We start from the raw sequence: 57,671 nt of genomic DNA, 5'->3' as shown, positions 1-57,671 counted from the left end.
GCTGCTCGCTCGGACGCGGAGCATCCGGGTCAGGTCGTGGGATGCCCAGATGACTCTCCCGGAGCTCATGCATCATCGCCTCAACAAGTGCCGGACCGCCGTCGCGGAGAAGTTCGGCACGAACGCGCAGACGCTTGTCACCGTCCCGATGATCTAGGCCCCAGTTTCCGAGCGCGACCATGATCGGAAGAACCTGGATTCCGGCCTCCGTCAGCGAGTACAGGGCACGTTGACCGCGTCGCGCCGTCGCCCGGCTGAGCAGGCCCTGATCCGTCAAACGTTTGAGCCTGCTACTCAGGATGTTGCTGGCTATTCCCTCTTCAGACCCAGCAAGCAACTCGCGAAAGTGGCGCCTGTTGCCGAACATGACATCCCTGAGCACCAATACTGCCCAGGGATCACCCAAGACTTCAACCGCGGCGTTAATCGCACAGCCCGACCGTGGTGCACTTGGCATCGAACCTCCTACAAGTGATTGCACTCTACCACTGCTTGACCTATACTCATCTGACTGCTTGCAGTTTGGGATCACTTGTGGGCGAGCGAGAGTGAAGAGGCGCACCCACCACCTACATGCTTAAAAGGAGAAGATGACGATGACACAGGTGATCGTGCACGCGACGGTGACCGTTGACGGCTTCCTCGCCGACCCTGACGGCGGAGTTGACTGGATGTTCGGCCGGTCTTCCAGCCCCGACGACGACGCAGTCGTCGCGAAGGTCCTCGAACGCATCGGCGCTGTGGTCGGTGGAGCGAACAAGACGCAGACCATTGACGACGGCGAGATACCCTACGGCGGCACCATCATGGCACCGGTCTATCTCATGACCCACAGTGCCCACGAACCAATCGAACGAGACGGCATCACTTACACCTTCGTCGTCGAAGACATCGCACATGCGGTCGAGTTGGCGAAGCAGGCAGCCGGCGACAAGTGGGTCAGCATCCTTGGGGGAAGCATCTCTCGGCAATGTCTCCGGCTCGGGCTCGTCGATGAGCTCCACCTCGATATCGCGCCGGTCCTGTTGGGCGACGGTATCTCACTATTCGCCGGGCTTGGCCAGCGCATCGAGCTCGAACGCATCGAGACCTCGGCCTTCGCAAGCGAATCCCACCACCGTTACCGGGTCCTCCGCTAGACGTTTCGACATGTTGTCGAGTGCGCTGTGCATCTGCCGGCCTCACCGAGTCATCCGGGAGGAGCCATGTTGCTTCACGAACCAAGGACCGGGCGGGTGGGCCCACGATCCCGGTGCAGCAGGTGTCACCCTCGTCTCTGCCACGAGTACGTCTGAAACTGTGGAGCCTAGATGAATGAGTCCTATTAGCGCTTGACCGCGTGGAGGCTGTTAATCGTAGGCGGAGGGAGTTAAACCCTGTTTGTGAAGACAGATTTGAACACCCTCCTGACCACACTTTACGTGCATCTTGATGACCGGGTCATGCCCACGCTCGGCTTTTCTCGTGATCGGCATCCCGGGCGTAAGCCCGCGTTGACCGATGTCGAGCTACTGTGTCTGCTCGTGGCGCAGCACCTGCTCGGCACCGCGTCGGACCGCAAGTGGATCCGCTATGCCCACAAACATTTAACCGGGATGTTCCCGAATCTGCCGCAGCAATCGGGGTGGGGAAAACGCGTGCGTCAAGCAACGGGGCTGATCTCCGCGGTGATCACGGAGCTTGCCCGCGATACCCCGACCTGGGGCGAGGTCACGAGTCTGATCGATTCGAGACCGCTGCCGGGTGGAAAGTCCCGAGAGACGGTGAAACGCTCCGACCTCGCCAGTCATGCTGGTTACGGCTACTGCACTTTCCAATTCCGTCTCTATCTGATCTGCACGCCCGAGGGTATGCCGTCATCTGGGGGCTGGCGAACCCGAAGATCGGCGAGCGAGAAGCCGCAGAAGCGATTCTCCGCCACGACCGGCATCTCCTCCAGCCCGGGCGTCTACTCCCGCGTCGCCGCAAGGCTCCTCGCCCTCGCCGCAGGCATCTGGCACAACTGGCTCATCGGAGTGCCCGGCAAACGATCCCTCATCGCCTACGACCACTAAACCTCAACGGACTCACTTATCCAGTTGTCGCAGCCGACGTTTGACTGGTCACCCAAGACTCCGAGGTGCGCACTATTGCCGTCCAAGTTGAGCGAGTACATACCGGCGCCAAACGGTATGTTGCCAGGGTTTGCCGAGTATCGGGCTTACCAGTCCACAACCCAGTTATCGGGCTCCACGACGCTGATGCCTCCCCCTGCGCCAATGACGAATGAGAATTCTTGGGCGACGACGCGAGATACCTCGGCGCTCGCCGCCACTGCGCCCGCGTGCTCGCAACCGTGCGGAACTGCCTCGAGTCATTTCGGTGAGACACGCCCGACCCCGCCATTGGGAAGCCTCCTGCACGTTTCGCGAAATGCAATTCTGCCAGTCGGCCCGGAGTTCTGCTGGCGGAACGCACAGAGGGCCGGCACTTCCCGAATATCAATCTGTATGATACTTTTACGGAGCGCTACCCGATCACAACGATGTGGAGAGGACCCCCGATGAAGCTCAGTAGACTCGCGCCCGCAGCGCTCGCCACGCTGGCAGCACTCATGCTCGCCTCGTGCGCCGCCGATGCTGGCAACGGCGACACGGACAACGGCAGCAGCGGCGTCAACAAGGACGCCCCGCTGTACGCTCAGCTGCCAGACGAGATTAAGGAAGCCGGCCAGATCACCATGGCTGGCGACACACACCCGCCGTATCGCACGATCGAAGCCGACGGCAGTTTCACGGGGATCGACCCCGACCTCCAGGCCGCACTTTCCAAGGAACTCGGAGTGCCCTTCGTGATCGAGGAGGCCTCCGGCCTCGACTCCATGCTCACGGGCATGCTCTCCGGTCGTTACGACGCATTCAACGGGCCCGTCCGTTCGACGGAAGAGCGCGAACAGCAGTTCGACTCGATCGTGTGGATGACGACGCGCACCTCCTACGTTTATCTCGCCGACAGGGAAGACGAACTCTCGAAACCCGAGGCCGTGTGCGGAGCGCGCGTGGCGGGCGTGACCGGGTCTGTAACGGAGACCCAGCTCGGGCACTACACCGAATGGTGTGTGGATCAGGGCCTTGACGCGCCGACATTCGTCGGGCTTGCCGACTCCAATGCCACGTTCCTTGCTGTCAACTCCGATCGTGCCGACTTTGCGGCAACCACGCAGGGCGGCGCGATCGACCTCATGACCGCCAAGCCCGCCAAGTATGGCTATCTCGTCCAGTCGGACGAGCAGGGCGCGGGCGTCGATCTGCTCGCAATGTTCCTGCCGAAGGACTCCGGTCTCGTCGAGCCGATGTTCGAAGCGTTCCAGGCGCTGTTCGACAACGGCGAGTACGAGCGGATCTTGTCGGAGTGGAACATCTCTGACGTCGCGGTCGACAAGCCAATGTTGAACCCCTTGACGAGCGAGTGATGCCTGTGATGCCACGCCCCGAACCGGCTCTGCGCGAGCGTCGCGCGGTCGACATCGCGGAGGCGCGCGCACGGGTCCGCCCTGGACGGATCATCGGCGCGCTCATTCTCGCGTTAATCGCCGTGAGCATCGTGTGGTTCCTCGTCAGCAACGATCGTTTCGAATGGAACGTCGTCGGTCAGTACCTCTTCCACCCAAGCGTGCTCGTTGGGTTGGGCATGAGCATCGCACTTACCATCGTCGGCATGATCCTCGGATCTCTCCTCGGAACGTTTCTTGCTGCGGGCCAGCTCAGTGACTTCGCCCCACTCCGTCTGGCGTGCATCACGTTCGTCGGCTTCTTTCGAGGTGTCCCACCGCTGGTGCAGCTCATCTTCTGGTACAACCTCGCGTATCTGATCCCGCGCATCGTGATCGGCGTGCCGTTCGGCCCTGAACTGTTCAGCTGGTCGACGAACGACATCATTACGCCGTTGACCGCTGCGGTCATTGGACTGTCGCTTCACGAATCCGCATACATGGCGGAGATCATTCGCGGCGGAATCCTGTCTGTTGACCAGGGACAGCGCGATGCGGCCGCCGCGATGGGATTCGGTCGCTGGCGCACCTTCACTCGCGTGGTGCTGCCGCAGGCCATGCGCGTGATCCTGCCGCCCGCCGGATCGCAGGTCATCGCGCTGATGAAGGGCACGTCGCTTGTCAGCGTGATCGCGATGGGCGACCTTCTTCATTCCGTTCAGGTGATCTACAACCGCACATACGAAGTGGTTCCCATGCTCATGGTGGCGGTCGTGTGGTATCTCGTCGTCGTCACGCTGCTCACGCTCGTGCAGCGGCGGGTTGAGGAGCACTTCGGCCGCGGTGCGACACGCACCCCCGCTAAACCGCAAAAGTCTCGATCGAAGGAGGCGTCGTAATGTCTACAGACTCATCTGGTCTCATCCAGTTGCCGGAAGCACGAGGCGACGTTCCCGTCATCGAAGTATCCGACGTGCGAAAGCGCTTCGGAAATCTCCCCGCGCTCGACGGCATCACCATGAGCGTGAACGAAGGTGAGGTCGTGGCGGTGCTCGGCCCATCCGGGTCGGGCAAGTCCACACTCGTGCGCTGCATCGATCAGCTCGAAACGATTGACGGCGGGTCGATGCACCTCGATGGCGAACTGCTCGGGTTTGAACCGATCGGCAATCACCTGCGCCCCATGACTGACGCCGGACGGCAGCGCCAGCGGCGCCGCATGAGCATGGTGTTCCAGCAGTTCAATCTCTTTCCCCACTGGACGGTGCTGAGGAACATCACTGAAGCGCCCGTTCACGTGCACGGCATACGGCCGGCCGACGCGCGCAGCCAGGCGCTTGAACTCCTCGAGCGCGTTGGGCTCGAGGACAAGGCCGATGCCTACCCGCGCCACCTGTCGGGCGGCCAGCAGCAGCGCGTCGCGATCATTCGCGCGGTCGCCGTCGATCCGCGCATTCTGCTGTTCGATGAGCCGACGAGCGCGCTCGACCCCGAGCTTGTCGGCGAGGTGCTGCTGACGATGAAACGGCTCGCGGAGACCGGCCGGACGATGATTGTCGTGACCCACGAACTCGAGTTTGCGCGGGACGTCGCGGATCGCTGCGTCTTCATGGCCGACGGCCGCGTCATCGAGGATCGCCCAGCGGACGCCTTCTTCGAAGATCCGCGCTCCGAGCGGCTTCGCACTTTTCTCGCCCGATCGGCGCGTCACAAGAGTCGGGACACCTGATGCTGACGGTGCACGCAACGGGCGACCTCGTGCTCGAAACGACGGACTCCCGAGAGCTGCTGTCGGCCGCAGGCCCGACGCTTTCGGCCGCCGATGTCGTGATCGGGCAACTCGAGGTTCCGCACACGACGGCCACCGTGCAGATGTCGGCAGATGTTCCGGCGATCCCGGGCCCGCCCGAGGCGCTCGATGGCGTGATTGATGCCGGCTTCGACGTGCTGACTCTTGCGGGCAATCACGCGTTCGACTTCGGCGGCGAAGGCATTGCGGACACGCGCCGACACTGTGCGTCCCGCGGAATCGCAACGACGGGCGCGGGTGCCAACCTGGAGGAGGCGTGGCAACCGGCCGTCGTCGAGCGAAACGGCCGCCGACTCGCGGTTCTCAGCGTCAACTGCGTTGGTCCGCGCGAGTCTCGAGCAGGATCTGAGAAGCCCGGATGCGCGTACGTTGACGTCGTGACACACTACGAGCCACGCGGTGCGAACCCGGGCGGCCCGCCGCGCGTCTTCACCTTCGCGGACCCGCGCGGGCGAGACGAGTTCGCGGCGCGCGTCGCCGCTGCGGCGACGGATGCTGACGTGATCGTTGCGCTGCACAAAGGGCTCGTTCACCAGCCGGTCGATATCGGCGACTACGAGTACGAGATCGCCCGTGCGGCGATTGACGCCGGCGCAATCGCAGTCATCGCGCACCACGCCCACATCATGAAGGGCATCGAGGTGTACCGCAATCGCCCGATCTTTCACGGACTTGGCAACTTCGCCACGGTGACGCGTGCGCTCGGAGGTGCAGCAGACGATACTCCTGAGCGCCGGGCCTGGGCGCGCGAGCGCGTGCGGGTGTTCGGGTTCACTCCCGACCCGGCGACCCCCGATTATCCTTTCCACCCCGACAGCCGTAACACCGCGATCGCTGCGATCGCGATTGACGACGACGCGGTCTCCGCTCACCTGATTCCGTGCCGGATCGACCAACACTCTCGCCCGGTTCCGCTCGCGCGCACCGACGGCGGGGAGGCGGTGGGCGCCTACATCCAATCAATTACGCGCGACGCGGGACTCGACACCGGGTTCCGCTGGCGCGGCGACGAACTGCACATCACCATTGCGAAGGAGACGACATGACCACGAGGCCGCTCGAAGGAAAAACGGTCATTGACCTCACCACCGCTCTCGCGGGGCCATACGCGACCCTCCTGCTTGCAGGCCTCGGCGCCCGGGTGATCAAGGTCGAAAACCCCACCCGCGGGGGCGACACCTCGCGCAACAACTCCCCATACGTCACAGAGGACGGCCTGAGTCTGCGCCGAACATCAGACGACGACATGTCGGTATCGATGATGCTGCGCGGTCGCGGGAAGCAGTCTATCGCGCTCGATCTGAAGGATCCGGAGCACCGCAACGTGCTGCTCGATCTCATGCGCACCGCCGACATTGTCGTTGACAATTACAGCGCGGGGGTGACCAAGCGTCTCGGCATCGATTACGAGACGGTCAAGCCACTCAACCCGAAGATCGTCTATACATCGATCAGTGGTTTCGGCGCGACGGGCGATCATGGCGACCGCAAGGCGATGGACACGATCGTGCAGGCACTCAGCGGCGTGATGATGACCGCCGGTGAGCCCGGGGATCCGCCCACACGCTTCGGCCTACCCGTCGGCGACCTGGTCGCTCCGCTGTTCGCCGTCATCGGCACGCTGTCTGCCGTGCTGGAGGCCGAGCACACCGGCACAGGTCAGCACGTCGATGTGTCGATGCTCGGCGCACTGACCTCTCTCGTAGCCTGCGAACCGTTCGACGCACTGGAGTCCGTCGGCTTCCCGCTGCGGACGGGCGCATACGTTCCGCGCCTCGCGCCATTCGGCACGTTCCGCGCGAGCGATGGCTGGTTCGCCGTCACCGCGCCGACAGACCAGTTCTCGGCAGCTGTCCTGACGGCGATCAATCGCACAGACCTGCTGAGCGGAGACGAGTTCGGAACTCGTGACGCTCGCGTCGCGAACGCTGATCGCCTGCACGGCATCATCGCCGGCTGGGCAGCCGAGCGAACCCTGAGCCAGGCGATGGAGGCACTCAACGCGAGCGGCGCGCCCGCAGCCCCTGTCCGCTCAACTGCCGAGGCCGTGCGCGACCCCGACGTGCAAAAGCGTGGCGAGGTCGTTCCCCTCGTGCACCCGAAGTTCGGTCATTTCGACGGGCTATATGGGTCGGGGCTGCCCGTTGTCTTCTCTGGCGAGTCCTCTGACATCTCTGGCGCCGCGCCGAAACTCGGTGAGCACACCGAGATGATTCTGCGCGAACTCGGATACGACGACGAGCGTATCTCGCAGTTCCAGGGAGAAAAAGTGCGATGAACGACACGCGTCCCTGCCACATCGGCATCATCGGAGCGGATGTGCCCCGCCAGATCGTGCTCGCGGCTGGAGCTCAGCCGGTTCGCCTGTTCAGCGCGTGGGTAGGCGAGCCGACTCAAAAGGCCGTCGAATTGCTCGGGGCGACCGACGTGGTCGCATTGCGTCTGCTCGACGAGATCCTCGCCGGCAGATACGACGAGCTCAGCGGCATCGTCATCTGCAATGACACCGCCGCGAATCTGAGACTGTTCTACGTGCTTCGCGTGCTTTTTCAGCGCGGGATGCTGTCGTTTCCGATCATCCTTCTCGATGCGCCGAACGACCCGGGCGACGCCCGCGAGCGATTCGTGGCACGCCAATACGAAAAGCTCGCCGCGTTCTGCTCGGAGCTGACGGACGTGGAGGTCGACGCTGAGACGCTTGCGACGGCAGCGACGCGCGAACGCCACGTCGGACGCGCCCTGCACAAGATGCGCGAGCGACGTGCCGCGCGCGAGTGCAGCGGATCGGCCGCACTCGCCGCATACCGAGCCGCCGCCACAGACATGCCCGAGGCCGCGATCTCGTCGGTCGACGCAGCGAGCGATACTGTTGCGGCGAGCGCGCTGCCGATCGTTGTGACCGGCTCGTCGCACCCGGACGGTTCTCTCTATGACGTCGTCGAGGAGGCCGGCCTTGTTGTGTTTGCCGAGGATCACGATGCCGGGGATGCCGCCTGGTTGGGTGAGGCGGCCGACGGATCGACGGCAGCGGAGGTGTATGCGGCGCTCGCCCGGATGCACACGCAGCGCCCACCGCTTGCTCCCCGCTCCCGGTCGCGAGCTCGCGCAGCGTCGTTGTCTGCCATCGTCACCCGCGTGCAATCGCGCGGCGTGCTCGCCCTCGTGCGCGAACTGGACGATGCGCCGGCGTGGGACCTCGCCGTTCAGCGTATGGCGATGCGATCCGCCGGAGTACCCCTTGAAGAGCGCGTCCGGATCTCACAGGGCGGCGCGCTGAACACCGCAGCCGACGCAGCCAAGACGCTCCGCGACCGAATCGTGAAGGAGTCATTATGAGCGTCGACCGTCTTCGCGCCGCCACCGAGGCGACGCGTTACCAGAAGAAGTGGTTTCTCGACGTCGCCCGCCGTGCGCGTGAGGGTGAGCCGATTGCGTTCGTCAATGCGGATGCACCTCACGAGATTCTGCGCGCTCTCGACATCCCGTATGTCGTGACGCAGTGGTGGTCGTCGATCATCGCGGCGAAGCGCATGAGTCCCGCGGCTCTGGAGCGAGTCGCCGCGGCCGGACTCCCGGATTTCAGCGTGCAGTACGACGCCATTCCTCTTGGCGAGCAGGATCTCCCCGCGGACGACCGGCCGTGGGGAGGTTTGCCGCAGCCGACCTTCGCCATCGCCGAGCGCAGCGGCGACGTGACTCAGAAGATCTTCGAGCAGTGGGGCGAGCGCGACGGAACAGAGACGTTTTTGCTCTCGCGCACCGGCGCTGACCCGGCTCCCCCACGCTGGTGGGAACTTGTGCCGCGCCGCTGGGAAGAAGCCTTCGGCTCGGCGCGCATCGATCTTCTCGAGAACGAGATCGGCGAGCTCACCGCGTGGCTCGAAGAACGCACAGGGCGCGTGCTCGATCGCGGTCGCCTCGCGCGGATCCTCGATCTTGGGAATGAACAGGCAGAGTGGAATCGCCGGACGCGGGACCTGATCGCCGAAGCGCGCCCCACCCCGGTGACCGTCAACGACACCATGCCGGCCGTGATGGTTCCGCAGTGGCATCGCGGCAGCGAATGGGCTGTCGGCGCCGCGCGCTCGCTCTATGAGAACGTGGCCGAACGGGTCGAGCGTGGCGACGCCGTCTGTCGCGACGAGAAGCTGCGCCTCATGTGGGTTGGCCGCGGGCTCTGGTCTGACCTCGACATGTACCGAAGGTTCCAAGACGAGTTCGGGGCAGTGTTCGTCTGGTCGATGTACCTCGCCATTGCCGCCGACGGCTACGCCCGTTACGGCGACGATCCGATGCGCACCCTCGCGGCGCGCTTCGTCGGCATCACCGATCAGCTCTACGTGCCCCCATGGTCAAACGAGTGGTATGTCAAGGAGGCGCTCGCGCACGGCATCGACGGCGTCGTGCACCTCGTCGCCGACGACACACCAGGCGCGGGTCTCATCAGCGAGGCGTTGGAGAAGGAGGGGATTCCGGTGCTCGAGATTCGGGCAAACAACGCAGACCAGCGTTCAAGCTCGGCCGCCCGTATTCCGGAACGGATCACGGACTTTCTGCGGACTCGCGTGTCCGCACGCGGCTGACGAGTGGGGGTATTCGGCCCATTCCGCGAGCGCAGCTTCGCGCTGTTTTTTGCGGGACAGGTCACGTCGAACGTCGGCCTGTGGTTTCAGAACCTGGCGCTGCAGCTCGTTGTGCTGGGCACAACCGGGAGCGCGCAGGCGCTGAGCGGCGTCACCATTGCCCAGTTCTTGCCGATCATCGTGCTCGCTGTTCCGGCCGGGCGCCTGGCCGACCGCATTCGGCCGCGCAGCATCCTCCTCGCCACCTCGGTTCTCGCCGCATGCGTTGCGGCGTGCATCGGGCTCGTTGTCACGGGCGATGACCCCGACCTGATGCACATTTACGCCCTCGTTGCCGCCTTCGGCACCGTGCAAGCATTTGAGCGTGTCGCGTCGCAGACCCTCATCTTCGAACTCGTCGGCCCCCAGCGGCTCTCGAAGGCTGTGTCGATCAGCACCGTCGCAATTGCCTCCGCGCGCTCGGTCGGGCCGGGACTCGCCGGTCTGGCGTTCCATTCGTTCGGAGCATCCACCTGCATGCTGCTGAACGCGGCAGGTTATCTCTTTGCCGGGCTGATGCTCTTCGCGATCAGGCAGCGCTCGCTGCATGCACGCGCGCCCGCGGCATCCGGCCCCAAACTGACTCTGCGCCGCTTCGTGCGCGACAGGTCGATTGCGACGCTGCTGATCGTGAACGTGGTCATCGCGCTGTTCGCGCTGAACTTCGGGCTCGTGCTGACCTCGACCGTCGATCTGTCATTCGGCGGCGATGCCACGAGCGTCGGCTTCGTGCATGCGCTGAACGCCGTCGGCGCGATCGGCGGCGGCATCCTCGCGGCATCACGGCCGGCGATCGGCGTGCGCTCGCTCATCGTGGCTCTGTCTGTGTTCGGCGTCGCGCTCATGGTGAACGCCGCCGCTCCGACGCTCGGCGTCTTTCTTCTCGTTTCGCCCCTGCTGGGCTTCGGAATCGGCTGCTACCAAGGCGTGCTCAACGCTGCCGCGCAGTCGTCTGCGCCGCCCGAGGCGATCGGCAGGCTGATGTCGCTCGTGACCATCGGCAACTACGGGATGACGCCGTTCGGCGCGCTGTTCATGGGCTGGGTGATCGATGCGTCCTCGGGCCGCGTGTCTCTGCTCATCGGGGGAATCGTCGCTGTGGCGTGCGCCGCCTTCGTCGCGATACGCGCTCCGCGCACGTGAGGCTGCGAGCTCTTCCCAAAAGATATCACCGTAGGTTACGATCGCGCTGATCGGTGTTTTCTAATACCGCTCGTCAATGTCGATGAGGAGACAGCGTGGCAGATCCAGTGGCGACAACCGACTCCGGTCAGGTGCGAGGGCTACGGCTCGAAACCGTGATCCGCTTCGCGGGCATTCCTTACGCTGCGCCCACCGCTGGGGTGAACCGGTTTCGACCGCCGCAGCCCCTCACACCGTGGTCGGGGGTGCGCGACGCGGTGGACTTCGGGCCCGCAGCGCTCCAGATCGTCCGCAGCGGGCGCGAGCAGGAGATCGGCCGCACGGGGGAAGACAGTCTCGTCGTCAATGTCTGGACGCCGGGGCTCACCGACTCGCGTCCGGTGCTGTTCTGGATTCACGGGGGCGGATTCGGCCAGGGCGTCGGCCACACAGACGTCACCGACGGAACACGGCTCGCGTTCGAGGAGGACGTCGTTGTCGTCAGCGTCAACCATCGGCTCGGCATGTTCGGCTACCTCGACCTCGAGCACGCGGCTGGCGAGCGCTTCGCGGGATCGGGCATCGCGGGCATGCTCGATCTCGAGCGCGCATTGGAATGGGTGCGCGACAACATTGCCGGCTTCGGCGGCGACCCCGGCAATGTCACGATCTTCGGGCACTCCGGCGGGGCGGGGAAGGTCGCAACCCTCCTGGCCATGCCGCGGGCGCGAGAGCTCTTCCACAGGGCGGTCATGCACGGTGGGCCGCCCTTCGGCTATAGCGATGTTGACACCGCAGCCGACACAGCCGACCGGCTTCTTCATGTGCTGGGAGTGCGCCACGCGCCTCAGGCCATCGCCGAGATCCCGGTCGAGCGCCTCTGCGATGCGCAGGCGGAGCTGGGGGTCGGCGCTCTTCCCGGCGTGAATGGGATGCTGTTCGCGCCCGTCGTCGGGTCGGGCCACTTTCCGGAACGCCCCGAGGATGCGCTGGCATCCGGCGCCGCGGCCGACATCGATGTCATGGCCGGAACCGCCCTCGACGAAGCCGACTACGCGCTCTTCGCCCGCCCGCACTGGCTGCACGACGATTTCGACATCGGCGCAGACGACCTCGTCGGTCGCGTCGCGAGTTCGATCGACGATGCGAGCGGTGCCGGTGCTCTCGTCGAAAGATATCGATCGCACCGCAACGCGCGAAACATCGATCTGCTCTGCGAGATCATGAGCGATCAGTTCCTCGTTCGCACGCGACGCCTCGTAGAAGCGAAGCTCGACGGCGACGGCGGGCGCACGTACCTCTACGTGTGCGATGTCAACCATGGGCAGAAGATCGGGTCGTTCCATGGCGTGCAGATACCCTTCTTCTTCGACACCGTGACCGAGGCATCGCGAAGCATGCCCATCGCCGCGACACGAGAGAACCTCGCGCACGCCGCGGAGGCACGCCACGCGCAGGCCGAGTTCGCCAGGCACGGCCGACCGACGCTGAACGGCACGCCGTGGCGAGCCTACGATCGCGAGTCGAAAGCACAGTACGTGTTCGGCGAATCGGGAAGCGCGCTCGTGAATGATCCGTATCGGCATCGCCACGAGCGCTGGCGCGATGTCGCCGTGACATCGCGCGTCGATCCGTGGGCACGGCTGTTCGCATGATCGATTCACGCACGGATGCCGCCCGGCTGATGTTCGTCGGAGATCTCATTCTGGGCGCGGATGACGTGCGCTCGCACTTCGGCGATACCGCCACCGTGTTGCGCAACGCCGATGTCGCTGTGGGGCACGTCGAGTGGCCGCACACTCGGCGCGGTCAGGTCTCGTCTGCAGATCTGCCGGCACCAGCGGCTCCGCCAGGCAATCTCGCCGCCGTTCGCGACGCGGGGTTCGCCGTGGCGACCCTCGCGGGGAATCACATCTTCGATCAGGGGCAGAACGGCGTTGAAGACACCGTCGACACACTGCGTGCCGAGGGCCTCGCGACGACGGGGGCCGGGCTGAGCATCAGCACCGCACGTGAACCGGCGATTGTCGAGCACGCGGGCGTCCGCCTCGGCTTTCTCAGCTACAACGCCGTCGGCCCGCGAGAATCGTGGGCGACCACGTCGAAGGGCGGCGCGGCATACGTACGGATCCACGCCCACTACGACATCGAGATGGCGTCGCCCGGCAGCCCGCCGACCGAATACACCGCGCTTGACGCCGAAACCCTCAGCGCGATGTGCACCGACATTCGCGAGCTCAAAGAACGCGTCGATGTCGTGTCGGTGTCGCTGCACAAGGGCCTCGTCTTCGAGCGCGCCCGGCTCGCGCAGTACGAGCAGCCCCTCGCCTATGCGGCCATCGATGCCGGTGCCGATGTCATCATCGGGCACCACGCACACATCCTTCGCGGCGTCGAGACCTACAAGTCACGGCCGATCTTCCACGGCGTCAACCATTTCGTGACGGCCTACCCTGCGGCGGCAAACCCGCACTCGGCGGCGTCCGGAGCGCGCACGCGCCCGACGCGGTCGCCCATCCTCTCGCTCGTGACCCCAGACCACGAGGTCGAGAACTTCCCGTTCTCGCGCGACGCCCGCCAGACGATGATCGCGTTCATCGACGCTGACGAGCGCGGCGTCCTGCGCGCGGGATTCTTCCCGTGCTGGATCGACGAGCACGGTCACACAACACGCGCCCACGGCCGCCGCGGCGAACAGATCGTTCAGTACGTCAGAGACATCACCGCCGAGGCCGGGCTTGTCGCAGACATCCAATGGGATGGCATGCGCGCGGTCTTCTCCACCCGTTGAAAGGAAGTCAGAATGCTGAAACGCCAGAAAACGAGGGGCGCGGCCATCGCGGCGCTCGTCACCGCAGGGCTCGTGCTCAGTGGGTGCGCCGCAGACGACACGCCCGCGTCGAGCGACGCCCAACTCGACATCCAGTACTTCGGCTCGGTCGTGACGCTCGACCCAGCGCTCTCGGGGCAGGGGCCAAGCGCCAACATCATCGCCCTGGCCTACGATCCTCTCATCTACATGACACCCGACGGCGAGTACATCCCCGACTTAGCCACCGACTGGGGCTACACCGACGACGAAAACACCGAGTTTGAATTCACCCTCCGCGACGGGGTGACGTTCTCCAGCGGCGCCGAGCTTGACGCCGACGCCGCCGTCGCCTCAATGGAGTACTTCCTTGACTCCGGGGGCGGCACCGCCTCTCAGGTCGGTGACATCGACTCCATCGAGGCCGTCGACGAGGCGACGGTGCGCATCACCTACACCGAGCCGTTCCCCGATGCGGAGTGGACGCTGTCGCAGTACATCAAGTTCGGCAGCATCATCGGCCCCGATGGGCTCGCTGATCCTGAGGCGCTCTCGACAGAGATGGACGGGACGGGACAGTACGTCTACAACGCGGCGGAATCGGTGGCGAACGCAAGCTACGTCTTCGACCGAAACCCCGACTACTGGAATGCAGACGCGCAGATGTACGAGCGGGTCACGGTACGTGCGATCTCCGATGAGAACGCGGCCCTCTCGGCGATTCAGACCGGCCAGGTCGACTACACGCTTGGGGCGCCCTCCACACTGGATGCCGCCGAAGACGCGGGGCTGGAGGTGCTTCAGGTGCCGTTCTTCAATTGGGCGATCCACATCGCTGACCGCACCGGAGAACTCACTCCCGCTCTCGAGGATCCCCGCGTCAGGGAGGCGATCGCGATCTCGATAGACCGGCAGGCGATCGTCGACGCCGTCTCGCCCGACACCGCACAGCCGAGCAGCCAGCTGTTAAACGAGGGGGCCGTCGGGTTCGTTCCGGGACTCGAGTTCGACTACGACCCAGAGCGCGCTCAGCAACTGCTTGCGGATGCGGGATACCCCGACGGATTCTCGATGAGCATCCTCTCCACCAACTCCCTCGACCAGAACGCAATCCGTGCCCAGGCGATCGTGAGTTATCTCGAGGCCATCGGGATCGACGTCGACCTGACCGCGGATGCAACCGGTGTGTCCGGTTTCGTCGAGGAGTCCCAAACGGGAAAGTACAGTGCGACGATCTTCCCGATGAGTGGCACGACGATGGGTCTGCTGTACCCGACATTGCGCTCTGGACCCCGCAACCCGTCCGCCGTTCTCGACAGCGAGATGGAATCGCTCTTCTCCTCGTCCCGCGCCCTTGCCGCAGAGAAGAGCGTGCCCGTCTACGAGCAGATGAGCGAACTCGCCTTCGCGAACGCTTGGAACATCCCGATCTTCACGGCGAACGACATTCACTACATCGGGCCCGAATTGGCAGGCGTGAAGGTCACGAACCTCAACCCGATCCCAATCGCTGTCGCGCCAGACCCACAGTACGCGTGGCATCCATCTGCATAGGGCACCACGTCGAAATCTTGCGACTTCGACCTTGAGGAATATCATCTCCAATGATATTCTTCATCAGAAGTTACGATAGTACCCGCATGTGTTTAGCAAGGGAGCTGAGCCGATGGTCGCAGTACTCGCGAGGCGCGTCCTTATGGCGATTCCGATCCTGGTGATCGTCTCTGTCGTCATGTTCGTTCTCGCTTCGATCGTTCCTGGCGATCAGGCGCGGACGATCCTCGGAGAGAACGCCACCCCGCAAGCGGTGGCTGCGTTACGCGAACAGCTCGGGCTCAACCTGCCGCTCTCTCAGCAGTACCTCAATTGGGCGTGGGGCGCGCTTCGGGGCGATTTCGGTGCGTCGATCTACAGCGGCCAGTCCGTTCTCACGATCGTCGGGGCGCGATTCCCCGTGACCGGGTCGCTCATGCTGCTCGCGACGATCCTGATCGCCGTCCTCGGGGGCATCCTCGGCATGCTCAGTGCCCTTCGCGGCGGATGGATCGGGCGCGTGCTCGACGCCGCATCGCTCGTCGGGCTCGCCGTTCCGAGCTTCGCCATCGCGATTCTTCTTGTCTCGGTGTTCGCCGTCTCGGTGAGAATCTTTCCGGCCACCGGATACGTTCCGTTCTCGGATAACCCTGCGGGCTGGCTGTGGGCGCTGATACTGCCGGTGATTGCACTGAGCCTCGGCGGCGTCACGCTCGTGGCGAAGCAGATGCGAGATTCGGTTCTCGACGCGCTCAGTCGCGACTACGTGCGAATGATGCGCGCCAACGGCATCCCTGAGCGATCGATCATCTTCCGCCACGTTCTGAAGAACGCCTCGATTCCGTCGATCACGATCGTGGGCGTCGGCGCTGTCGCGTCGCTGACATCGACGGTGTTCGTCGAGAACGTCTTCGTGCTGCCGGGGCTCGGCACACTCGCGACGCAGTCGACGCTTAACCACGATCTGCCCGTTCTGCTCGGCCTCGGCGTCTTCTTCACGATGATGGTCATTCTGATCAACCTGGTCGTCGACGTGATGTACGGCGTACTCAACCCGAAGGTGAGGATTTCATGACGTCTCGTCGACAGGGGTCGCCCCGCGTATTCACCGGAACGGGGCGCAATCTCTTCGCGGCCACGATCCGGAAGCCGCTTGGCGCCGCCTCCTTGCTGTACCTGGCGCTCGTCGTTGTCGCGACGGCGGCTGCACCGTGGATTGCGCCGTACGATCCACTCGAACAGCGGCTCGAGAGCGCGCGCCTTGGGCCGTCGGCGGAGTTCCTGCTGGGAACGGATGCCCTCGGGCGAGACATCCTCAGCCGTCTGCTGTACGGCGGGCAAGAGACCTTGATCGGCGTCGCGCAGGCGCTCATCGTCGCGCTGGCTCTCGCAATCCCGCTCGGAATCGCGGCAGGATACCTGGGCGGCTGGGTTGACCGTCTGGTCATGCGAATCGTCGACGTCACTATGGCGATCCCCGGCATCATCGTGACCCTCGCGGTCCTCGCCATCTTCAGCAACAGCATGACGGCCGCGATGGTGACATTCGGTGCTCTCGTCAGCGGCGTCGTGATCCGCGTGATCCGAAGTTCTGTGCTCGGCGTGCGCGAAGAGCTCTACATGGATGCCGCTCGCACGATCGGCCTCACCGATCGCCAGATCCTTGTGCGGCACGTCTTGCCCCGCACCCTCGGCGTCATCATCGTGCAGACAGCGCTGCTCGCCGCAATCGCCCTCGGCGTGCAGACCGGCCTCGCCTTTCTCGGCTTTGGTCCGCCGCCCCCCGCACCGACGTGGGGCGGAATGGTCGGCGAAGCGTCATCGATGCTCCAGCTGAACCTGTGGATGATCTTTCCGACGGCTGGAGTGATCACGATCACGACCCTCGCCTTCGGTCTTCTCGGCGACGCCGTGCGTGACGCGAACGCTGAGCGATTCGCGGGCGCACACGCCAGCAGCAGCACCAGACGAACCAGTGAGCTGGCGAGCGCGCCCGTCGGCAAACGAGACAAGACTGCCCTGCTCTCGGTGCGTGCCCTCACTGTCGCCTTCGGCACAGGGTCGACCGAGACGATCGTGCTCGACGGCGTTGACTTCGATGTTCGGCCAGGCGAGACGGTTGGGCTCGTCGGCGAATCAGGCTCGGGTAAGACGGTCACCGCCCTTGCTGTGCTGGGGCTGCTCGCATCGGGCGGGCGAATCGTCTCGGGGTCGATCTGGTTCGACGGCGAAGACATCTCGGGGTATTCCCGGGCCCAGTACCGGCGGCTGCGCGGCAAGGAGATCGCCTTGATCTCGCAAGAGCCGATGGTCGCCCTTGATCCCGCCTTCCGGGTCGGCTACCAGGTGACCGAGGCAGTGAGATCTCACGAACGCTGCAGCCAGCGGGCCGCGAGGGCGCGAGCCATCGAGCTTCTCGACGCGGTGCGCCTTCCGGATCCGCGCGCGGTTGCCTCGCTCTATCCGCATCAGCTCTCCGGAGGCATGGCCCAGCGCGTCGCCATCGCGATCGCCCTGGCCGGACGGCCTCGACTCCTCGTCGCGGACGAGCCGACGACCGCGCTTGATGTGACGGTGCAGGCCGAGATTCTCGACCTGCTGCGGCAGCTGCAGCGTGACGCGGAGATGTCGATCATGTTCGTCACCCACGATTGGGGCGTCGTCGCCGACATCTGCGACCGCGCTGTCGTCATGTATGCCGGGCAGGTCGTTGAACGGGCGACGGTGCGCGAGCTGTTCGCGGACCCCCTTCATCCGTACACGAAGGGCCTGCGCTCTGCGAGCCCGCATCACGCGCGCCGCGGAGAGCCGATGCCGGCCATCGGCGGCATGGTTCCCCCGCCGACAGAGTGGCCCCGTGGGTGCCACTTCGCGCCGCGCTGCCCGATCGCGACCGCCGCGTGCAGTGAAGAGCGCGTCGACGAGCGCCTGTTCGAAGACGGGCGAACCGGCCGCTGCATCCGCATCTCGCCCACGCGAGAGCACGACCGACACGAAGCGGTGATGACACGATGACGACGCCACTCCTCGAGGTAGAGAACCTCTCGGTCGAGTACCGCCGCGGCCGGCAGCGCAACATGGCGGTGAAGGACGTCTCCTTCACCATCGGCGAGGGAGAGACGGTCGGCCTTGTCGGAGAATCAGGGTCGGGAAAGTCGACGATCGGAAAGGCGATCCTCGGTCTCGTGCCCGCTCACCGCGGCACGATCGAGTTCGCGGGGCGGGACATCACGAATCTCTCGCGGTCTGCACGCAACACGCTCACCAAGAATGTGCAGGTCGTCTACCAGGATCCGTATAGCTCGCTCGATCCGACCAAGCCGATCGGCTACACGCTCGCGGAGCCGATTCAGGTGCATGACCCCGCCCCGCGCGGCGTAGTGACCGAGCGCGTGGTCGCCATGCTGCGCCGCGTCGGCCTCGGCGAAGACGCGGCGAGGCGATACCCGGCGCAGTTCTCCGGTGGTCAGAGGCAGCGCATCGCCGTTGCCCGTGCCTTGATTCTCTCGCCCAAGCTTGTTGTGTGCGATGAGCCCGTGAGCGCGCTTGACCTCTCGATTCAGGCGGAGGTCATCAACCTCATAGCGAGCCTGCAGAAGGAGACCGGAGCGAGCTTTCTCTTCATCTCCCACGACCTCTCTGTCGTGCATCACATTTCCGATCGCCTCGTCGTGCTGAAGAACGGCGCGGTTGTCGAGCAGGGTGAGGCGACGGAGGTCTACAGGGCACCGCAAGACGACTACACACGGCGGCTGATCGCCGCGGCGCCGGTGCCCGACCCAGATGAGCAGGCGCGCCGCAACGACGAGCGCCTTGGCACACCGTCCGACGAGCGATCAGCTGCGGTGCCGACGGCACCATAGTTCGGCGCACGCGCGGAGCATCCACACGCACAACAGAAAGGCAGACCTGTGCCCAGACAACCAATCGCAGACGCGGAGCTCTGGTACGACGAGTACGGCGACGATGACGCGCCCGAGGTCATCATCTCGTCGGCAATGGGATTCGCGGGTGAGGGGTACCCCGAACGACTCGCGGATGGCCCGGCGAATTACAAGGTGTACACCGTGCAGGCGCGCGGATTCGGACGCTCAACGCGGCCGCAGGAGCCGCCGAGGCAGGGATGGCTCGGGCAATGGGCAGACGACGTCATCGCCTTCGCCGACGCGCGAGGCATCGACAGGTTCATCTACACCGGAGCATCGCACGGCGCGGGCATCGGCTGGTACATCGCCATGAGGAGGCCCGAGCGCTTGAAGGCGTTCGTCTCGGTGGTCGGCGCCCCACACGATCGGTACGGCGTGACTGACTCGTCCGAGGGAAGACGAAAGGTCATCGAGGCACGGCTGAACGGCGACACCGGTGCGGTTCGCAGCCAGCTCGAAACACTGGGCGGCTGGCTTCATGACGACGAGACCAAGCGCCGCGCGCAGCGAGACGCTCTTCTCGACGGCGCGGTCGCGGCCACGATGACGCGTGACGACGACGAGTCACAGATCAATCAGGGCATGCCCTTTCCCGAGGCGACGACGAACGACGAGGTCGCCGACGTGCTGCGAGACGTGCGTGTGCCCACCCTCATGCTCGCGGGAATGCGCGACGGCATCGTCTCGCCGCAGGCGTCGCTGCGGGCGGCGATGAGCGTGCGCGATGCGAAGGCGGTCTTCTTCGAGAGCGAGGGACACTTCATGACCCAGGAGATTCCCGAACGGCTGATCCGAGAGGTCACGTTGTTCATCAATGAGATAAACGGGACGGCGGAGCCGCTCCCACGTCCCAGCAGGGACCGAACGAAGGTGGATACGATATGAAACGCGATCGACTGACTCGACGAGGAGCGGTCTCACGCACAATGGCAGGCATTGCCGCGGCGACCGCGCTGGTGACGGCCCTCGCCGGATGCACCCCCGCTGCGAGCGGTGACGGCTCGAACGCCAGCGCCGCGACCGAGCGCGGCGACGAGCTCACGCTGCAGTTCCGAGGCAGCCCCATGAGCCTCGACCCTGCCCTTCAAGGCACGGCCAGCGGCTCGATCTTCACGGTGCTGGCGTATGCTCCCCTCATCTATCAAGCTCCGGACGGCAGTCTGCAGCCCTCGCTCGCGACATCGTGGGAGTTCACGAGCGACGAGATGACAGCGTTCGAGATCTCGCTGCGCGAGGGCGTTCAGTTCACGGACGGCAAGGCGCTCGACGCCGAGGCGGTCAAGGCCTCGATGGAGTACTTCCTCGAAAAAAGCGGGCCCAACTTGTCAAGCGTCGGACCGATCGACTCAGTGGAGGCGGTCGACGACACGACGGTCGTGATCCACTACTCGAAACCGTTCTCCAGTGCGCCGATGTCGCTGACGCAGACGGCAATGATGGGAAACATCATCGGGCCCGACGCTCTCGCGGACCCGGAGAGCCTGCTCACCACGATGGACGGTGCGGGCCAGTACACGTATAACGCAGAGGAATCTGTTCCGGGCTCGGAGTACGTGTACGAGCGCAATCCGGATTTCTGGAACCCGGACGCTCAGATGTGGGAGCGAGTGACCGTGCAGATCATGGCTGACCCGAACGCGGTGCTGAGCGCCGCGAGCACAGGACAGATCGACTTCGGTCTGGGATCGGCACTCTTCGCGGACGCGGCCGCCGATGCCGGATTGGACGTGGCTGCCGTGCCCTTCTACAACTGGGAGCTGCGACTTGCCGACACCGAGGGCGAGATCAACCCCGCTCTCGGAGACCCGCGCGTGCGAGAGGCAATCGGCCTCGCCATTGATCGCTCCGCGATCGTCGATGCGCTGGGCGGCGGCTACATGGCCGTCAGCGACCAGATGGTCGTCGAGGGCAATGAGGGATACAGCTCGGACATCGGGTGGGATTACGATCTCGATCGAGCTCGCGAGCTCCTCGCCGATGCCGGCTACGAGGACGGGTTCTCGATGACGGTGCTCGACAGCGGACTGCAAGATGCCGATTCGCAGATCGCGCAGGCCATCGCGAGCAACCTCAAGAAGGTGAACATCGATGTCACGCTCGAGGTCGACACCGTGAGCATTCCGTCATTCATCGAGAAGGCTGAGACGAAGAAGTACGAGGCGACGATCTGGGCGTCAAACGGCGACGTCGGCAACACGTATCGCGGATTCCGTTCGACGGGCACCATGACGAACCCCTTCGGGTTCGTCGACGACGAGATGGAGTCGATGTATGCCGAGAGCCTTGCCGCAATCGGCGATGACCGCGAGGCCATCTACCAGAAGATGAGCGAGCGCTGGCAGGAGCTGGCGTACAGCATCCCTGTGCTGACTCAGCACTACGTCAACTATGTTGGACAAGATGTCACGAACGTGAAGGCATCGCCAGCCAATCCGGTGATGCTGCCGGTCGGGCCGCAGCCCGAGTACAACTGGCAGCCGACACGCTGACGATCTAAACGAAGCGGCGGGGAACGGCGATTGCCGTTCCCCGCCGCTGTGCGATCGGCGCTGCACGTTGCGCAGCTCGGTCCGTCAGCGCCGAGCGGCACCGGGCGCGACAAGAACCTCGTCGCCGTCGACAGTGAACTCGGTGTCGAGCCCCGCTTCTCGGCTGATGTCTCGCATGTAGCGGACCACCTGCTCGAATCGCGGGTCGCCGGACGTCAGCGGTTCCGGCACCGCCATGCGATCGATCATCACTGGGCGAAAGCGAACGCGCGAAACACCGTCTGCACGGATGTCGCAGTGAAGCATCATCGACTTGCGCGAATCGGGCGGAAAGTTGAACATGCCCCCGATATCCGGCTCCCATCCCGGGTGCAGGCTCAGTAGGTGGCGAAACGACGGGCGTGACGCGTGTTCGGCGTCCATCGGCAGCTCGATGGCGAAGTTGCCAAGGCTGTGGACGATGGGCTTGCCGCGATGAAACTCGATCCCCTTCAGAATGTGCGCGTGGTGACCGATCACCATGTCTGCGCCCGCATCGATCGCCGCGCGGCCGAGAATGCGCTGGTAATCCGCAAGTTCCGCGCGCGTGAAGTGAATTCCCCAGTGGCACGAGACGAGCACCACGTCGGCGAGCTCGCGTGCGGCTGCGACATCGGCGGCCATCGCGGCTGCATCGCCGGGGTGAGGCACTGTGTACATGCGTTGCGCTGTTCCCGGCTGATCAGGCTCGATCGGCTCATGAACGGTGAAGGCCCGCAGCGGCGCGATTCCCGCCCGCTCGCTCGTCGCCCAATAGCTGTCAGGAAGGATGCTGCAATACGCGAGGAACGCCACGCGAACGCCGTTTCTCTCCACGATTCGGGGCCGGCGCGCTTCGGCGATGTTTTGCCCCGTTCCCAGGGGGATCAGGCCCGCCGCTTCGATGGCGTCGACGGTATCGAGAAACCCCTCGGTTCCCCAGTCAAGAGAGTGGTTGGACGCCCACGACACGACGTCGAACCCGGCACGCGCAAAGGCGCCCGCCGCGTCTGGGTGAGTGCGCGACGTGTGCTTCGTCTGCGGCACGCGCGCGCCGCGCTCGGTGAGCGTCATCTCCAGCTGCATGAACGCGAGGTCTGCCGATTGAATGAGCGCTGACGTCTTGTCGAAGAGCGCGTCGACGTCGCGACGCTCGGGCCCGACGTCGCCGACGGCGCAAAAGCGCACGACACCGGCTTCGGTCGCGCTCACTTCGACCACGTGTATTCGCCTTCCACGTCGATGGGGCTGTAGAGCGCGTTCTCGTCTGTGACGTTGAACCCCGAGATGTCGGGGCTCGCGTAGTAGATGTTGGATTGCACGTACAGTGGGGCGAACCAAGCCTCCTCGACGACGAGCGCGGAAAGGTCACGGTAGATTGCGGCCTGAGCTTCGGGATCGATTTCTTCCGTCGCCTCCTGCCACAGTCGCGAGATCTCGTCGTCTGACGACTGGAAGGGGTTCGCGGAGCCCCCGACATCGGGAATGATCAACGGTTCGAATTCAGAGGCGACGGTGCGCATGCGCTGCATCGCCGCCGGGTATTCCTTGCTCGCCACCTTCTCATCGAACGCGGCGGTGCTCACGGCGACCGTCTCCAGGTGCACGGTGATCCCGATCTCCGAGAGATCGCCGGCAACGGCCTCGGCCGACTTACACGTGCCGACCGTCTTGGCGCAGATGAGCGTCATTTCGAACCCGTCTCCGTAACCGGCCTCCTCGAGCAGATCCCGAGCGGCATCGACGTCATAGTCGTAAAAGCCGACAAGCGACGGGTCGTATCCCGGCTGCCCCTCAGCAAGAATCTGTTCTGTCGGCACGCCGAACCCGCCGGGGAGCATTGATTCCGTGATCGCCTCGCGGTCCAGTGCCATGTTGATGGCTTGGCGCACCTTCACATTGCCGAGCGCGGGCACGACTTCGCCATCGCGGTCGATCAGGCCCACTCCCTGCACGGAGCCGCCGACCTGATAGACGTCGAACCCCGAGCTTGTCGCTGCGTCGGCGGTGAGGGCACTCCCCTGCGCGACGTCGATCTGCCCTGTCTGCAGCGCAGCCAGCACCGTGCTCGATTCGTTCATCACCTGCACGGTCAGGCTCTCGGCCTTGACAGCATCCGGATTATAATAGTCGGGGTTCTTCTCGTAGACGTACGTTGTGTCGATGACGCTCTTCTCGGCGGAGTACACGTATGGACCGGAACCTGCCGTCGCGTTCTCGAGCGAGTCGGGATCGTCGATGGCGTCTGGGTCGATGATGAAGCCGGCACCGCCCGAGGCTGTGAGAACAAAGGGCAGGTTCGCGACGGGTTCCGAGAGGTGGATCGACAGCGAGTAGTCCCCCGTGACCTCGATGTTCTCGAACGCGGCAAAGCGCGAGCTCAGGTAGAAGTTGCCGTCCCTGACGTATTCAAGTGACTTCTTCACCGCCTCCGCGTCGACGGACGTGTCGTCTGTGAAGGCGGCGTCATCGCGCAGAGTGATGTCGAAGCGCAGATTATCGCCCTCCGGGTAACCCCAGTCTGTCGCAAGGTCACCAACGATCTCGCCCGTGACGCGTTGGGAGAGAATCGTGCTGTACGCGGGCACTGCGTATGCGTAGGCGGAAGTTGTGCCCCCGGTCGCCGCGGGGTTCAAACCCGACAGCGGCGGCCCCGCGAACTGAAAGGTGATGCCGGCCGTGCCGGGCGCAGCCGCATCGCTGTCGCTGCCGCATCCACTCAGACCAATGGCTGTCGCCACGGCGATGATGAGCGCGAGTCCGCGCGTGACCTTTGTGCTTTCACGCCGCATAGCGATCCCCTTCGATGGCAGGTGCGTTGTGACATTCGAACGATTAATAACAGCATTAGAGACGATCGATGTGCTGACCGACACATTACGGCGATGCGCCGCATAATGTCAAGCGCAATGATACTTACTCGGGAGCTCGCCACAGTGTCGTCCAGGGGTCGGTACGTGCCGTAACGGGTGTGTCGTCCCAGAGGCCCACCCGTTCGGACCACGGCGCACGCACCGTTGCGAGGCTCCGGTCGTCGATGACGAGTTGGTCAGGACACGACGGCGTGTACTCACCCCACGTGGCGGATGCGGCCAGCTCGCCGTAAGCGAAGCCGACGAGCTCAGCGCTGAGCGCCGTCGCGACCGTACGCGCGGGCGTTGACCCGGTTGTGTTGTTGAAGAAGAGGGGCATCTCGATGCCGTGGAATGCGCGATGCGGTTTGTCTTGATTGGCGGCGCATACGTACACCCAAGATGGCCGCCCGTCGCCCCGGTGCTTCGCGTCGGCGAGGCGGAGAGAGCGCACGCGAAACTGATCGCTCGTGACAGCAAAGAAGAGGTCGACGTTGCCGAGGTCGGGAGCGAACGTGCGATAGGCCGTGACGATGCGCTCGGCGTCGGCTGGATCATCGAATCCCGGCTGCAGCCGTCTGATGAGGTCGTCGTCGCTGATCTCAGCTCCCGACAGGTACGCGGGCTGGGCGAATGCCGCGACCCGCGATTCGTCGAGCGCCGTGCCGATCATCAGGTCAATGTCGCTGCCCGCACCGGCTGCGAACGAGGTGTAGGGATCCTCGGGCATCGCGCTTGTGGCGAATGTCGGCGCGAACCGCATTCCGTCTGGTCCCGGATGACCGCGCACGCCCAGGTCCCACTGCGCAGCCAGCAGCTGCTCCACCGAAACGTCGCGGAGGCGCTCCGGTTGAGCAGTCGGAATGCCCAGAAGCGTGAGGGCTCGCTGCGCGGTGTCGTGCGCGGTGGCATTGTGCTTGAAGCCGAACGGCGGGCCGCCGTGAATCGCTGCCCGCCGAAAGAGCCCCCGCGCGGAGGGAATCGCGCACAGGGCGGCGACCTTGCCTCCCCCGCCGGAGTGACCGTGAATCGTCACGGCGTCTGGGTCGCCGCCAAACGACGAGATATTGTCGCGAATCCACGTCAGCGCCGCGACGAGGTCGAGCACGCCGACATTTGCCGACCCGACGAACTCGTCACTGCTGACGCCCTCGAGGTTGAGAAAGCCAAGAAGCCCGAGCCGGTGGGTGACGCTCACGATCACGACATCACCCGTGCGTGCGAGTGCTATGCCGTCGCTGTGTGCATCGTGGGCGGCACCCGCGGCGAAGCCGCCGCCGTGAAACCAGACGATGACGGGGCGTCGGCCCTCGAGAGAAGACGTCCACACGTTTACCGTGAGACAGTCTTCCGACATCGCGTCGCCTCGCTGCCAGGCGTCGGCGAGCGGGACGTGCTGGGGGGCGACGGCGGCGAAGTCTGAAGCATCCTGAATTCCCAGCCAGGGGGTGCGCGGCCTGGCGGGGCGAAAGCGGTTCTCTCCGCCCGTGGGGTCTGCGTACGGCACACCGGCGAATCGCAGCACACCGCGCGAGACGTGCCGACCGCGAACTCGTCCGGCGGTCGTCTCGACGACAGGGTCGGTCATGATGCTCCTTCCGGAGATCGGAGTTGCGCCGTGCTCGTGCAATCCTCCCACTCGATCGATAGTTATCATGATTGATAACTATCGATACAATAGACGGTATCTATTGTGGGTGCGAGAGGAAAAAGTATGGACGGTCTCTCGAGGGCCCTTGTCGATGTCACCGCTCGGCTGCGAATCGACGACCTGCCTGAGGCGGCGATCCGTGCCGCGGAACAGTCGCTTCTCGATGCGATCGGCGTCTCGTTTGCCGCGGCGGGGAAGGATGCCGGCTCCGCCGCCTTCGCGCAGATCGCCCTCGCGGAGGGAGGACGGGCCGACGCGACAGTGTTCGGGTCGCAGCAGCGCGTGCCGGCCGCCGCGGCAGCGTTCGCGAATGGCGCGATGGCGCACGCCCTCGACTACGAGGACTCGATTGACGGTCTGCCTGTTCATCCGCACGCGCAGACCGTGCCCGCTGTGCTCGCACTCGCCGAACGAGAGAACGTGTCGGGCGATCGCCTGATCACGGCAATCGCGATCGGCTGTGACGTGACGGCCCGCATGGCGGCGGCCGCCGGCGACGAGATGGGGCGACGCGGCTGGTACCCGCCCCCGATACTCGGGGCTCTCGGCGCAGCCGTCGCGTCGGCGCATCTGGTCGGCCTCGATTCGGCGCAGACGCTCGATGCCCTCTCACTCGTGATCTCGCAGGCCACGGCGAGCGGCGAGGTGAAGTTCAGCCCGCACTCGGACGTGCGCGGTGTTCGCGACGCGTTCGCCGCGCAGGCCGCGGTGCGCTCAACCGATCTTGCTGCGCTTGGCATCACCGGCTTCGAGAGGCCGCTGGAAGGTCGGTACGGGTTCTTTTCGACGTACGCGGGCGGCGCGTACGACCCCGCTCCGATTCTCGACGGTCTGGGCACGCGGTTCTGGGGAACACAGGTCAGCTACAAGCCGTGGCCGAGTTGCCGCGGCACGCACTCATTCGTTGAGGGTGCACTGCGACTGCGCGGCGGCATTCGCATCGACGCGATTGAGCGGGTCGAACTGTGGGGGGCGCCGGTGAATGCGATGCTTGCCGAGCCGCTGGAGTCGAAACGGCGCCCGACGCGAGCCATCAACGCCAAGTTCAGTCTGCCGTTCACCGTGGCCAGCGCGCTCGTGCACGGCGAGCTCTCACTCGCCTCCTTCACCGAGCCCGCGATGCGCGATGAGCGTGTGCTGACGCTCGCCGATCGCATCGATTTCGTCGCCGACCCGTCAAAAGACAACCCGGAGTCGATGACGCACGGCGAGATCGTCATCGTCCTCACGGATGGACGGCGGCTCCACGAGGACGTTCCGACGCCGCTTGGCAACCCGGCTTCGCCACTGGGAACGGAACGACTTCGAAACAAGTTCGTCGATTGCGCGGCGCAGGCCCCTCAGGGCATGAGCCGCGGTGATGCGGAGCGGATGGCGAATCGGATCCTCACGTTGCGCAGCTCCACTGGGCTGAGGATCGACCTGGGCGAGATCGTCAGTGCGCGATGCGGCGCGGCCTCACGAGCGGCGTACGCGCAGGCGTGACGCCAGCTCGGCATCGTGCGGACTGATGAGTTCTCGCATGCGCTGCAGGGCGATCGGGCCGAGCCCCTCCCACAGCTCGATGAAAAGCTCCCTGACCGCGTCCTGGGGCCAGTCGTCAGGCAGCAGCTCGCGAGGCAGGTCGGGATCAGTGCGCGCGATGTTTCGCCACGAGGCCAGCACATTGGCGCGTAGAACGAGCGCGATATGCGCGTCGACCTTGTTGTCTCGAACGAGCGGGAGCCACGGGTCGAACGTCTTGCGGTAGTGGTCGTAGAGGGTGCGCACGTCGGCAAGAGGGAACGCTGCGACGGGGTCGAGGCCACCACGTTCGGGCGAGTCGAATGTGGCGCGCATTGCTGCCAGATTGACGCCGAGCTCCTCGCCGATAGCGATGGCACGGGAAGCGTGGTCTGCGGGCTGCACCCACACGGCATCGGTGAGGGGAGCGAAAAGGAGGCGTTCGAGCTCGCGGCGCAGCTTCGGGCGCAACCCGCGCACCTCCTCGGGAATCGAGAACGTCACGACAGTCCAGAGCCCGTCCCAGGCCGGACGTTTCGCGCCAAAATTGACGTACGTGCGCAATCGCTGCTCGCGCTCGTCGAGGCCAGACGAGCCGAACGTGTACGAGGTCTGGCGCCCGTTTCGCACTTGCTCGAGCCTGCCGGTGCGCGCCACTCGACTCAGCGCGATTCGCGCGCCCGCAGATGTGATCCCGAAGTCGCCGAGCACGTCGACGACAGCGGCAGACGGGACGGGGCCCGCGTGCGCGAAGTCGAAATCCGCCAGCAGCGTGACGAGCATGTTCTGAGAGCTCACGGTCTCCGGCACCGAAATCGCGAGCTGGGCCAGTTCCTCTGTCGTCGTCATCGTCGTGTCCATTCCTCACTTTGTCCAGGTGGCGCGCGACAGATAGTCCACGGCGTCATCTGTTAGGTAGTATCCCTCAGCGACGAGCTCGTCGAGGCAGGCGCCCACCCTGCTCCGGTATGCGCTCTCGGAGCCGTAGAGACTCAGAAGCCGCGCCTCGTCGAATACCAGCTCAGATCCACACGACCACTCGGCACCGGCACCGGCGATTGCCGAAACCTGCACGACGGGGACGTCAAGGTACGGGCTGCGGAGCCCGCCGAGCGCGTGCCCGTGTTCGTCTCGCAAAATGCGCCCACACTGATCGGTGTCGATGACGCACCCGTGAGGGGGTTCCGTGCCGTCACGGACCCAGCGAAGGAGCGCATTCCACGCGAAGTGCACGGCGTGTGCGTTCGGAAAACGGCTCCAGCGGCGCCCACTGGGAAGGGCTGTCTGCGAGCGTGGCGGCGGGTCGTCCCTGCTGTCGGTGTGCCCCATACCTGCGACTTCGTACAGCCGGTAGCGCGGCGAGTCGGCACGACGATGGGAGAAGCCACGCACTTGCCCCGGAAGCAGGTATCGGGCGCGGAGCTCCTCGAGCTCGGACTCCCCCAGCAGCTCGACCACAGGGACATCGAGATCGGTCAGCGCCTCGCCTCCCGAGGCCATCGGGAGGTAGCCGTCGAAGATCGGATGCTCTCGGCTGACGTGTCGGTGGTGATCGGTGGCAAACGCGCGCGTCACTCCCCCGGACTGCGACAGACCGCCGAGAAACACGTGCGTCACACCGGTGAGAGGCGTTGCACCTTCTCGCAGCGCGTCGGCGAAATGAGCGATGATCTCTGCGGACTGCACATTGGAGCGGTGCCATCGCGCCTGAAAGGCATCCGATTCGAGTCGAACGCTCTCGAACGTGCGCCCTGCCGCAGCATCCGCTCCGATGCTCGCCTCGGCCGGGCCTGCGTCATCTGCGACGTCGGCGAGCGTGACGTCTGCGTACCTGACGGGATCGAAGCTCTTCAGGCGCTGCGGAGACGTCGACTGCGAAGCGATCTCAGCCCAAGCGTGCCCGCCGGCGACAAGGACGCGCCTGATTGCGCGCCACACCGAGCGAACCCCTGCCCAGTGCATCGGCTCGACGAGCACGACGCCGCTGAAGCATGCGCGGTCTGCCGGATGGCGCAGCAACGCGCGGGTTGTGTAGGCCTCGCCCGCCGCCACGCCCGAGAGAAGCACCTCCGTCTGCGCGTAACCCGCCGAGGGGAGCTCAGAGACGCCGAGGTCGTCGTGCCCGAACGGCACCGATTGCGCGCTCGACGGAAGGGAGGTGACGACGGTGCGTTGTGCGGCCATACCCGAGATGCCCCTTCGGCGCGATCGAATACATGAGACAGACTCTCTGTCGATCGTACCGCCTGGGGATATCTAATGCGGGCGCTGTCACTCCACGCGCACGACGTCGCGATCCCAGCTGAAGCGCGTGTCGAGCCCCGCTGTCCGCGTGATCCCGCTGATGTACTCGGCGACGCGGTCGCCATCCGAACCGTGATCGAGTGGCACGGGGCGCGCATAGTCGTCGATCCAGCACGGGATGAACCCAAAAGAAGGTTTGCCCGCCTCATCGATGTCGAGAACCGCGATGGCAGTATTGCGACTTTCAGGGTGGAACGGGTAGCCGCGCACATTCGGGTCGGGCGAGAAGCCGTACAGCTCTTCGCGCCGTTTCGCCCACGCCTTCAATTCTTCGGAGTCGCTCTCGGGGTCGGGGGTCAGCGCCGTGGTGACGGTGACGAAGTTGCCGAGACCGTGAAAGATTGCGCGACCTTTGTACATCTCGATTCCGCGCATGATGTGCGAGTGGTGCGCAACCACGAGGTCCGCGCCCGCGTCGATCGCGGCGTGAGCGACGTCGTACTCGTAATCCTCGATCCGTGCGGGCGTGTGCCCGTAGCCCTTGTGAAGCGCGATGACGACGACATCAACCGTGTCTCGCGCTGCCGAAACCGCGGCCGTCATCTGGTCGAGCGACTTTCGATCACAGAACGTGTACACCTGCGGGGGGTTGCCTGGGTTCAGGTCATCGAGATCGTAATGGGTGAGCACCTTGACGTATGCAGATCCAGCCTTTTTGCTCGTCGCCCACGATTCGCGCGGCCCCACGCAGTTGAAACTCAGAACGCCGACCGACCGATCGTGCGTGCCGGTGATGGCTGGCTTCATCGCATCCGTGATTGTCGCGCCGGTGCCTGTGGTTTGGATGCCGAATCTCCCGGCGTTGCGAAGGGTATCGATCACACCACGCGTTCCGAGGTCGTACGAGTGATTTCCGGCGACCGTGCCGACGGTGAATCCGGCACGTGCCATCGCTCCGAGGGCATCAGGATCTGCCGGGGGTGAGGGGACCGTGATACCGACGACATCCGTCTCTGTCGTGTGCGGAACCTCGATCTGTCCGATCGCGACGTCCGACGACCGGAACACCGGGGCGCTGGGGACGAAACGTTCGTCGTGATCGTCGAGTTGCAGGACGATGTCCCCGACGGCCGTGATTCGCATCGTGATGACCCTCCTTCGATATCAGTCAGATTGATATTATCCGGATCGTACGTCACGGTCAATGCTCCGCGGGCTCAGCGGGGAGTCAGTGCGTCTTTCTGTCGTCCTCGCGCCCAGCCGACCTCAGTCGCGCGGCTGCGAGTCGAGAGGGGATGTGACGCGGACGCACGCTCGACGTGCGACGAGAAATCGCCTCGGCCTCAGCCTCGTCATCGTCGAAGTATCCGCCCGCGAGCACTTCTGCCGCACCCTGGAGAATGTCCCGGAGTGTGCCATCTGGCTTGCCGCCCATGGCCTCGATGAGGTGATCCTCGTGCGCGCGCAGCGCCGCTGTGCAGCGCTCGAGCGCTGCCCAGCCCTCTTCCGTCAGCTGCACCAGTCGAATCCGCCGGTTATGCGGGTGGTCTCCTCGCATGACGAGCCCTTGCTCGATGAGCTCGTTCGAGACGGTGTGTGCCGCCTGCGCGCTGACGAACGTGCGGCGCGCCAGACTCGCGTTCGACAGGGGAAGACCCTCGCCGAGCACCTGGATCACAACGAACTGCGACAGCGTGATGCCCTCCGCGAGAGCGACGTTCTCCGTGAAGCGCGTGAACGCGCGGGCGAGCCGATAGGAGCTGTAGCCAAGGCGGGCAATCGCCGGTTCCCCGCGCGGATCTCGAGTGATGTCATCCACAATGAGACTCTATCGCCGGTTGCGCGGGCTGACGAGAGTGACGCGCCTTCACATTTGACCGAGCTCGATCCGTTCGTCATGATCAATGTCATGGGCGACACCGGAGTTGACGCGGAGATGCGCCCGCCTGGGGTCGTCACGGGTCTCTATTGGGCGGTGCGCGAGAGCTTCGTCGGGTACGTCGCGGGGAGCCCCGATGGCCAGGTGTTCGGCGACGGTGGCGTCGAGACCGACGGCGAGGGAACCTTTCGCTTCCCACTCGCGTCCGAGACGCACGCCAAGGGTCGCTTGCACCTCCGCTTCGAGGGGATCGTTCGCTTCATCGCGCACGGCGGAATGCTCGATGTCATGCTCGGCTCGCCCGAGATCACGCTCGGCGACGAGGTGGGCTCGCTCGTCGTCACGCACGGCAGCTCCGAGCTCCGGATTCTCGACGTCACTCCGGCCGAGCCTGTCGAGCTCGAGGGCGGCTGGCGCGTTTTCCCACCCCTGATGACCACGCTCACCGCCGCGGGATCCTCGCTGTTCGGCGACGTGTATGAGGCGGGGGAACCGTTCGCGCCGATCCAGATCGCGCTTCCCGCACGGAGTGCCGCCTCGTGACCATCGGAAGGCCCGCAAACGCGGACGTCGATTTTTCAGATCCCCACCAGCCTCACTATCGAGGGCGCCGTCCGCACTCGAGTCGCGGAACGCGGCACCTGCTCATCACCCTGCTCGGTGACTATTGGTTCGCGAGAGACGAGCTCCTTCCGTCGGCGGCGCTCGTCGATCTTCTCGCCGAGTTCGGGTCTCAAGAGAACGCGACGCGACAGGCGATGCGCCGTCTCACCCAACACGGGGCCCTCACACAGCGGCGGGAGGGCCGCACGACCTCGTACGGAATCCCTGCCGACATCGTCGCGAGCCAACGGCTGCGACCTGCGCGCGCCCTGACCTTCGGGGCCGATTTCGCCGATTGGGACCAGCACTGGACCGTAGTGTCATACTCGATTCCCGAGACCGAGCGCGACGTACGCCGCCTGCTCCGCAACGGATTGCGGACCATGGCGTTCGGAGATCTGCAGGACGGAATGTGGATCACGCCGCACGACCGTCGCGAAGAGGCAGTGGAGCTGCTTGACGATCTCGGCGTCGAGGCTGGCCATGTCATGCGCGCAACCTGGTCGCTGCGCGACGGGGATCGGGCGGCGATCGCTGACGCGTTCGATCTCACGGCGCTCGGCGAGGCGTACGAGGCCTTCGTCACTGAATACGGTGCGCTTCTCGCGCAGGCGAGCGAACCGGTGCCTCCCGCGGAGGCGCTTCGCTTGCGCACGAAGCTGACGAACGACTGGCTTGCCTTTCGCCTCACGGACCCGGAGCTTCCCGTGGCGATGCTGCCGAGCGACTGGTCGCGGCCGCGCGCTCGAGCGGTATTCCTTGACCTGTACGAGAGCCTCGGACCGGCCGCAGCCGCGCACGTGCGGCACGTGATCGCGCACCACGACGAAACGCTGTCGCACATCGTGAGCTACCAGGTTGCACCGCGCTCCGCCGAGCAGGTCACTCCCGAGATGACCCGCGCCGTGACGGCCGACAGGCGCCGCGAGATCAGCTGACGCCCGTTCGTCGGCCTGCACTCGATCTGTGCAGTCGCATTATTTACTTGACGTTTGGTGTGACGCCCGGAACACTAGATGTCATCCATATTCGACAGCACCACCTCGTCACGACAACGGAGTCACACTATGAGGCGATTAGCATCCGCGGCGGCAATCATCACCGTCGCCGCACTTACACTCGTCGGCTGTTCCGGCGATCAGGCCGGAAATGAAGACGTATCCACGGGAAACGCGGCGCTCGACGAGCTCATCACCGCGGCTCAGGAGGAAGGCTCTCTTGTCTTCTACTTGACGCCCCCCGAGCAGACGGGACAAGAGCTCGCAGATCTCTTCGCCGAGAAGTACGGGATCGACGCGCAGTTTGTCCGCATGACCGGCGGCGAGCTCGCGTCCCGGTACAGCGCGGAGGTCGATGCGGGGGCGCCCGCCGCCGACCTCGTGATTCCGAGCTACGGCGAGTTCGTCGACATTGGAATCGACGAGGGATGGCTCACGGGCCTCGATGAGGCAGACATCCCGGAATACAAGGACTTTCCAGAAGAGGGCAAGATCGACGGAGGCCGCACTGCCGTCGTGCAGTTTGCCCCGAGCGCCCTGTCGTGGAACACCGAGGCGTTGGGCGACCTTCCGGCCCCCGAAACGTTCGCCGACCTCGCCGATCCCCAGTACAAGGGAGAGCTTCTCCTCACGGATCCGTCATCGTCGCAGGCGTACCTGCAGTTCTGGACGATGGTCGCCGACGAGTACGGCATGGAGACCGTCGAGGCGATCGCCGACAATGCTGTGCGACTCTACAACTCGGTCGTGCCGATGACCGAGGCACTCGGAGCAGGAGAAGGCTCCGTGACGGGACCCAACGTCGGGCAGGTGGTCACGGGTGCGGCCGAAGCCGGAGCGCCCGTGGAGGTAGCTGTCCCCAGCCTCACGACCGGGCCGGAGATCGTCATGGCGATCTCGACGGATGCACAGAGCCCGAACGCCGCGCGCCTGTTCGCACACTTCGTGCTGTCTGAGGAGGCACAGGAGATCATCAACGGCGCGCCCGGCAACATCTCGGCGTACGACTACGACGAGATGCCCGCCGACTACGTGCGAATCGACCGCGACAAGGCACTCGAGAACGAGCAGGCGATCCTCGACGCGTTCGGCATCTGACGAAACAGACAACAGGCGGTTGCCGCACCCAGCGTGCGGGAACCGCCTGTTTTTCGCGGGCGCTCAGGCCCTAACGAAATCGAGCGGCACCGAGCGCGTGCCCCACTCCGCCCAGATCGCCATCTCCGGCTCGACTGTGAGGCTCCACCCCGACGTTCGCGCGAGCGCCTCCTCAAGCGTGACACGCATCATCATGCGCGCCAGCGGCGCACCAGGGCAGCTGTGCGTTCCGCGGCCGAACGCAATGTGCTTCGTGATGTTCGGGCGGTTCAGTATGAAGCGTTCGCCGTCGGGGAAGACGCTCTCGTCACGGTTTGCCGAGGTGTAGACCAGGGCGATCGGGTCGTCCTTCTTGAGAGCGACCCCCGCGAGCTCGGTATCGACGCGTGCCGTACGCGCCATGCCGCGGTACGGAGAGTACAGACGCAACATCTCCTCAACCGCATCCGGAATCAACGATGGCTTCTCGCGGAGCTGGCTCTGCAACTCCGGATCGCGCGCCAAGTGTACGAACATGTTGCCCGTGAATACGCTCGGCGCGACCATTCCCGTCACGATCAGCTGGCGGACGCAGCCGAGGATCATGGCGTCCGGCAGCGGCTCCCCTTTGTGCTCAGCCGCAAGCAGTCCCGCGGTGAGATCATCATCGGGGTTGTAGTCGCCAAACTTTCGCTCGTCGATGATTCCCTGCGCAATGTCATAGAGGCGCCCGCTGAGCGATTTGACGGTGTCGTGGTCGAGCATCTGGATCGCATCGACGTAGGTGCCGCTGACATTCTTGATCTCTTCGCTCGTGGCGACGTCGAGGTTGAAGAACTCGGCGAAGACGTATGCGGGAAACCGGTGCGCGTACTGCTTGCACACGTCGACCCACCGCTCTGAGAGCAGCGGATCGAAGAGAGTCGTGGCGGCCTTCCGCACAGCCGGCTCGAGCGCCCGCATGCGAGGTGGTGTGAAGAAGCGGTTGATCACCCGTCGATACTCCGTATGCTCGGGAGGATCGAGGTGGAGGGGCGGGCGCACGCCCGTGAAGGCGAACTTCGGGATCGCGTTCTGCTTGCGCGTTGTGAAGCGCTCGATGTCGCTGATAACGCTCAGCACTTCGTCGTATCCGACAGCCGCCCAGAACCCGTCGTACTCCTGAGAGCGCGTGAGGCCGCCGTGCCGCTCACGCAGCGCGCGGAACTCCTCGTGGGCGCTCGTGAAGGTCTCGCCGTCTCGTACCGGATCGAAGTCGTTGTCGAATCGGCGGTCGTCTCGGCGGTTCGCGTCGATCGTCGTCATTGCGCCTTCTCTCCCTCGGCGCGCATGATGCGCAGCCGATGCTCGGGGATTGTGATCGTGATGTCGTCTCCTTCGCCGTGCTCGGGCTCGCCGAGGCTCGTCAATCTCAGGTATTGGTCCGTACCGCCGAGACGCATGATGGTCTCGCTCGTCTGCCCGAGGAACAGCACCCGTTCGACGATTCCCGACCACACATTGTTGGCCGCCTTCTCCGCGTTCTGAACCTGACCGTATTCGGGACGGAAGCAGGCAATCACGGCGTCCCCTGGCGTGAGATGGGTATCGGCGGCCACGCCCAGTGCTTGGCCGGCGGGGGTATCGATCCCAACACGGTTGCCGTCGATCGCTCGTACGGTCGCCGGAATCTCGTTGGTGGTGCCGATGAAGTTCGCAACGTATCTATCGACGGGGTGCGAATAGATGTCAGCGGGCGGCCCAAGCTGGCGCACTTTCCCTCCCCCCATCACTGCCACGCGGTGGGCCAATTCCATTGCTTCGTTCTGGTCGTGCGTCACGTAGACGGCAGCGAAGCCGAGCGTGCGCTGCATCTCGAGCAGTTCGCGTCGCAGCGTCTCGCGAACCTTTGCGTCGACATTCGACAGTGGCTCGTCGAAGAGCACGAGGTTTCCTCCGTCGACGAGGGCGCGAGCGAGTGCGACACGCTGTTGCTGCCCGCCCGACATCTGGCCGGGGTACTGACCTCCGAGATTCTCCACGCCCACGAGACCGAGGACGCGATTGACCTTCGCCGCGATCTCGCTCTTCGGCAGCCGTCTGCCGCGGCTGCGCAGCGGGTATGCGACGTTGTCGAAAACGGTCAGGTGCGGCCACAGAGCGTAAGACTGAAAGATCATGCTGAGGTGGCGCTTTTCGGGTGGCAGCTCGATTTTGCGCGGCACCGAGAGCACCGTCGTACCGTGCACATCAATCTCACCCTCGTCCGCCAGCTCCAGCCCGGCGATGGTGCGCAGCAGCGTCGTCTTCCCGCACCCAGACGGGCCGAGCAATACGAGAAACTCGCCAGGCATCACGTCGATCGAGACGCCGTCGATCGCATTGGCGACAGATCCGTCTGCGCGTCGGAACCGCTTGACGACATTGCGCAGCTGCACGACGGGCTGCGCCTGCTCGCCCACCGAGTCTGTGGCCGGCACGTCGGAATTCTGCTTTGTCATCTGCGTCATGTCACGTGTCTCCAGAGGTGTTGTTCCAGCGCGATAGGCGCCGCGCAATGATAAGGACGCCGATCACGATGACGGCGCTGACGAGGGTGAGGAACGTCGAGATCGCTGCGAGCTCGGCGTATGACCCGTTCTGATAGATCTCGAGGATGCGAAATCCGATGACGTTATTGCGGGTGCCCGCGAGGATCGACGATGCCGTCAGATCACCGACCATTCGCACGAACAGCATCGACCAGCCGATGATGAGCGCCGGGGCCATCAGGGGGAAGAAGATTCGACTGATGGTCTTCGCTTCTCCAGCTCCGGCGACGCGCGACGCCTCCGGGAGCTCCTTGCCGATCTGTGCGACAGCCGTATCTGTCGTGATCGATGCTTGGGGAAGATAGAGGGCGATATAGGCACCGATCATAATGATCGCCGTACCACCGAGGTTGAACGGCGGGCCAGCGAAAGCGAGCACAACGCCCACGGCGATGATGAGGTGCGAAAGCATCGCGGGGAACTTGATCGCACCGTCCACAATGCGCGCGAACCGGCCGTTCGAACGCACGATCCACAGCGACGCCACGGCGACGACGATGATGCCGATGACGGATCCGATTGCGCCGTACGTCAGGCTGTTGATCAGCGCACTCCGCGTTGAGCGATCCTCGATGAGTGCGCTGAAGAACGCATCCAAACTGAGGGCGGACCAGTCGATGTTGAGCGTCCAGAAGCCGTTCAGCGACACGATGAGGAGCGCGAGCAGCGGCGCCACGGTCGTGAAGAAGATGTAGGCGATCACGAAGCCCCGCACCCACGGACGAGCCTTCCTGAGTCGGATCTTCGACGCACGCTGGCCCTTGCCGCCGATCGTCGCAAAGCGCCCCTTCTTGAGCGTGGCGGCCTGCAGCCACCAGATCACCGCAACGAACGCAACGAGAATGAGGCTGAGGCCGATGGCGGCACCCGTCTCTGCCGGGTAGGTGAAATTGAGAAGGTGCACGATCCGTGTCGACAGGATCGGAATCTCCGCGCCGCGCCCGATCACGCTCGGAATCGAGAACAGGCCGAAGCTGCTCATCAGAATCAACATGGTCGAACCGAGAATGCTCGGCAGCATCGCGGGAAGCGTCACGGTGCGCAGGGTACGACCGAGAGACGATCCGCTGACCCGGCTCTGCTCCTCGAGCGCGGGGTCCATATTGCGCAGACCTGTCGTGCACAGCATGAATGCGTAGGGCACGGCATAGATCGTGTACACGATGATGAGCCCGTACCAGCTATAGATGTTGAAGGGACCCTGATCAAGATGGATGCCGAGAAATTCAAGTGCGCCGCGCAAGATGCCGTTGAAGAAGCCGGCCGTCGGGGCCAGGAGCAGCACCCAGCCGATTGATCCCGCGATCGGCGGAAGCATGAACGGCAGCAGCGGCATCGCCTCCGTGACAATTCCCATTCCCGCGTCGGTGCGTTCGTTCACCCAGGCAAGTCCGGCGCCGATGAGTAGGGCGAAGACCGTGCTGACGCTCACAACGATCAGGGTGTTCCGCAGCAGACCGACGACGTCTTCCTCGGCGAGCGCGTCGAGCATCGCCGACCCCTCCGCGAATGCGCCGATTCCGACGGCGGCCAGTGGCACGACGCCGAGCAGGCCGGCGGCGACGGCGAGCGCGATTGAGACGATGAGGAACGGGCGGGGGGCCCGGCGTGCGGGCCGGGTCGGAACGGTGCCGACCGGCATCGTCGAATCGTTGTCGCGAGTGGCCCTCGGAGGCGACGGCGTCCTCATCTGCTGACGTCCTCGAGCGGGAAGTCTGGGGCGCGCGAGGCCCCGTGGATAGACCCGCTTGCGCGCACCGTTACCGGCACCGACGTGAGACCGACCTCGGGCATCCGCGCATAGGTGTAGGGCCCGTGGGTGGAGAAGACATCGGTAGCGGCAAGCAGTTCCTCAAGCGCAACGCGGATCGCCATGCGGGCGAGCGGCATGCCGACGCATCGGTGCGGTCCGCGACCGAATCCGAGGTGTTTGGCGACGTTCTCACGCCCGAGGATGAAGGTATCGGGGTCTGCGAACACGCGCGGATCCCGATTCGCCGCCGCGTAGGGGAGAGTCACGGGAACGCCAACGGGGATCGTTCTGCCGCGGACGTCGGTCGGCTTCGACGCGGTGCGCGCGAACCCGCGATACGGCGCGTACAGTCGCAGAAACTCCTCGATTGCGGCCGGGATCAGCGCGGGATCTCTTCGCAGCCGATCCTGCAGGTCGGTGTCCTCCGAGAGATGGCGCAGTGTCGAACCGAGCAGGATGGGCGGTGCAACCATTCCGACGACGAGGCTCTGGCGCAGGCATCCGACGAGATGCTCGTCTGTCAGCGGTTCGCCGTCAATGCGCTCGGCAAGCAGCGAGCTCGCAGGATCCTCCTCGACGGGGAGCGGCTCTTCGCGTCTGCGACGCACGAGATCGCGTGCGATGTCGTACATCCTCTCGCTCATCGCCGTCGTGGTCTCGCCATCCTGCTCGCGCCAGGCGGTGATCCAGGCAAACGAGGTATCGGCGAGATGTGGCGCGATGTGTGGTTCCAAGTTGAGCCACTCGGTGGTGACCCAGGCCGGAAACTGCACGCCGAAGCCGGTGGCGATGTCGCCCTCACCCGTCTCGAGGAGCGGGCGCAACGCCCGCCGCGCATGTTCGCTGAGAGCGGGCTCGAGACGTTCGAGGCGCGATCGCTGCAGTGTGCGCTCGAGTGCGCGGCGAAACGGAGTGTGAGCCGGGGCATCGAAGTTCAGCGGCGGGCGCCTCAGACCCCGCGGGTCGCTCGGAACCACAGCGCGCACAGACGAGATGAAGGTGACCGGATCCATGGCTGCCGCTTTCACGTCGTCGTAGCGGGTGAGAGCGTAGAAGCCACCGTATGCCGATGAGTACGCGACGGGGCACTCCTCGCGCAACTGCGCATACATCGCGTGGGCCGCCACCGGATTGTCATCCGCCGTCAGGTCGAAGTCGTCTTCCACGCGCACCTCCGGATCGTTCTGCCCCCATTAGCATTACAGCTAGGGTGCCGACCGGACGAAAGTTTGTCAAGTGTCACGGGGCATCGCCTGTCGTGGCGGAATTTGATATATCAATCGGGTTGATATTCCCCGAAGGTAGTGCCATTCTCGTACCGACCCGCGTTTCGGCGGGATCCTGACGACGATGGCGTTGGTAAAGGGGAAGGCGATGACGCTTATGACGCACAGATGGACGCATGCCGCCGCTGCACTGGCAGTGGGAACGCTCGCTGTCACGACGGTCACGCCGGCAGCGGCCGACGAGACAGACAAGACGATCGAGGGGTTTCTCGCTGATTCCACCCCGTACCGCTTCGTCGTTCCGGAGGACTGGAACGGCACAGTGTTCGTCGACCTCGACTTCGCGTCAGGAGGCCCGTCCGAATCGCAGCAGGCGCTCATCGACGACGGCGCAGCCTACGGCGGAACGACACGCGACGTGACCGGCTGGAATCTGCGGGGTGCGGTCGACAACCAGATCGAGGCCTTGGATGCGTTTGCCGCCACAGCCGGCGTGCCGTCGAGGGCGATTGCGATGGGGCAGTCGATGGGCGGCATGATCGCCGCGACGACAGGCGAGCTGCATCCCGATCGCATCGACGGCGTCGTCGCTGGATGCGGCGGCCTCTCGGGCACCGTTTCGCAGTGGAACCAGAAGCTCGACACGGTGTTCACTCTCGGGCAGCTCATCGATCCGACCCTCCCCGTCGTCGACATCCCCGACGACATCGAAGCAGCCCGTGCCCTGTGGCAAGGTGCCCTCGCCGAAGCGCAGCAGTCGCCAGAGGGCCGCGCGCGCATTGCGCTCGCTTCCGCCATCGGCCAGTTGCCCGCCTGGTCGCAAAGCGTTGAAGATCCCGATCCGAAGGATCCGCGCCAGTACGAGGCAGGCTGGTACGGCTCCCTCTCCGGTGACCCGCTGCCATACATCGGTCAGGCGATGAGCAGTCGCAAGACGAGCACCGAGGTGTTCGGCGGACTCCCCTCGTGGAATGTCGGCATTGACTACGCAGAGCAGCTGCGCAAGGCGTCGGCCGAGTCGCGCCGCGTCGTGAAGGCGCTGTACGACGAGGCGGGGCTCTCCCTCAAGGACGACCTCGCGACAGTCAATGGTGCAGAGCGAATCGAGGCCGACCCCGATGCGGTGGAGCGCTTCGCCGCAAGCTATGAGTTCACGGGCGACATCTCTGTTCCCACCCTCACGCTGAACGCCGTGGGCGATCAGATCTCAACGGTCGCCCAGCAATCCGCATACGAACAGCGCGTGAATCGGGCCGGCAACGCACCGCTCCTTCGCCAGACCTACGTCGGTTCCGCCGGCCACTGTGCATTCAGTGACGCCGAGGTGGTCACCGCAGCGAACGTGCTCCTCGACCGCCTCGACACGGGACACTGGGGCGGCTCCACTGCGGTTCACCATCTGAACGCAGCTGCAGAGGCACTCGACATGGGCGAGGCACGGTTCCTCAATTACCGCCCCGACCGCTTCAACCGGTGATCTCGGTCGTGTGAACAACGCCTCAGGGAAGGCCGAACAAACTCCTACGCCCAGTCGTGAAGGACGATCTTGCCCGCGACCCGACCGCTCTCGACAAGCTCGTGCGCCTCGCGAAGCGTGGCTGCCGTGATGGGAGAAAGAGCGCGCGTCGTGGTGGCGCGAACGCGACCTTGATGCACCAGCCTTGCCACCTCGTTCAGAAGCTGGTGCTGTCCGATCATGTCGTGAGTCTTGTATTGCGGCTTCGTGAACATGAGTTCCCAGTGCCACGCGATGCTCTTGCCCTTCAACGGCGAAACATCACGCGGGCCATCGTCGATCGCAACAATGTGCCCGAATGGCCGCACGATCTCGGCATAGGTTTCGATCTGCGCTTCCGAGTGGGCAGTGAAGAGCCAGTCCACGCCGTCCGGGGCGATGGCCGAAACCTCAGCTGTCATGTTCTCCCTGTGGTTCACCGCATGCTCAGCACCGAGCTGTCGCACCCAAGCGGCGCGATCAGCGCTCGAAGCCGTCGCAATTACCGTGACGTTCGGCAGCAGCGCTTCGACGAGCTGGATCATGATCGACCCGACTCCGCCTGTCGCTCCGACGATCAGCAGCGTTCCGAACGACTGCTCGGTGAGCTGGAGCCGGTCGAACAGGCTTTCCCACGCGGTGATCGAGGTCAGCGGAAGGGAGGCCGCGTCAGCGAACGACAACGTAGCTGGCTTTCGTCCGGTGCTTCGCTCGTCCACGGCATGCAGTCGCTGGTTCGAGCCAGCGCGATCGTTAGTCCCTGCATAGAACACCTCATCACCCGGGATGAAGAGCGTCACCTCAGATCCGATATCGCGCACAATGCCCGCAGCATCGAAACCGAGGATTCGAAAGCCGTTGGCGGATGCGCCAGCTCGCAGTTTGACATCCACGGGGTTGACCGAAACAGCGTTGACTTCGACAAGCAGGTCGTGTGGGCCGAGTTCGGGTATCTCAACGTCCTTCTCGATGAGTGCGCTCGGGTCAGTAATCGGCAAGTTCTTCTCGTAGCCGATGGCAGTTGTTGTGGTCATATTCCACATCCTGCCGCACGGGTGCCAGTTGCTGTCAATCGCACTTGGCGTCCATTGGCTACGACGAACCATGATTCAGGATGCGGGAGAGTGCGAAGGAAACTGACGTATATGCGGCGATGTGCTCGCGGATGTTGAGTGACCGGGCCACCCGACATTCAGATCAAACTGTGGACGCAATGGAGCGCTGCGGGAACAGACGACCACGCGTCGAGAGACTTGTTTCAGCGCGGAAACAAGGCGCGCACGACGATGCCAGTCTCGACGGTGAGGCTGATGACCCGCTGATCGCGGCGTCGGCGCACCCAAAGAAACGAACTCGAACACGACTCACGGACGAGGAAGTGGACGCCATGCGAACAGCCCGCGCGAACGGTCTCAGAGTGACCGCGCTCTCCCACCAGTTCGGGGTCCACCGCAGCACGGTGTGGGCGAAGACGAAGTGAATTCATACGCGAGCGACGCTTCGGTGAGTTCCGGCCGTATTCCCCTCAATTAGAAGCCAACATCGGACGTTGACTCGGTGAGGGAGGCCGTCTACTGCAGCACCGCCCAGTGCCTACGAGTTTCGCAGATAGCTTCGCGCATACGCCTTCCGAGAGGCCTCAAAGACCCATGACTTCCTTCTTCTTCACGTCGAACTCGTCCAGAGACAGAATCCCCGCGTCGACCAAATCCTTCAGCTTCCTGACGGCCTCGATCTGCTCATCGAGGGACAGACTCGGCGCAGGGGCGCCGGGAGCAACAACCGGCGCTGCCGGTGCAGCCGTCAGCGGGTTGATCGCCTGGGCGAGGTTCATGCCAAACAGCATCCCGCCGCCATCGCCGAGTCCGTGATCCTGAACTCCCTGCGCAACCTTCTGCTGCGCGGCGACGTTCGATCCCTGCTGTGATATGCCTTCGAACGCCGAGAGGTTCATCTTGTTCGCGGAATACTGCTTGACAAGCTCCCGCGACTCGGGTGAGAACTCGATGCTCTCGATACCGACCTGAACTACGTCGAGTCCGTACCGTGTTATCCAGGAGCCAAGCGCAGAGTCGTCGTCGGCAATCAGTTCGGCGATGGCCCCCGCCTGCGAGGGCAGTTCGGAGATGCGATGCGTCGCCGAAAGCGAGTTGACCACGACGAGGAACGCCTGCATGAATTCGGAGGAGATTTGCTGGCGAGCCTCGGCACTGTCGAATGCGTAATAGCGTGCGTTCGCAGGTAGGAAGTTCCGAACGAAAGCGACGGCATCGACGACGCGTAGGGAGAATGTACCGAATGCCAGGAGCTCCAGGTCGGCTCCATAGAACCTGTCGTGGTAGACCATAGGTCCGCGCGTACCAAACTTGAGCCCGCGAATCTCGCGCAGGTTAACAAAGGCGAGGTACTTCTGATCCGAGGTCTGCCCGCCGTAGCCGAAGCGGTCGACGGTCTGCTGCACAATCGAGGAGGTGAAACCATCACCGCTGAAGACGCTCGGCTGTCCCGCCCAATACTCGTACCCGCCCGCTTGGGTGACAACCTCCTCGATACCCGCCCGGCTGAAGATGAAAGCAGCGGTGTTCTCGGGGACAAAGATCTTCGAGCCGTTGGAGATGACGTCAGCAGAACCTTTAAAGTTCGTCCCGCGCCCGTTGTTGGTCTGCTGATAAACGCCCGGGGCGACCACCGTGTACTCGGTGAAGTGTCCGGCTGTGATGATGTCCTTCCACTGATCCGCGAAAGTCCCACCGAGAGCGCCGGTGAATGCCTGAATGATTCCCACTGGTTATTCCTTCTATCCGGTGTTCACAGTTGCTGAGCAGAGCCGCAGTATTCGCAGGTGGTCGCCTGGCCTTGGAAGCCAGCCACTGGAGCGCCGCAGCCACGGCACTTTTCGGCGACCTTCACGGGAGCCTCCGACTTGGAGCCGAGCTTGGACTTGAAGACGCCGAGCGTGTCCTTCAGGACGCCGGCCACCATCTCTGCACCGGGGAGAGCCATGCCTGAACTTTGCTGCACAGGCGCTTCCTCGCCGGTGACGACCTGGTTGATCTTGGCGATCCACTCGTTGAGCTTCTTCTTGCCACCCGTTTGGAAGGCAAACTTCTCTTGCCCGTTCAGGAAGTAGACCTCCAAGAGGTCCGTACCGTTCGAGGCCTTGCCGATCACGGCCTGCGCCTGCTGGCCGTACACCTTGATCTGGTTCACGGGGAACGTCAGGACACCCTTCGAATTGCCGAACATGCCCTTCTTGAGCAGCACCAGGTTTAGGTTGGTGAGCATTAGCTCATCCGTGTACGCCGACCAGAAGCCGCCGTGCATGACGCTCTCATCCTTGAGTAGCACCACTTCGTTCGGTTGCAAGTTGTACTTTGCTGCCACTATCTTTCCGTCCCATCTGCACTGCCGCGGAGGCCATCGCAACTCAGACCTGGTCTTGTGAGCAGCGATCCTGAACCACTGCAAAACCACACGGGTTGCATGGTTCTCATCGACAGTGGGGGCGTCATCTCGACGATCCGGTCGGCTTGCTCGTGATCCGTCGGCTTCGGCACTTTGGGCACTGGCCCGGTACACCGAAACCTGCGCGCGACACCCAGTGGTGCCCGCAATCGAGGCAGTCTGCGATGTAGGTCTGGGGTGGCTTAGGCGGACGACCCACGACGTTCCCCCTCCCGAAGCTCATTTTCATACATAGTATGTCACTGAAGGCCTGCCCGTAGTCTTCAAATCTTTGAACCCCACACCGCATCGCGCACACTTGTTCGGCAGTTCGGCTGTGCGCTCGACGCGATTGTGCTGTCGCGTCGCCACTGCTGGGCCCGCTTACGCTTTCGCCGACGCCGTGCCTCGTCAGCGTTGACCTCGCTCACCAGAATGAGGAGTCGCTTCTGTATCGCGCGTACTTCTTGGTCGGACTCGTCCTCATCTACCGCGGCAAGTTTCGCGAGTAGCATGGTGTTGAGTGTTGGGAGCGCTACGCCGCGGTGACCCGCTACAAGGGTGCCCTGCATCCTGGTGTGCACGATCCCAGCGCGGAACCGGCACTGTTCGACAAGGTGCAGTCACTGTTGCGGGCGCAGACGGCGAAGATGACCCGTCATGTCCAGCACGCCCACCACCTCAAAGGGTTGCTGCACTGCGGCAGCTGCAGATCGAGGATGCTGCTCGACTTCGCCACCAACCCGCGCGGCACGACCTACGCCTACTTCGTCTGCTCTGGCCGGGCCGCGAAGAAGACCGGCTGCACCCGGCGGGCGGTGCCGGTCGCGGTCGCGGAATGCCTCGTCGCGGACTACTACGCCTCGATCACGATCTAGTGACACCGCCTACCGTCACCTCGCCGCACAGGTCGATGCGGCGTTCGACACGCGCATGGCCGGCCGGGACCAAAAGATCGGCGACCTCATGGCGAGCCGGGCGAAGCTTGAAGCCGAGAGCGACAAGCTGCTCGCCGCGCACTTCGCCGACGCCATCGACCTCTCCACGCTCAAGAGACACCAAGACCGCATCCGTGCCGGCCTGGCTGACATCGAGCACCGCCTCGCCCAGCACGACCAACAACACGCCGGAGGTCGGGCGTTCCTACACGACTCCCTGCGGCTACTCACCGGCGCGCACAACGCCTATACGCACTCCGACGACGGGAGCAGGAGGCTGGCGAACCAGGCATTGTACGCCCGGCTTGAGATCACCGATGACGAGCAACTACGCCCGTACCTCGCGGAACCCTTCGCGACCATCATCCACGAGGCGGACGAAGGCAAGAAAGCCAAACGGGAACACTCCACATGTCCGATGTGGCGTGTTCCCGTAAGACACTTTGGGTGGAGCCTAGGGGAATCGAACCCCTGACCTCCTGCTTGCAAAGCAGGCGCTCTACCAATTGAGCTAAGGCCCCCGAAAATGAGAGATCAAGAAAACGTGACTCCCAAAGTGGGGCTACCAGGACTTGAACCTGGGACCTCTTCGTTATCAGCGAAGCGCTCTAACCGCCTGAGCTATAGCCCCGTTTTTGACCAGATTCGAGATTACCCGAAATAGTCACGATTTCCCAATCGAAAACCGCTCTCCGGCACGCCGGGAGTGTCGAGATCAGTTGTTGGTGAAACCGACGAGCAGTCCACCCGTGATCTTGACCGCCAGGTTGTACAGCGCGGCCGCAAGAGCACCGAGAACAGTCACGATCACCAGGTTCAGAATCGCCACGACAAGAGCAAAGCCCATCACCCGACCAAGACCGATGATCGTCTCAAGGCCGTCCTTCGAACCGGTTACCTCTTTGTAGAGGCTGGACACCTGATCGAAGACACCGGTCGCATCGAGAACGGTGAACACCAGAAAGAAGAACACGACAGTGATTATCGCCACAGCGATCGCTATCAGGAACGACAGCTTCAGTGCCGACCAGAAGTCGACATACACGAGCTTCAGGCGCACCTGCTTACTCGACGGCTTTCGCGCTGACTTCTTAGCCAGTTTGTCGGCAACGCTTGTCATTCTTACTCTTCCTGTTTCGGAGTTTCGGGAGCCTCAGCCCCCTCCGACGAGGCGGCTTCCGCGTGCACGGCTTCCGCGTCGTCTTCCGACTCCTCATTCTCAAGCTGTCTATCGCTGTTCTTAGCCAACGCAAGAATGCGATCGTTCTCCGCGAAGCGCGCAAAGACCACACCCATTGTGTCGCGTCCCTTTGCAGGAACCTCGGCCACGGCAGAGCGTACCACCTTGCCGCTGGCAAGAACCACCAAGACTTCGTCGTCTTCTCCGACGATCAAGGCGCCCGCGAGGTTGCCTCGATCTTCGTGAAGTTTCGCCACCTTGATGCCGAGTCCGCCTCGGTTCTGCAGTCGATACTGATCGACATGGGTGCGCTTGGCGTAACCGCCTTCGGTTGTGACAAACATGTACCAGCCACCGTCATCGGGAACCCAGGATGCCGAGAGAAGCTCATCGCCCTCACGGAATGACATGCCCTTCACACCAGACGTCGAACGGCCCATGGGACGCAACGCTTCGTCTGTCGCGGTGAAGCGCAGCGACATTCCGTGACGTGAAACGAGCATGATGTCTGTGTCTGAATTCACCAGAAGGGCAGAGACGAGCTCGTCACCCTCGCGCAAGTTGATCGCGATGATGCCACCGGTGCGATTTGTGTCGTAGTCGGTGAGTCGTGTCTTCTTCACCAAACCGGAACGCGTGGCGAGAGCAAGGTACTCGGCAGCCTCATAGTCGCGGATGTCGAGGATCTGAGCGATCTCCTCGTCAGGCTGGAGCGCGAGGAAGTTCGCCACGTGCTGGCCCTTCGCATCACGACTTGCCTCTTGCAGCTCATAGGTCTTCGCGCGATACACACGACCCTTGTTGGTGAAGAACAGCAGCCAGTGGTGCGTCGTCGTCACAAAGAAGTGCTCGACGACGTCGTCCGCACGCAACTGCGCCCCGCGAACACCCTTCCCGCCGCGGTGCTGCGAGCGGTAGTTGTCGCTGCGCGTGCGCTTGACGTAGCCGCCGCGCGTCACGGAGACCACCATCTCCTCTTCAGGAATGAGGTCTTCGATCGACATGTCGCCGTCGTAGCCGAAGAGAATCTCGCTGCGGCGATCGTCGCCGAAGCGGTCGACGATCTCGGTGAGCTCCTCAGAGACGATGGTGCGCTGACGTACTTCATCGGCAAGGATCGACTTGTACTCGGCGATGTCCTTTTCGATTTCGGCGAGCCGGTCGATGATCTTCTGACGCTCAAGTGCGGCAAGGCGACGCAGCTGCATCGCCAAGATGGCATCTGCCTGCAGCTGATCGATCTCGAGAAGCGCAATCAGCCCCTCGCGTGCTTCATCGACGGTCGGCGACCGACGAATGAGCGCGATAACCTCATCGAGCGCATCAAGTGCCTTCACGTAACCACGCTGGATGTGCGCGTCGGCTTCGGCCTTCCTGAGGCGATACTGGGTGCGACGCACGATCACTTCGATCTGGTGTGCAACCCATGCTGTGATGAACCCGTCGAGCGCAAGAGTGCGCGGCACCCCGTCGACGATCGCCAGCATGTTCGCGCCGAAGTTCTCCTGCAGCTGCGTGTGCTTGTACAGGTTGTTCAGAACAACCTTGGCGACAGCATCCCGCTTGAGCACAATGACGAGTCGCTGACCCGTGCGTCCTGACGTCTCATCGCGCAGGTCGGCGATTCCGCTCAGCCGACCTTCCTTGATCATTTCCGCGATCTTGATCGCGAGGTTGTCGGGGTTCACCTGGTACGGCAGCTCCGTGACGACAAGGCAGGTGCGACCCTGAATCTCCTCAACGTTGACAACGGCACGCATGGTGACGGAGCCACGGCCCGTACGGTACGCGTCGTGAATTCCCTTGACACCCAGTATCTGGGCGCCGGTTGGGAAATCGGGCCCCTTGATGCGCTGCATCAGAGCCTCAAGCAGCTCTTCGCGCGGAGCCTCCGGGTGCTCGAGGTGCCACAACGCTCCCGCCGCGACCTCACGGAGGTTGTGCGGAGGAATATTCGTCGCCATTCCAACGGCGATGCCGACGGAACCGTTGACGAGCAGGTTCGGGAAGCGCGACGGCAGAATCGCCGGCTCACGCGTGCGACCGTCGTAGTTGTCTTGAAAGTCGACGGTGTCTTCATCGATGTCGCGCACCATCTCGAGCGCGAGCGGAGCCATCTTCGTCTCGGTGTATCGCGGAGCAGCCGCACCATCGTTGCCCGGTGAACCGAAGTTTCCCTGGCCGAGTGCGAGCGGGTAGCGAAGGCTCCACGGCTGAACGAGGCGAACGAGAGCATCGTAGATCGCCGAGTCGCCGTGCGGGTGGAAGTTTCCCATGACGTCACCGACGACGCGGGCGCACTTTGAGAACGCCTTGTCTGGCCGGTATCCACCATCGAACATGGCGTAGATGACGCGGCGGTGAACGGGCTTCATGCCGTCGCGCACCTCGGGGAGGGCGCGCCCGACAATCACGCTCATTGCGTAGTCGAGGTATGACCTCTGCATCTCGAGCTGCAGGTCCACCTGGTCGATGCGACCGTGGATGCCGAAGGATTCTCCCTCGCCCGATTCGTTCTCTGGAGTCACGTCGTCGTTAGATGTCAAGGAAGCGCACGTCCTTCGCGTTCTTCTGGATGAAATTGCGGCGGGATTCGACGTCCTCGCCCATCAGAATGGAGAAAATTTCGTCGGCGGATGCTGCATCGTCAAGCGTCACCTGGCGCAGCGTTCGCGACTCGGGGTTCATTGTGGTGTCCCACAGTTCCTTGTAGTCCATCTCGCCGAGGCCCTTGTAGCGCTGAATGCCGTTGTCTTTCGGGATGCGCTTGCCGTTCGCCTGCCCGTGCACGAGAAGAGCGTCGCGCTCCTCATCGGAGTACACGTAGTCGTGCGGCGCATTCGACCACTTCAGCCTGAAAAGCGGCGGCTGCGCGAGGTAGACGTACCCCATCTCGATGAGCGGACGCATGTAGCGGAACAGCAGCGTGAGCAAGAGCGTCGTGATGTGCTGGCCGTCCACATCGGCATCCGCCATGAGCACGATCTTGTGGTACCGGGCTTTAGAGTCATCGAAGTCCTCGCCGATTCCCGTCCCGAACGCCGTGATCATCGCCTGAATTTCCGTGTTGCCGAGCGCGCGATCGAGTCGTGCCTTCTCCACATTGAGCACCTTGCCCCGCAGAGCGAGAATCGCCTGCGTTTCAGGATTGCGCCCCTGCGTCGCGGAACCACCAGCCGAGTCTCCCTCGACGAGGAAGATCTCGCTGACCGTCGGGTCTTTCGACTGGCAGTCCTTGAGCTTGCCCGGCATTCCGCCACCCTCGAGCAGCCCCTTGCGGCGCGCCGTCTCGCGGGCCTTTCGCGCCGCCATGCGGGCGGTTGAGGCCTGAATCGCCTTGCGGATGATCTCTTTCGCAGAGAGCGGGTTGCGGTCGAACCAATCGCCGAGCTCGTCCCAGACCACCTTCTGCACGAACGCCTTCGCCTCGGTGTTGCCGAGCTTGGTCTTGGTCTGACCCTCAAACTGCGGTTCGGCAAGCTTCACAGAGATCACGGCGGTGAGACCCTCGCGAACGTCATCGCCCGAAAGGTTGTCGTCTTTCTCTTTCAGGATGCTCTTGTCGCGCGCGTACCGGTTGACGAGCGTGGTGAGTGCCGCACGGAATCCCTCTTCGTGCGTTCCGCCCTCGTGCGTGTTGATCGTGTTCGCGTACGTGTGCACGCTCTCGGTGTACGCGGTCGTCCACTGCATCGCGACCTCGAGCGCGATCTTGCGCTCCGTGTCTTCGGTCTCAAACGAAATGATCTCGTCGTTGACGAGGTCTCCGCGCTTGCTGCGATTGAGAAATTCAACGTAGTCCACGAGTCCACGCTCGTAGTAGAAAACCTCGTGCGGAACCTTGCGCTCGGCCGTCGTCTCGGCCTCGGGGTCGATTCCCTCGACCTCGTCGTCCGCAATATTGAAAACGCCCGTGTCGAGGTGGGGATCGTCGAGCTCCCTGCTTGGGCGCTCATCGCGCAGGCTGATGCGCAGGCCCTTGTTCAAGAACGCCATCTGCTGAAACCGGGTGCGCAGCGTGTCGTAGTCGAACTCAGTAGTCTCAAAGATTTCGTCACTTGGCCAGAACGTGATCGAGGTGCCCGTGACGTCTGTCGCTTCACCCTTCTCGAGGGGAGCATCGGGGGCACCGTCGTGGTAGCGCTGACGATAGACATTTCCCTGTCTGCTGACCGCGACGTCGAGCCGTGTTGACAGGGCGTTCACAACCGAGCTGCCGACGCCATGAAGGCCACCTGATACCGCATAGCCTCCGCCGCCGAACTTACCGCCCGCGTGCAAGACCGTCAGAACGAGCTGAACTGTCGAGATGCCCTCGCGCTCGTGAATATCGACGGGGATGCCGCGACCGTTGTCGACACAGCGGACGCCGCCGTCTTCGAGGATCGTGACGTCGATGGCGTCGCAGTACCCGGCAAGCGCCTCATCGACAGAGTTGTCGACGATCTCCTGAACCAGGTGATGAAGGCCGCGCGGTCCCGTGGAGCCGATATACATACCCGGCCTTTTGCGAACTGCCTCGAGCCCCTCAAGAACCTGAATATCGTCAGCGCCGTAATCGTTTGTGCTCTCGCCGCTCTTCGGTTCTGATGACATAAAAAGTTGGCTCCAAACCGTCGCGAATTCGACATTTCAGTCTACCAAATGAGACTGGGAAAAAGGCGCTCAACGCCCGTTTGAGCGCCTTTCTTGCCGAGATCCACCAGATTTGTCACCTTAACCGTAGGTATCGCGCACACCACGGCCCTGAACCGATCTGGGGCCACGTTTGAATGACGGGACGTTGGGGCCTTGAAAACGGATGCTCTCAATGCCCGCTTCCGGAAACCGGGTTGCGATGCGCCCCAGAATCTCCACGCGCATCAGCCTGAGCTGCGTTGCCCACGCTGTTGAGTCGCACTTTACGGTGAGCAATCCGCCTTCGATTCCGACGGGTTCCGAATGGGCCGCCGTGCTGTCGCCGGCGACCTCGGCCCAGCGGTTGATGAGCTCGGCCTGCGAGAGGGTCGAGTCCCAACCGAGGCGGTTCGTCAGCGTATTCATGACGTCGCCGATGCCCTTGGGGTCCCTGCCTGAACCAAACGGCCTGCTCGATGCTCCGTCTTCATCAGAGCGCTTCCCGCGGCCGCGACTCCTCTTGCGTCCGCCGAAGGTCTCTTTGAAACGCAGGTAGACACGCGTCGATTCCGTTTCTTTCTCAGCCATCGACGATCGTTCCCGCAGTGATGTGAACGGTGTGGGCGGTGAGCTGCTCCGGAATGTCTTCGATTACCGCTGCGGTGATCAACACCTGCTCAAAATCGGCCACGGCCTCGGCCAATCGTGCGCGTCGCCCCTTATCAAGCTCGGCGAAAACGTCATCGAGCATCAGCACGGGATCGCCCGAATAAGAGTCGCGCCTCAGAAGCTGCGCCGACGCGAGCTTGAGCGCGAGCGCGAACGACCACGACTCTCCGTGACTCGCGTACCCCTTCACTGGAAGGTTGTTCAGGGAGAACAGCACGTCATCCCGATGCGGTCCGACCAGCGTGAGTCCGCGTTCGAGCTCCTGGGTACGGCGCGCTTCGAGGGCCGTGCGAAACCGCTCCGGCGTCGTCAGGCTTCCGGATGCTGTGGCAGCATCCGCCTGATTCTGACCGTCGTCGTCTTCGGCATCCCTCCCCGCAAGAGAAAGAAGCGGTTCGAGCCCCGGGCTATGGTCGTCGTCGACGACCTGCGCATACGCAGTGGCGAGGGGTTGGCGGAGCGCATCGACGAGGGCAACACGCTCGTCGATGATCTCGCTGCCTAAGGCAATGAGCTTGTCATCCCACACCTCGAGGGTGCTCAGCTGTGCCCCGCGCAATCCCGACGCCCGAGCAGACTTCATCAAGGTGTTGCGCTGCTTGAGCGTTCGTTCGTAGTCCACAAGCACGCCAGCGAGGCGCGGTGTTCTCAGCACGAGAAGCTCGTCGAGAAAGCGGCGGCGGGCGCCGGGGTCGCCCCGCACAATGCCGAGATCCTCGGGCGCGAAAAGCACGCTCGAGAAGTACCGGGGCAATTCTCGGGGTTTGATGACGCCGCGATTCACCTGGGCCTTATTCGGACCAGACATGTTGATCTGCACCTCGACAAGCATGTCTCTGCCGGCGTGGTGCAGTTTCGCGCGCACGACAGCAGCATCTTCACCGGCTCGAATGAGCGCCTTGTCGGTTGATACCCGGTGAGAACCGAGCGTCGAGAGATACGCGAGCGACTCGACGAGGTTCGTCTTGCCCTGCCCGTTGCGGCCGATAAACAGATTTGCGCCAGCCTGAAGCGTCACGTCAGCTGTCGCGTAGTTGCGAAAATCGCTGAGGTTGAGGTGCGTGACGATCACGCGTTCCATCGTAGGCGGTGCGCGTGACGTTGTTCACGTTGCCGCCGATTCCGGATGCTGTCAGTCGTCGGACTTCTTCACGTCATGCCCGCCGAACTGATGCCGCAGTGCCGCGACGGCCTTCATGGCGGGAGAATCCTCCTGCCGTGAGACGAACCGAGCGAAAATCGACGCCGAGATCGTCGGAACGGGCACGGCGTTGACGATGGCCTCTTCGATCGTCCACCGTCCTTCTCCGGAATCTTCGACGTATCCCTCAATTTCCGAGAGATCGTCGTCTTCGTCCAACGCGCGAACGAGCAGCTCGAGCAGCCACGAGCGCACGACAGTTCCGCGCTGCCATGCCTTGAAGGTGCCGGGAACGTCCTTCAGCAGATCGCTGCGCTTCTCGAGCAGCTCAAAACCTTCGGCATACGCCTGCATGAGCGCATACTCAATGCCGTTGTGCACCATCTTCGCGTAGTGGCCGGCGCCGACCTCTCCCGCATGAACGAATCCCTCGTCGCGCGGTCCCTCAGGGCGCAGTGCGTCGAAAACAGGCATGACGCGCTGAACCTGCTCTTCAGGCCCGCCGACCATCAGGCCGTAACCGTTGTCGAGTCCCCAGACACCGCCGGAGACACCGGCATCGATGTAGTCAATGCCCTTCTTTTCGAGCATCTCATTGTGACGAAAGTCATCGGTGAACTTGCTGTTGCCGCCGTCGATCACCAGGTCGCCCGCGTCAAGTCGCAGCTCGAGATCGGTGACGACAGAATCCGTGATCGTGCCCGCCGGAACCATCACCCAGACGGTGCGAGGCGTTGGGAGTGCGGCGACCATCTCATCGAGACTTTTCACATCGCTCACATCGGGATTCGGGTCGTATCCGGTGACTTCGACGCCCGCTGCGCGCAGGCGCGTGCGCATGTTTGATCCCATACGACCGAGTCCAACTAATCCGATGTGCATGACAGTCACCTTTCGTCAGCCGATTGAGCTGCGATCAGCGCAGCAGGAGGTTCGGCTGCAGCAGGTACTTGTAGCTGTCTGCACCCGGTTGATCCTTTGATGACTGGCTCGTGATGAGCATGGGTCCCGGCTTGTTCGTGTTCTCGGATTTCGTGAACGAGAAGCGAACAAACTCGCTGCGCACGGCGTTCAATCCGTCGATCAGGAACGACGGTTTGAGCGAAAGCACGATGTCGTCTCCCGTCAACAGCGCATCCACCGACTCAGAAGCCTGTGCCTGCTCAGATCCAATGGCTTCCATCGTGAGTCCGTCGATGCTGAACGAGAAGCGAAGTGCGGCTTCACGCTCGAGCACGAGCGAAACGCGACGCACGGCCTCAATGAGTTCCGATGTGTTGATCACAGCGTAGTTATCGACGTTCTCGGGGAAAAGGCGTCGAACGGGTGGGAACGACCCCTTGATCAGCAGCGACGTCACAGTCTTGCGATCGACGGAGAACGAGACAAGCTCGCGATCGTCCTTGTTCGCGAATGAAATCGAGATGTTTCCGCTGTGCCCGAACGTCTTGCCGACTTCCTGCAGCGTTCGTGCGGGAACCAGCGCCGTGAGCGCTTCGTCACCGGTGATGTCGCTTCCATCCCAATCGATCGCGCGAACGGCAACGCGGTATCGATCGGTTGCGACCATGCCAAGGCTGTTGTCGTTCACTTCGAGCTGCACGCCGGTGATGACCGGAGTCACATCGTCTCGGGATGCCGCAACCGCGACCTGTGCCACGGACGTAGCGAACTCCTCCCCCGGAACGAGCCCTGTCTGACCTTCGACCTGGGGAACAGTTGGGTACTCCTCGACGGGCATCGAAAGGAGCGTGAAGTTTGCGGAGCCGCACGTGACAAGAATCTTATTATCGTCTGTGGCGAAGTTGACGGGTGCGTTCGGCAGGCGACTCGCGATATCGGCGAGTAGGCGACCGGAAACGAGAATCGTCCCCTCCTCCTCGACTGAGGCGTCAATCTCAGTCTGCGACGACACTTCGTAATCGAAGCTCGACAGCCGCAGCCCCGACTCCGTCGTCTCAATCAGCACACCGCTGAGAATGGGCAGCGTTGTTCGCTGCGGGAGCAGTTTGACGGCAAATGAGACGGCTTCGCTCAAGACATCGCGGTTGACGCTGAAACGCACGTGGTACCCCTGTCGAACTCGACGGACAAGTCGCACACCATGCTAGCCCCACAACGCACATGGAGAACCTGTCATTCCAAGATTGGGGCTTTAGCGGTCAAGGTTCCCGCATAAATACTGTTTAAGTAATTCTCTTAACGGGCTTAACCGTTGTGGAAACTGTGGATAAGTTCCGACACGCCTGGAGATATATGGGAACTACACGCGTGTGAGTTGTTCACGCGGTGTGGGATCCGCGGAATTACACGGGTGTGGGCCCTGGCCGTCGAGGTGGCTAAATTCACAGGCTCAGCGATCTTGTCCCCATATGAAGGTGAGTTTTCCGGATCTTCTCCACAAGTTATCCACAGGCCATAACAAAAGGCCCGGTGGATCAGCGGTTTCCCTGCTTGATACGGCTTGTGAGCTCGGTCACCTGGTTGTAAATTGACCGGCGCTCTTGCATGAGGTCGCCGATTTTCTTATTTGCGTACATCACCGTTGTGTGGTCGCGATTGCCGAAAAGCTGGCCGATCTTCGGCAGCGAGAGGTTGGTGAGCTCGCGGCAGAGGTACATGGCGATCTGGCGCGATGTCGCGACGGCCTGCGAGCGACTTGACCCATAGAGGTCGTCGACGGTGAGCTTGAAGTACGCGGCTGTCGTATTGATGATGTCGACGGGCGAGATCACGTTGTCTTCGTCGAGGGTGATGATGTCTTTCAGCACCGTCTGCACGAGAGACATGTCGACGGCCGTGTGGTTGAGGCTGGCGAATGCGGTGACACGAATGAGCGTCCCCTCGAGTTCGCGGATGTTGCTCGAGACCTTTGACGCGATGAACTCAAGCACTTCGTCGGGAATCTGCAGCCTCTCGCTTTGCGCTTTCTTGCGCAGAATGGCAATGCGGGTTTCGAGGTCAGGAACCTGAACATCGGTGATGAGGCCCCACTCGAAGCGTGAACGCATCCGATCTTCGAAGCCGGTGAGGTGTTTGGGCGGAAGGTCGCTTGTGATGACCACCTGCTTGTTGTGGTCATGAAGAGTGTTGAACGTATGAAAGAAGGCTTCCTGGGTCTCTGCCTTGTTCTGCAGAAACTGAATGTCGTCGATCAGCAGAATGTCGATGTTGCGATAGCGAGCCTGAAACTCTGGTCCTCGGTTGTTCGCGATCGAGTTGATGAAGTCGTTCGTGAATTCTTCGCTCGAGACATATCGCACACGAATGCCGGGATAGAGGTTCATCGCGTAATGGCCGATGGCGTGCAGAAGGTGCGTTTTTCCGAGACCCGAGTCGCCATAGATGAAGAGAGGGTTGTAGGCCTTCGCCGGTGCCTCAGAGACCGCGACGGCCGCGGCGTGCGCGAATCTGTTCGATTGTCCGATGACGAAATTGTCGAATGAATACTTGGGGTTCAGGCGTGTGTCGTTCTGCCGTGCGGGAAGCACGGAGTCCGGCATCGAGTACGACGGCTTCTCTTCCTGCTGGGCAGGGCGACCTGGCGCTTGACGGGGCTCTGCAGCGAGGTCGTATTCTCGCTCGATGATCTCGGGGTTGACGACGACGGCGAACGTGGATGCTCCGTGAGACTCTTCGATCGTGTGAGCGAAGGCCTCAAGAATCGACGCCCGCATTCGAGCGTTGAGCTGCCCCGCCGTAAACTCGTTCGGCACCTCGAGGTAGAACGTTCCTCCCATGATTCCCTTGGGAACGACGAGGCTCAGAAACCCCTGCAATGGAGGGGTGATGCGTTTATCGTCGGCGAGTGCATCCAGCACAATCTGCCAGGTTCCGGCAACGTCCTGTTGCTCGTCAGACATCTATTCCCCCGTACTTATCCACAGCGTTATCCACCGATTTAACCCCCGTGAGCCCGTGAACGCACGCGGGCGATCGTAGGGCTGTGGATAACTAGATCACATCACGCTAGTCTGAGGAAGAGGCCGAGGCAAAATTCCGCGAGATTCCGGTTGGGTCGACTCGGTGTGTC

General features: G+C 63.5%; 49 protein-coding genes, 2 tRNA genes and 1 pseudogene (1 of these 52 running past the window's edge). 26 read left to right on the top strand and 26 right to left on the bottom strand.

The window, feature by feature from the left end:
* Positions 1-457, bottom strand: the 5' portion of a protein-coding gene (locus tag HCR84_RS00250; RefSeq protein WP_166983063.1) for a winged helix-turn-helix transcriptional regulator. Its footprint begins 35 nt before the window's first position; only the first 457 of its 492 coding nucleotides appear in the window; the start codon lies at positions 455-457; its stop codon lies beyond the left edge, outside the window.
* Between the two features lie 133 nt (positions 458-590).
* Between HCR84_RS00250 and HCR84_RS00245 the strand changes: the two genes are divergently transcribed.
* From HCR84_RS00245 to HCR84_RS00160, 18 genes and pseudogenes are all read left to right on the top strand, one after another.
* Positions 591-1,139, top strand: a complete 549-nt coding sequence (locus HCR84_RS00245) for a dihydrofolate reductase family protein (RefSeq protein ID WP_235940948.1) — start codon at positions 591-593, stop codon at positions 1,137-1,139.
* 243 nt (positions 1,140-1,382) lie between these two features.
* A pseudogene (locus HCR84_RS00240) lies at positions 1,383-2,054 on the top strand (transposase family protein).
* Positions 2,055-2,542: 488 nt separating this feature from the next.
* Complete coding sequence (locus HCR84_RS00235; protein ID WP_166983064.1) at positions 2,543-3,451, top strand: transporter substrate-binding domain-containing protein; 909 nt, start codon at positions 2,543-2,545, stop codon at positions 3,449-3,451.
* A gap of 8 nt (positions 3,452-3,459) precedes the next feature.
* Entirely contained in the window at positions 3,460-4,368 is a 909-nt protein-coding gene (locus tag HCR84_RS00230; RefSeq protein WP_166983065.1) for an amino acid ABC transporter permease, read from the top strand.
* Positions 4,368-5,198, top strand: coding sequence for an amino acid ABC transporter ATP-binding protein (locus HCR84_RS00225; RefSeq protein WP_166983066.1), 831 nt, complete (start codon positions 4,368-4,370; stop codon positions 5,196-5,198). The genes HCR84_RS00230 and HCR84_RS00225 overlap by 1 nt, the downstream gene beginning before the upstream one ends.
* Positions 5,198-6,325 carry a CapA family protein gene (locus HCR84_RS00220; protein WP_166983067.1) on the top strand — a complete coding sequence of 376 codons (1,128 nt, stop codon included), beginning with the start codon at positions 5,198-5,200 and terminating at the stop codon, positions 6,323-6,325. Before HCR84_RS00225 ends, HCR84_RS00220 begins: the two co-directional genes overlap by 1 nt.
* Positions 6,322-7,557 (top strand): CaiB/BaiF CoA transferase family protein, encoded by a 1,236-nt coding sequence (locus tag HCR84_RS00215; protein ID WP_166983068.1) that lies wholly within the window; start codon positions 6,322-6,324, stop codon positions 7,555-7,557. Before HCR84_RS00220 ends, HCR84_RS00215 begins: the two co-directional genes overlap by 4 nt.
* Complete coding sequence (locus HCR84_RS00210; protein WP_166983069.1) at positions 7,554-8,615, top strand: 2-hydroxyacyl-CoA dehydratase family protein; 1,062 nt, start codon at positions 7,554-7,556, stop codon at positions 8,613-8,615. Before HCR84_RS00215 ends, HCR84_RS00210 begins: the two co-directional genes overlap by 4 nt.
* Positions 8,612-9,862 (top strand): 2-hydroxyacyl-CoA dehydratase family protein, encoded by a 1,251-nt coding sequence (locus HCR84_RS00205; protein WP_166983070.1) that lies wholly within the window; start codon positions 8,612-8,614, stop codon positions 9,860-9,862. Before HCR84_RS00210 ends, HCR84_RS00205 begins: the two co-directional genes overlap by 4 nt.
* Before the next feature lie 3 nt (positions 9,863-9,865).
* Positions 9,866-11,044: an MFS transporter gene (locus tag HCR84_RS00200; RefSeq protein ID WP_166983071.1), complete on the top strand. Its 1,179-nt coding sequence runs from the start codon at positions 9,866-9,868 to the stop codon at positions 11,042-11,044.
* Positions 11,045-11,139: 95 nt separating this feature from the next.
* A complete protein-coding gene (locus tag HCR84_RS00195; RefSeq protein ID WP_166983072.1) occupies positions 11,140-12,678 on the top strand; it encodes a carboxylesterase/lipase family protein in 1,539 nt (512 codons plus the stop codon).
* The gene (locus HCR84_RS00190) at positions 12,675-13,814 is read left to right on the top strand and encodes a CapA family protein (protein WP_166983073.1); all 1,140 of its coding nucleotides are present in this window, start codon (positions 12,675-12,677) and stop codon (positions 13,812-13,814) included. Before HCR84_RS00195 ends, HCR84_RS00190 begins: the two co-directional genes overlap by 4 nt.
* Positions 13,815-13,826: 12 nt before the next feature.
* Positions 13,827-15,386 (top strand): ABC transporter substrate-binding protein, encoded by a 1,560-nt coding sequence (locus tag HCR84_RS00185; RefSeq protein WP_166983074.1) that lies wholly within the window; start codon positions 13,827-13,829, stop codon positions 15,384-15,386.
* Positions 15,387-15,498: 112 nt separating this feature from the next.
* The gene (locus HCR84_RS00180; protein ID WP_166983075.1) at positions 15,499-16,440 is read left to right on the top strand and encodes an ABC transporter permease; all 942 of its coding nucleotides are present in this window, start codon (positions 15,499-15,501) and stop codon (positions 16,438-16,440) included.
* Positions 16,437-18,380, top strand: a complete 1,944-nt coding sequence (locus HCR84_RS00175) for a dipeptide/oligopeptide/nickel ABC transporter permease/ATP-binding protein (protein ID WP_166983076.1) — start codon at positions 16,437-16,439, stop codon at positions 18,378-18,380. The genes HCR84_RS00180 and HCR84_RS00175 overlap by 4 nt, the downstream gene beginning before the upstream one ends.
* Positions 18,377-19,228, top strand: coding sequence for an ATP-binding cassette domain-containing protein (locus HCR84_RS00170; RefSeq protein ID WP_166983077.1), 852 nt, complete (start codon positions 18,377-18,379; stop codon positions 19,226-19,228). The genes HCR84_RS00175 and HCR84_RS00170 overlap by 4 nt, the downstream gene beginning before the upstream one ends.
* A gap of 48 nt (positions 19,229-19,276) precedes the next feature.
* Entirely contained in the window at positions 19,277-20,176 is a 900-nt protein-coding gene (locus HCR84_RS00165; RefSeq protein WP_218043597.1) for an alpha/beta fold hydrolase, read from the top strand.
* A complete protein-coding gene (locus HCR84_RS00160) occupies positions 20,173-21,780 on the top strand; it encodes an ABC transporter substrate-binding protein (protein ID WP_166983078.1) in 1,608 nt (535 codons plus the stop codon). Before HCR84_RS00165 ends, HCR84_RS00160 begins: the two co-directional genes overlap by 4 nt.
* 84 nt (positions 21,781-21,864) lie before the next feature.
* Here the strand turns inward: HCR84_RS00160 and HCR84_RS00155 are convergent, their stop codons facing one another.
* The 3 genes from HCR84_RS00155 to HCR84_RS00145 form a co-directional block, all read right to left on the bottom strand.
* A complete protein-coding gene (locus HCR84_RS00155; protein WP_208322186.1) occupies positions 21,865-23,019 on the bottom strand; it encodes a CapA family protein in 1,155 nt (384 codons plus the stop codon).
* Positions 23,007-24,590, bottom strand: a complete 1,584-nt coding sequence (locus HCR84_RS00150) for an ABC transporter substrate-binding protein (protein ID WP_166983079.1) — start codon at positions 24,588-24,590, stop codon at positions 23,007-23,009. The genes HCR84_RS00155 and HCR84_RS00150 overlap by 13 nt, the downstream gene beginning before the upstream one ends.
* Positions 24,591-24,714: 124 nt before the next feature.
* A complete protein-coding gene (locus HCR84_RS00145; RefSeq protein ID WP_166983080.1) occupies positions 24,715-26,238 on the bottom strand; it encodes a carboxylesterase/lipase family protein in 1,524 nt (507 codons plus the stop codon).
* Between the two features lie 126 nt (positions 26,239-26,364).
* Between HCR84_RS00145 and HCR84_RS00140 the strand changes: the two genes are divergently transcribed.
* A complete protein-coding gene (locus HCR84_RS00140) occupies positions 26,365-27,786 on the top strand; it encodes an MmgE/PrpD family protein (RefSeq protein ID WP_166983081.1) in 1,422 nt (473 codons plus the stop codon).
* Here HCR84_RS00140 and HCR84_RS00135 read toward each other — a convergent pair.
* The 4 genes from HCR84_RS00135 to HCR84_RS00120 form a co-directional block, all read right to left on the bottom strand.
* Positions 27,760-28,653 (bottom strand): PaaX family transcriptional regulator, encoded by an 894-nt coding sequence (locus tag HCR84_RS00135; protein WP_166983082.1) that lies wholly within the window; start codon positions 28,651-28,653, stop codon positions 27,760-27,762. The genes HCR84_RS00140 and HCR84_RS00135 overlap by 27 nt on opposite strands.
* Before the next feature lie 15 nt (positions 28,654-28,668).
* Positions 28,669-29,988, bottom strand: coding sequence for an alpha/beta hydrolase domain-containing protein (locus HCR84_RS00130; protein WP_166983083.1), 1,320 nt, complete (start codon positions 29,986-29,988; stop codon positions 28,669-28,671).
* 87 nt (positions 29,989-30,075) lie between these two features.
* Complete coding sequence (locus HCR84_RS00125) at positions 30,076-31,191, bottom strand: CapA family protein (RefSeq protein ID WP_166983084.1); 1,116 nt, start codon at positions 31,189-31,191, stop codon at positions 30,076-30,078.
* Positions 31,192-31,276: 85 nt separating this feature from the next.
* Positions 31,277-31,867, bottom strand: a complete 591-nt coding sequence (locus tag HCR84_RS00120; RefSeq protein WP_166983085.1) for a MarR family winged helix-turn-helix transcriptional regulator — start codon at positions 31,865-31,867, stop codon at positions 31,277-31,279.
* Positions 31,868-31,921: 54 nt separating this feature from the next.
* On the opposite strand from HCR84_RS00120, the gene HCR84_RS00115 reads away from it, so the two are divergent.
* The 3 genes from HCR84_RS00115 (at position 31,922) to HCR84_RS00105 (ending at position 34,626) form a co-directional block, all read left to right on the top strand.
* Positions 31,922-32,470, top strand: a complete 549-nt coding sequence (locus tag HCR84_RS00115; RefSeq protein WP_166983086.1) for an HtaA domain-containing protein — start codon at positions 31,922-31,924, stop codon at positions 32,468-32,470.
* A complete protein-coding gene (locus HCR84_RS00110) occupies positions 32,467-33,468 on the top strand; it encodes a PaaX family transcriptional regulator (protein ID WP_166983087.1) in 1,002 nt (333 codons plus the stop codon). Before HCR84_RS00115 ends, HCR84_RS00110 begins: the two co-directional genes overlap by 4 nt.
* A gap of 129 nt (positions 33,469-33,597) precedes the next feature.
* The gene (locus HCR84_RS00105; RefSeq protein WP_166983088.1) at positions 33,598-34,626 is read left to right on the top strand and encodes an ABC transporter substrate-binding protein; all 1,029 of its coding nucleotides are present in this window, start codon (positions 33,598-33,600) and stop codon (positions 34,624-34,626) included.
* Between the two features lie 63 nt (positions 34,627-34,689).
* On the opposite strand, the gene HCR84_RS00100 is transcribed toward HCR84_RS00105, so the two are convergent.
* The 4 genes from HCR84_RS00100 to HCR84_RS00085 are packed head-to-tail and all read right to left on the bottom strand — an operon-like array spanning position 34,690 to position 40,094.
* The gene (locus HCR84_RS00100; protein WP_166983089.1) at positions 34,690-35,910 is read right to left on the bottom strand and encodes a cytochrome P450; all 1,221 of its coding nucleotides are present in this window, start codon (positions 35,908-35,910) and stop codon (positions 34,690-34,692) included.
* The gene (locus tag HCR84_RS00095) at positions 35,907-37,094 is read right to left on the bottom strand and encodes an ABC transporter ATP-binding protein (protein ID WP_166983090.1); all 1,188 of its coding nucleotides are present in this window, start codon (positions 37,092-37,094) and stop codon (positions 35,907-35,909) included. The genes HCR84_RS00100 and HCR84_RS00095 overlap by 4 nt, the downstream gene beginning before the upstream one ends.
* Position 37,095: 1 nt before the next feature.
* Complete coding sequence (locus tag HCR84_RS00090; protein WP_166983091.1) at positions 37,096-38,817, bottom strand: ABC transporter permease; 1,722 nt, start codon at positions 38,815-38,817, stop codon at positions 37,096-37,098.
* Positions 38,818-38,861: 44 nt separating this feature from the next.
* On the bottom strand, positions 38,862-40,094 hold the full coding sequence (locus HCR84_RS00085; protein ID WP_244972532.1) for a cytochrome P450: 1,233 nt from the start codon (positions 40,092-40,094) through the stop codon (positions 38,862-38,864).
* A gap of 184 nt (positions 40,095-40,278) precedes the next feature.
* Here HCR84_RS00085 and HCR84_RS00080 point away from each other — a divergent pair, with 184 nt between their 5' ends.
* Positions 40,279-41,631 (top strand): alpha/beta hydrolase, encoded by a 1,353-nt coding sequence (locus tag HCR84_RS00080; RefSeq protein WP_244972531.1) that lies wholly within the window; start codon positions 40,279-40,281, stop codon positions 41,629-41,631.
* Positions 41,632-41,675: 44 nt separating this feature from the next.
* Here the strand turns inward: HCR84_RS00080 and HCR84_RS00075 are convergent, their stop codons facing one another.
* Positions 41,676-42,683 (bottom strand): zinc-binding alcohol dehydrogenase family protein, encoded by a 1,008-nt coding sequence (locus HCR84_RS00075; protein WP_166983092.1) that lies wholly within the window; start codon positions 42,681-42,683, stop codon positions 41,676-41,678.
* A gap of 138 nt (positions 42,684-42,821) precedes the next feature.
* Between HCR84_RS00075 and HCR84_RS00070 the strand changes: the two genes are divergently transcribed.
* On the top strand, positions 42,822-42,971 hold the full coding sequence (locus tag HCR84_RS00070) for a hypothetical protein (protein WP_166983093.1): 150 nt from the start codon (positions 42,822-42,824) through the stop codon (positions 42,969-42,971).
* Positions 42,972-43,288: 317 nt separating this feature from the next.
* On the opposite strand, the gene HCR84_RS00065 is transcribed toward HCR84_RS00070, so the two are convergent.
* The 3 genes from HCR84_RS00065 to HCR84_RS17510 all read right to left on the bottom strand — a co-directional run bounded on the left by HCR84_RS00065 (position 43,289) and on the right by HCR84_RS17510 (position 45,608).
* Positions 43,289-44,434, bottom strand: a complete 1,146-nt coding sequence (locus HCR84_RS00065; RefSeq protein WP_166983094.1) for an SPFH domain-containing protein — start codon at positions 44,432-44,434, stop codon at positions 43,289-43,291.
* 23 nt (positions 44,435-44,457) lie between these two features.
* Positions 44,458-45,033 (bottom strand): hypothetical protein, encoded by a 576-nt coding sequence (locus HCR84_RS17515; RefSeq protein WP_218043596.1) that lies wholly within the window; start codon positions 45,031-45,033, stop codon positions 44,458-44,460.
* A gap of 344 nt (positions 45,034-45,377) precedes the next feature.
* Positions 45,378-45,608 (bottom strand): hypothetical protein, encoded by a 231-nt coding sequence (locus tag HCR84_RS17510; RefSeq protein WP_166983095.1) that lies wholly within the window; start codon positions 45,606-45,608, stop codon positions 45,378-45,380.
* A 30-nt stretch (positions 45,609-45,638) separates the two neighbouring features.
* On the opposite strand from HCR84_RS17510, the gene HCR84_RS17555 reads away from it, so the two are divergent.
* On the top strand, positions 45,639-45,971 hold the full coding sequence (locus tag HCR84_RS17555; protein ID WP_244972530.1) for a recombinase zinc ribbon domain-containing protein: 333 nt from the start codon (positions 45,639-45,641) through the stop codon (positions 45,969-45,971).
* Positions 45,972-46,026: 55 nt separating this feature from the next.
* Positions 46,027-46,506: a hypothetical protein gene (locus HCR84_RS17550; protein WP_244972529.1), complete on the top strand. Its 480-nt coding sequence runs from the start codon at positions 46,027-46,029 to the stop codon at positions 46,504-46,506.
* On the opposite strand, the gene HCR84_RS00050 is transcribed toward HCR84_RS17550, so the two are convergent.
* The 10 genes from HCR84_RS00050 to dnaA all read right to left on the bottom strand — a co-directional run bounded on the left by HCR84_RS00050 (position 46,480) and on the right by dnaA (position 57,378).
* A tRNA-Ala gene (locus HCR84_RS00050) sits at positions 46,480-46,552 on the bottom strand. The two genes, HCR84_RS17550 and HCR84_RS00050, sit on opposite strands and share 27 nt — an antisense overlap.
* A gap of 36 nt (positions 46,553-46,588) precedes the next feature.
* A tRNA-Ile gene (locus HCR84_RS00045) sits at positions 46,589-46,662 on the bottom strand.
* A gap of 84 nt (positions 46,663-46,746) precedes the next feature.
* Positions 46,747-47,151 carry a DUF3566 domain-containing protein gene (locus tag HCR84_RS00040; RefSeq protein WP_166983096.1) on the bottom strand — a complete coding sequence of 135 codons (405 nt, stop codon included), beginning with the start codon at positions 47,149-47,151 and terminating at the stop codon, positions 46,747-46,749.
* 2 nt (positions 47,152-47,153) lie between these two features.
* Positions 47,154-49,739, bottom strand: a complete 2,586-nt coding sequence (gene gyrA, locus HCR84_RS00035) for a DNA gyrase subunit A (protein ID WP_166983287.1) — start codon at positions 49,737-49,739, stop codon at positions 47,154-47,156.
* Between the two features lie 7 nt (positions 49,740-49,746).
* Positions 49,747-51,807 carry a DNA topoisomerase (ATP-hydrolyzing) subunit B gene (gene gyrB / locus HCR84_RS00030; protein ID WP_166983097.1) on the bottom strand — a complete coding sequence of 687 codons (2,061 nt, stop codon included), beginning with the start codon at positions 51,805-51,807 and terminating at the stop codon, positions 49,747-49,749.
* A gap of 120 nt (positions 51,808-51,927) precedes the next feature.
* A complete protein-coding gene (locus HCR84_RS00025) occupies positions 51,928-52,416 on the bottom strand; it encodes a DciA family protein (RefSeq protein WP_166983098.1) in 489 nt (162 codons plus the stop codon).
* Positions 52,409-53,569, bottom strand: coding sequence for a DNA replication/repair protein RecF (gene recF / locus HCR84_RS00020; RefSeq protein ID WP_166983099.1), 1,161 nt, complete (start codon positions 53,567-53,569; stop codon positions 52,409-52,411). Before recF ends, HCR84_RS00025 begins: the two co-directional genes overlap by 8 nt.
* Positions 53,570-53,629: 60 nt before the next feature.
* The gene (gnd, locus tag HCR84_RS00015; RefSeq protein WP_166983100.1) at positions 53,630-54,520 is read right to left on the bottom strand and encodes a phosphogluconate dehydrogenase (NAD(+)-dependent, decarboxylating); all 891 of its coding nucleotides are present in this window, start codon (positions 54,518-54,520) and stop codon (positions 53,630-53,632) included.
* Positions 54,521-54,554: 34 nt separating this feature from the next.
* Entirely contained in the window at positions 54,555-55,703 is a 1,149-nt protein-coding gene (gene dnaN, locus HCR84_RS00010; RefSeq protein WP_166983101.1) for a DNA polymerase III subunit beta, read from the bottom strand.
* A gap of 373 nt (positions 55,704-56,076) precedes the next feature.
* On the bottom strand, positions 56,077-57,378 hold the full coding sequence (dnaA, locus tag HCR84_RS00005) for a chromosomal replication initiator protein DnaA (RefSeq protein ID WP_434063563.1): 1,302 nt from the start codon (positions 57,376-57,378) through the stop codon (positions 56,077-56,079).
* Positions 57,379-57,671: the final 293 nt, after the last annotated feature.

The sequence above is a fragment of the Paramicrobacterium fandaimingii genome (genome assembly GCF_011751745.2).
GTDB lineage: Bacteria > Actinomycetota > Actinomycetes > Actinomycetales > Microbacteriaceae > Paramicrobacterium > Paramicrobacterium fandaimingii.
The sequence above is the reverse complement of the archived record's forward strand: the minus strand, read 5'-3'. Positions and strand labels throughout refer to the sequence as shown.

Bases quoted from the DNA above. Each gene is read 5' to 3' on its own strand.
- HCR84_RS00145 (WP_166983080.1), bottom strand. From the start codon at position 26,238: ATGACCGACCCTGTCGTCGAGACGACCGCCGGACGAGTTCGCGGTCGG.
- HCR84_RS00245 (WP_235940948.1), top strand. From the start codon at position 591: ATGACGATGACACAGGTGATCGTGCACGCGACGGTGACCGTTGACGGC.
- HCR84_RS00170 (WP_166983077.1), top strand. From the start codon at position 18,377: ATGACGACGCCACTCCTCGAGGTAGAGAACCTCTCGGTCGAGTACCGC.
- HCR84_RS17510 (WP_166983095.1), bottom strand. From the start codon at position 45,608: ATGCTACTCGCGAAACTTGCCGCGGTAGATGAGGACGAGTCCGACCAA.
- HCR84_RS17550 (WP_244972529.1), top strand. From the start codon at position 46,027: ATGGCCGGCCGGGACCAAAAGATCGGCGACCTCATGGCGAGCCGGGCG.
- HCR84_RS00235 (WP_166983064.1), top strand. From the start codon at position 2,543: ATGAAGCTCAGTAGACTCGCGCCCGCAGCGCTCGCCACGCTGGCAGCA.
- HCR84_RS00140 (WP_166983081.1), top strand. From the start codon at position 26,365: ATGGACGGTCTCTCGAGGGCCCTTGTCGATGTCACCGCTCGGCTGCGA.
- HCR84_RS00080 (WP_244972531.1), top strand. From the start codon at position 40,279: ATGGCGTTGGTAAAGGGGAAGGCGATGACGCTTATGACGCACAGATGG.
- dnaA (WP_434063563.1), bottom strand. From the start codon at position 57,378: ATGGGAGGAACGTTCTACCTCGAGGTGCCGAACGAGTTTACGGCGGGG.
- HCR84_RS00135 (WP_166983082.1), bottom strand. From the start codon at position 28,653: ATGACGACGACAGAGGAACTGGCCCAGCTCGCGATTTCGGTGCCGGAG.
- HCR84_RS00230 (WP_166983065.1), top strand. From the start codon at position 3,460: ATGCCACGCCCCGAACCGGCTCTGCGCGAGCGTCGCGCGGTCGACATC.
- HCR84_RS00220 (WP_166983067.1), top strand. From the start codon at position 5,198: ATGCTGACGGTGCACGCAACGGGCGACCTCGTGCTCGAAACGACGGAC.
- HCR84_RS00180 (WP_166983075.1), top strand. From the start codon at position 15,499: ATGGTCGCAGTACTCGCGAGGCGCGTCCTTATGGCGATTCCGATCCTG.
- HCR84_RS00210 (WP_166983069.1), top strand. From the start codon at position 7,554: ATGAACGACACGCGTCCCTGCCACATCGGCATCATCGGAGCGGATGTG.
- HCR84_RS00095 (WP_166983090.1), bottom strand. From the start codon at position 37,094: ATGACGCAGATGACAAAGCAGAATTCCGACGTGCCGGCCACAGACTCG.
- HCR84_RS00040 (WP_166983096.1), bottom strand. From the start codon at position 47,151: ATGACAAGCGTTGCCGACAAACTGGCTAAGAAGTCAGCGCGAAAGCCG.
- HCR84_RS00100 (WP_166983089.1), bottom strand. From the start codon at position 35,910: ATGACGACGATCGACGCGAACCGCCGAGACGACCGCCGATTCGACAAC.
- gnd (WP_166983100.1), bottom strand. From the start codon at position 54,520: ATGCACATCGGATTAGTTGGACTCGGTCGTATGGGATCAAACATGCGC.
- HCR84_RS00130 (WP_166983083.1), bottom strand. From the start codon at position 29,988: ATGGCCGCACAACGCACCGTCGTCACCTCCCTTCCGTCGAGCGCGCAA.
- HCR84_RS00175 (WP_166983076.1), top strand. From the start codon at position 16,437: ATGACGTCTCGTCGACAGGGGTCGCCCCGCGTATTCACCGGAACGGGG.
- HCR84_RS00075 (WP_166983092.1), bottom strand. From the start codon at position 42,683: ATGACCACAACAACTGCCATCGGCTACGAGAAGAACTTGCCGATTACT.
- HCR84_RS00225 (WP_166983066.1), top strand. From the start codon at position 4,368: ATGTCTACAGACTCATCTGGTCTCATCCAGTTGCCGGAAGCACGAGGC.
- HCR84_RS00205 (WP_166983070.1), top strand. From the start codon at position 8,612: ATGAGCGTCGACCGTCTTCGCGCCGCCACCGAGGCGACGCGTTACCAG.
- HCR84_RS00150 (WP_166983079.1), bottom strand. From the start codon at position 24,590: ATGCGGCGTGAAAGCACAAAGGTCACGCGCGGACTCGCGCTCATCATC.
- HCR84_RS00105 (WP_166983088.1), top strand. From the start codon at position 33,598: ATGAGGCGATTAGCATCCGCGGCGGCAATCATCACCGTCGCCGCACTT.
- HCR84_RS00185 (WP_166983074.1), top strand. From the start codon at position 13,827: ATGCTGAAACGCCAGAAAACGAGGGGCGCGGCCATCGCGGCGCTCGTC.
- HCR84_RS00215 (WP_166983068.1), top strand. From the start codon at position 6,322: ATGACCACGAGGCCGCTCGAAGGAAAAACGGTCATTGACCTCACCACC.
- gyrB (WP_166983097.1), bottom strand. From the start codon at position 51,807: ATGTCATCAGAACCGAAGAGCGGCGAGAGCACAAACGATTACGGCGCT.
- HCR84_RS00190 (WP_166983073.1), top strand. From the start codon at position 12,675: ATGATCGATTCACGCACGGATGCCGCCCGGCTGATGTTCGTCGGAGAT.
- HCR84_RS00160 (WP_166983078.1), top strand. From the start codon at position 20,173: ATGAAACGCGATCGACTGACTCGACGAGGAGCGGTCTCACGCACAATG.
- HCR84_RS00090 (WP_166983091.1), bottom strand. From the start codon at position 38,817: ATGCCGGTCGGCACCGTTCCGACCCGGCCCGCACGCCGGGCCCCCCGC.
- HCR84_RS00125 (WP_166983084.1), bottom strand. From the start codon at position 31,191: ATGCGAATCACGGCCGTCGGGGACATCGTCCTGCAACTCGACGATCAC.
- HCR84_RS00025 (WP_166983098.1), bottom strand. From the start codon at position 52,416: ATGGCTGAGAAAGAAACGGAATCGACGCGTGTCTACCTGCGTTTCAAA.